This is a genomic window from Methylophilus sp. YYY-1 (genome assembly GCF_029132825.1).
Taxonomy (GTDB): domain Bacteria; phylum Pseudomonadota; class Gammaproteobacteria; order Burkholderiales; family Methylophilaceae; genus Methylophilus; species Methylophilus glucosoxydans.
In genome coordinates this window covers 1-57,671 of the sequence record NZ_WOVG01000003.1, presented here as the reverse complement: position 1 = coordinate 57,671, position 57,671 = coordinate 1, and the positions used below count along the sequence as shown (strand labels likewise).

The window sequence follows — 57,671 nt, the reverse complement described above, 5'->3', positions numbered from 1 at the left end:
TTACCGATGGCATGAAACTTCCAGCGCACTGGGTCGTGCAGGGTATGCGTACGCGCATTGCGCCAGTGGCGGTCAAGGTTGAGCTCCTCTAGCGTTGAGCGCGTGCCGCTGAGTTCAAACAGTTTGTTACCTGCTAATAGCGCGATCTCGGTGGTAAGCACTTTGGCTTCTGCCACGGCAATTGAGGCTGCCGCTACATTGGTTTCATTGGCTTCCGCTGCACCTCTCGTCAAGGCATCGGCGGCGCGGTCTAGCAAGGCTTCTGCTGCATGCAGGCGCAATTCGAGGTCGCCAATTTGCTGGATAGTGTAAGGGTCATCGCTGGCATTCTGGATATCCTTGGCATCTATCCATGGCCGCGCAGACTGTTTCACATATTCCAATGTCGCGGCTATCGTACCGACAGCAATACCTGCATCGACCGCTGCCTGAATAAACTGCGAGCTGGGTCCGGCGATGGTCGGGCGGGCAAAGGCTTGGTAAATCGGCACCACATGTTCTGCAGGCACTTTTACGGCTTCAATCACCACGGTTCCGCTGGCGGTGGTGCGTTGACCAAAGCTGGACCAGTCATTGATCACTGTCAGCCCAGGGGTACCTTGTTTGGCTAGCGCCAAGTACGGCAGACCTTCTTCAGTGGCCGCTACAATTGGAATCCAGTGGGCAAGCAAGGCGCCAGTGGCAAAAAACTTGGTGCCATTGACGACAAAACCTTCGCCATGCGGGGTGATGCGGGTGGAAAACTCGACCACCGTGCGGCTGCCTTTTTCTGAGAAGGCATTGCCAAAGCGAGCGCCTTTGAGCACCAGCTCAAAAAAGAACTGCTTCTGGCTCTCGCTGGCATCCAGGATCAGATGCTCGATAATGACAAAATGGTTTTGCGGTAATTGGCCCAGTGAAGGGTCCGCCGCAGAAATAATTTTTATCACTTCGCCCAAGGTGCGATAAGAGACGCCCGCGCCGCCGTAGGCTTTGGGGATGGTGATAGCCCACAGGCCGCTTTGCGAATATGCGTCCAGTTCGGCCACTGGCAAACGGCGCTCTCGGTCGCGCGCAGAGGCTTCCTTGGCAAAGGTCTCTGCTAACTGTTTTGCAACGGCAATCGCCTCTTCGTCACTGCGAATGCGGTGTGCCGCCGGGAGCGTGTCTAATGCTGGTATGGCAAGTGTATTGGATTGACTCATGAGGGTTCCTTTCACGGGAGATTAAAAGCGATAGCCGACAGTAAGGCTGTAAACCGTGGGGTTGATCTCCACTTTGCCAACATTGGCGCCATTGATTTCTGTGCGCGTATCAATGCGTGCATAGCGGATATCACCGCCCACAGACCAATGCTCGTCAATGGCAACATCTACCCCCGCTTGCACTGCGGGCCCCCAGGAGCTGCCGAGTGACAGTTTGGCGCCGTTATCGAGTTTTTCATCAAGAAAACGTGTGTAGTTGATGCCGAGCCCAACAAATGGCCGTATGGTCGCTTCTGGCCGGAAGTGGTATTGCAGGCTGAGGATGGGCGGCAAATGTTTGGTAGAGCCAGCACGCTCGCCATTGACGTTGATCTGGTGCTTGAAGGCGAGTCCGCCCAACAGATCGATTGCCCAGTGCGGCGTCAAGTAGTAGCCAATATTGAAGGTCGGGCCGGTTTGACTATCCACCGTCACAGCAGCGGTGTTTTGGATAATACGGCCATTGTGGGATTGAGGATCAATCAATGAAATCCCCGCACGTAATTGCCATGGCGACAGGTTTGTGTCCGCGTGCACGGTGGCAGTAATCATCGACAGAGAGAGGCCGATGGCGATCAAAGGGGAATGGGTAAAGAATGGAAATGCATGTTTCAAGATAAAACTCCTTCTGGTTTTCAAGTCGGCTGTCATGCAGGTACTGCACCACTCGTACGTCAAGAAGGTGACCTAGCTTAACGATCCTTTGCAGAAAGCGTGCCAGGGTAAGATTTTATTAAAAACAAAGACTTATAATTTTTTTGCGTATGAATGACATGCTTTTTGAAAAGCAGCTTGCTGTCAGCGTGCCCTGACAAAAGCAGGCCGCATGCGGATTGAATAAGCGTTTAAGACTGAAACAGGCGTTGCCGGTGTCGGCAAATGCTGGGAAGAAGGGCGGTATCAGAGGGCGATGAAGCGGGTTGCCTTTAAGCAGGTAAATCTGGCAGTAAATGCCCTAACTTGTTGACCTTGGTTTGCAGGTACTTCAGATTGTCAGGCGTAGGCGGCGTGAGCAATGGCACTTGCTGCGCAACGCTGATGCCTAGCGATTGCAAGGCCGTGCGTTTTTCCTGATTATTGGAAAGTAACTGGATCGTGTTGATCTCAAAGTATTGCAGCATCTCTGCGGCCGCTTCGTAGGTGCGGGCATCCACCGGCAACCCGAGGGCAATATTCGCCTCTACGGTATCCAGGCCTTGGTCTTGCAGCGCATAGGCGCGCATTTTGTTATTGAGGCCAATGCCGCGGCCTTCGTGGTTTTTTAAATACAGGATCAGGCCCAGGCCGGTTTGCTGGATCAGGCGTTGCGCGTGGTGCAACTGTTCACCACAATCACAGCGTGTTGAGCCAAACACATCGCCGGTTAAACATTCGGAATGCACCCTGACCAGCGGCGACTGCGCGCCTTGCAGGTTGCCGCAGGCCAGCGCAACATGTTCGAGGCCATTGCGGTTATCGGTAAAGACATGGATATCAAACTCGCCAAACTGGGTAGGTAAGCGGGCGGTGGAGCTGTGAGATAAAAATTGCATGATGCGTTGGGCGTTGGAGATGTGTGCCAAACCAATATTGTAGCTGCAACCGGCTTTTTAAAGGGCGGGTTTTGAAATAATCCGTCGTCTGCGGCCATGCAGCCAGGTCATGGCCCAATTTAAGCTTGGTTTAAGATGAATGCTGTTAAACTTTTGGGCATAGTCTCTGTTGCAGGAGTTGGATAAGCATGGTTGGGATGCCCCGTCGCGCCAGGAGAGTACTTCTCGCGCTTTTGATCATGAGCACTACATTAGCCTGCTTGCCGCAGGCAGATTCAGGGGAAAGCCCTGCCAATGCCGGCCGCCTGTCTGCCAAAGGTAAAATTCTGAGTCTGGAAAAAATCTCTCAAAAAGCCAGAGCTTACAAACCCGGTGAAATTCTCGAGGTTGAGCTGGAGAAGAAACATGGCCGCTACGTGTATGAGATCGACATACTGGATGCGGGTAGCCAGGTGTGGGAGCTGAAACTGGACGCCAAGACCGGGCAGCTGCTAAAAATGGAGCAGGACGACTGATGCGGTTGCTATTAGTAGAAGATGATGCTTTGTTGGGCGCACAGCTGCAGCTGTCACTTGCACAGGCGGGCTACGCTTGCGATTGGTTGCAAGCGGGCGTTGAAGCCGCGATACAGGGTAGCCTGGAACCTTATGATCTGGCGATTCTGGATTTGGGCTTGCCGGACCGTCCGGGCATGGACATTCTGGCCGAGTGGCGGCGCAAGGGGCTGGCGTTGCCGGTGATTGTTCTGACCGCGCGTAGCAGCTGGCAGGAAAAAGTCGAAGCCTTTCATGTGGGCGCCGATGACTATGTGACCAAGCCCTTTCACTTGCAGGAGCTAATTGCCAGATTGGCGGCCGTACATAAACGCACGGTGGGGGTGGTCAGTGGTGAGTTGGTGGTGGACGATCTGCGTTTGGATGAGCAAACGCAAACGGTGTGGCAAGCGCAGCGCGCGCACGTGTTGACGGGCACCGAGTTCAGGCTGTTACGTTATCTGATGCTGCATCCCGGGCGTATTTTTTCTAAAACCGAGCTCACCGAACACGTGTACGCCTATGATGCAGACAAGGACAGTAATGTGATCGAAGTCTATGTGAACCGCTTGCGGCACAAGATCGGCGCTGACCGTATCCAGACCCGGCGCGGTCAGGGCTATGTGTTGGTCGTGCAGGCAGCATGAAGTCCTTACGCACGCAATTGTCGCTAGGGTTGACGCTCAGCCTGGTGGGGTTGCTGACGCTGCAATGGGCGGTGGTGACGTTTACCATAGATCACCTGATCCAGTCGCAGATGACGGCGCGCATGCAGCAGGAAGCAGAAGGGGTGCTCGCCGGTGTTACAGTTAATGCGCACGGGCAATTGGTCTTGGCCCCGCATGTGATGACGGCGGCATACCAGCGTCCTTTTTCCGGGCGTTATTTTATTGTGATGCTGGACCAGTCTAAAACCCAATCCCGCTCGTGGTGGGATGTGAACTTGCCGGTGAGCGCGCTCAAGGTGGGTGAAGAGCGGGTCATGCACGTGACCGGCCCTGAGTCGCAGCCATTGTTGTTATTGGGGCATGGCTACCGCAAGCAGCAGCGAACCATCACGATTTATATCGCCGAAAGCCTGGTGGAATTGCAGCAAAGTTTGCGCATGTTTCATTGGTTGTATGGCGTGTTTTCCTTGCTGGGGTTGCTGGCACTGCTCGCCTTGCAGCGCTGGATTGTCGTGAATACGCTCCATCCCTTACAGCAGATCAAGGAAAGCCTGGCAAAAGTGGCCAGTGGCGAGCTGCAGCAGATGAATGCCAGCGGTCCGGCCGAAGTCATGCCGCTCATCAATGAGTTTAACCGTATCCTCAAAAGTGCCAGCCAGAAAACCCGGCGCTCGCGGCTGGCTATCGGCAATCTGGCCCATGGGCTTAAAACCCGACTCGCGCAGTTACAGTTGTTGTCAGGGGACGCCTCACTAGAGAGTGATGCCCAGTGGCGGCACATGGTACAAAGCTGCGCCGACGAAATTTATCAGGATGTGGAGCGCGAATTAAAACGGGCGCGCTTGATGGGCGATGCCTATACCAGCCAAACCACGGACCTCGAACTGGTGCTACCCACGCTGGTGGCGACCCTGCAAAAAATCTATAGCGAAAAGACCGTAGGATTTGCCTGGCAGCACGACGGTCAGCCGCGCGTGATGATAGATCGCGAAGACATGCTGGAACTACTTGGGAATGTGCTGGATAACGCGTTTAAATGGTGCCGCAGCCAGGTTCAGTTAAATATCTCGGTGCAGGCGGAGATACACATCATTGTTGAAGACGATGGGCCCGGTAGCCAGGCTTCAGAACTGGCGGCCTTGCTGCAACGTGGCATGCGTATGGACGAATCCAAGCCGGGCAGCGGATTGGGTCTGGCCATCGTGCAGGATATTGTGCAGCATTATCAGGGCAGCATCGTACTCGACCATTCGCCTCGGCTGGGCGGACTGCGGGTGACATTCACGCTCAGGCCCGGCGTGCAGGCCTAAGCGCTTGAGTCGGTCCGTTAAAACCAGTCGCGGTTGAGGCTATTCACTTTGCCAGTCTTGGCATCCAGCGTGACTTCCCACTCTTTGCCCTTGGCATCGACGATTTCCACTTCGTAGTCCCAGCCATCTCTAAATTTGCGGCGTTCCAGCTCTATCTCCTTTACCACGCCAGGCTTGGCTGCCAGGGCTTTGGTCTGTGCCTCCTGTTGAGAAATCAGGCCGAACGCTTTTACCATTTGTTCCATTTTCTGCATATCGTCTTCATCGTCGTCGTCAGCCCAAGCTGGCTGCAACAAGCTGCTGGCAATTAGCAGGCTACTCAATACATAAGGCAGTATTTTGTTCATTTGGGGCTCCTTGTTTCACAATGAACCGTCAAGATACCTGCGCAGCCTTAACTCAAGCTGAAAAGCCCTTTATTCAAGAAGTCTTTTTTAATTCATATTTTTTTAATATTTGCAAGGCTGTTGTAAGGGATTGTGTGCAGAATGACACTTACAGAATCCGTTAAGCCTCATTTGTTAAGCAAGACGGCCCTCGTAACCACTTAAAGACAGGAGTTTCAAATGAATATTTCTAAATCATTGGTTGTTGTGGGTATGGCATTATTCACTGTTGCAGGAACTGCATTAGCGGATCAGAGCATCCCTGTTCAGCAACAAAACTTTGGTAAACGCCCATTAACAGTAAATGCGACTGCTGAAAAATCAGAACAGGCTTGGGAAGGCACCGGCTTGAAGGTAACTGATCCGGCACAAAGCGTTGCACAGCATCAGCGTCAATTATTAAATCTGCGCTTTGCCAGCAAACGCGCTTATCAATAAGGGTGCTTACTGATAGCCCGGCAATTGCAAATCAGGTTGATGTTGCTTGAGCTGGGTGAATAACCAGCGCGTCTCCAGCAGAATCCAGACGCGTAACATGGCCTCCATGGGGTCAAAAGGTTTGGTTAAAAAATCTTTTGCCCCCAGGGCCAGCGCCCGTCTACGGGTGGCGATGGTCGCATCCGCAGTCAGTACCAGCACCGGCAAGTATTCATTGTGGCCGACATGATGCGAGAGCTGGTCGAGCACGGCAAACCCGTCCAGTACCGGCATCATCAAATCCAGCAAGATTAAATCAGGTTGAAAGGCGTTGACCAGATCCATGGTCTTGGTTGGGTCTGTGGTGCTGATCACCTGCTCAAATCCTTCTTTGGTCAGCAGCTCTTCGAGTAAGCGCAAGTTGGCTTCAGCATCATCAATAATCAGAATTTTGGACGCACGCAGTTGTTCTATGTTCATGAGACAGACTCTGGTAATAATTTAAGCAATAGGTGGTTGAAACTGGCTACGTTTAATGGCTTGGTAAAATAATGAGTAATGCCCAGCTGACTCAAACGCTCCCTGGTTTCCGGCAAGGCATCCGCACTTAACACGACGATGGGCATGGACTGCAAGGACTGCCGCTCGGCCTGTATGTGCTGAATCAGTCTCTCCCCCGAACCGTCTGGCAAGTTGAGATCCAGCAATAGCAAATCTGGCTGCATATCCCTTAACCAAACCATGCTTTCCTGCAGGTTGGCAGCCAGATGCAGCTTGAGGTGACGGTGCTTGCTTACAATCGCTTCAATCAGGGCCTGGTTACTCGGGTTGTCTTCCACGTACAAAATAGGCCGTTTGCCGGTGGAAGGGGTGGTGACCGGCTGCACAGGCGCGCCTGGCTCCACCGGCGCAGACACATGCATGGGCTGGGGGTGTGCATTAGGCTGTGCCGGCAGGCTGATCCAGAATAGACTTTTATCTTCAGCAACCCCGATTTGCCCGCCCATGGCGTCCATCAGTTGTTTACTGAGCACCAGCCCCAAGCCGGTGCCTTCCGTCACGGTACGTTCGGCGCCAAGGCGGTCAAATGGCGTAAACAGCCGGGAGCGCATCGCGAGCGGAATGCCTTTGCCCGCATCCTCGACCTCTACGCGTACCTGACCATGCTGGGGGTAGGCCCTGAGCTTGACCACACTGTTTTCGGGGCCATATTTCAAGGCATTCGACAGCAGGTTAAGTACCACTTGCAGCAGCCGCTGACGGTCTGCCTGTACGGCCAGATCTGTTGCAAACTCGGTTTGGATAGTCATATCACGCACCTTTTCCAAGGGCTTGAGGTAGTGGTAAGCCTCTTCTAGCAGTCCATTTACCGAGACGTGTTCCAGCGCCATGTCAATATCGCCACTTTCAATCCGCGAGATGTCCAGCACCTCGTTAATCAGCTTTAACAGATGCTGGCCCGCATTATGAATCAAGGTTGCGCTGTCTTTTTGTCGCCCCTCGGGCAAGTCATTTTCCAGGATCTGGGCAAAGCCTAAAATGGCATTGAGTGGTGTACGCAACTCATGACTGGTGCGCGACAAAAAATTACTTTTTGCGGCACTGGCTTCTTCGGCTTCTACACGTGCCAGATGCGCCTCCTGTGCACTTTTAGTCAGCAATTGTGAGGCATGCTCCAACTCACTGGTCAGCTCACCGAGCTCGTCGCGGCTTATGCTGGGCAAGGCCAGTGGTTCACCTTTGACCAGATGGGTGGCACTGTCACGGATGGTCCTCACCCTGGCGACGATGGTCTGGCTGAATAGCCAGACACCGATCAGGGAACCCGCCACCCCGGCGATGACCGCCATCAGCGTAATGCGCAAATTGCGTTTGCGCTCAAAAATCACTTCTTTCTTGTCTTGCTCCACGATGGCTGATTCGCGCGCGCTCATTTGATTCAAATGGTTGCGCAATTGATTCAAGGCTTTGCCTTGTGAGGAAAACTTTGTAATCAGCGCCTGGTCGGCTTCCTGTGCTCGGTGACTGGCCATCACGGCCAGGTCTTCGAGGTTTTGGGCGACCAGCGGGTGAATGACATCGAGTAGGTGTTGTTGCGAGGCATCGTCCAGATTGGTTTCGAGTGAGTGCAGCAAATGCGGCATACTTTGCTTGGCACTTTCGTAGCCAGTCAGAAATTGCCGGTTACCCGTCAGTAAAAAGTCTCTTACGCCCGTGGAGGCTTCCAGCAACAAGGTTTGCAGGGTCTGGATATCCTGCTGGATTTGCAAGGCATTCTGCACCCGTCTTTCGAGCAGGGCTGCTTGCTGTTCACTCTCAAAAATCAGCGCCAGTGACGCCAGTAAGACTGTGAGCGGCAAGGCATTGAGCACGATCCCCTTGGTGGTGAGCGATAAATCCTGCCACAGCCGGTTCATGCGGTTGCTGAATTGGTGTAAGCCTGCCACGATCCACTGCATGTTTATAGCCCGTCGCTGCTAAAACCGGCTTCAACTGCCTTGACTGCAGCTTGTGTGCGGTCCCGCAAGTCCAGTTTGCTTAAAATACGTTCTACATGAATCTTGATCGTGCCCGGTGAAATGCCCAGCTTTTGCGCCAGGATGGCATTGCTGGCGCCGGAGGGCAACAAGGCAAAGACCTCGCGTTCGCGCGGGGTCAGTTTTTGCAGCACGCTGTCATCAATGCTAGTGGCAGTGCGGGTGGATTGTTGCAGGGCAAATCCAATCAATCCGCACAGGCTATGCAATAGCTGCAGATTGGCGGGGCTAAGTGGATTGCTGGTCATGAGTGCCAGCAGGCCAACCGCCCGCTGCTGGACGGCAATCGGCAGATGATAGCAATGCAAGGTGGGTGCTGTGCCTGCGGGCGGTTGTAGCGTCCATAAGCTGGCGACATATTGAGTATGCACTTCAAACGTGATTGGTTCCTTGAGCCATAGCGCCAGCGCACCCAGCATGGGGATACGCGCGCCCACCGGATAGGTATTGCCTCTTTGTGCCAGAATTTTAAGCGCCCCAGCATGCTGCTGGCTGATCAGAGCATGCGGCGCACCAAATTGTCCACTTAACTCATCCAGTACCCATTGCAGCAGGCTCTCTGACCAGCCATGACTGAATAATTGCTGCCCGAGCTTTTCAAACAGGCGTTCATGCGCGATTTGCACCTGATTTTGTTTGAGGGCGTTGCGCAGGGCAAATGCACTTTCCGTGGCAGGCGCATTTGCAGTATGGGGTATGGGTGAGTGAGCACTGTCGTTAGGCATATGCCATTTAGTATATACCGAACTCCGTATATTGGTTGATTTTTTATTGTCAGGACTCGTGCACAATGTTCGATCTGGTTATCAGACAACGCATTGTGGTGCAGGGGATACCCGGCGTCATTGAGATGAATCAGTGACACGAAAAGGATAAACAATGAAAAAATTATGGTTGGCAGTGATCGCTGCATTTGGTTTAATGGGTTCAGTCCATGCGGATGATGTTGACCAGGAGCAAGCGGTCAAGCAACAGCATCATCATAACTTTTTGAGCAAACGGCTTTATGCAAAAGTGCCGGTTGCCAAACAGGATGCCGATGGAAAATGGATTGGTGCAGGCATCGTGACTGACAAGCCTGAGAAGGGCTTTGACAAGCACCAGCAAATGCAACTGCATTTTATCGGCAGGCGTCCTTACACTGCGCCCATGGCTGACTAAGGCGGCACTGAACCAGGCAGCTTACAACCGTCAGCGCTGGTTCTATTCCCTCCGTTGCAATGTGGTGATCGCATGCCCTTGCATACTGGCGGTGCTAGTATTTGAAAAAATGATGATAAAAACGAATAAATTAAAAGAGGACTGATACACCATGTCAACCGATACTCAACGGTCAGGGCCGTTGTCATTGTTAGCGCATTTGAACCGCGACCTGCCGGCTTCGATTGTCGTCTTTTTTGTCGCCTTGCCCCTGTGCCTGGGCATTGCACTGGCTTCTGGCGCCCCTTTGTTTTCCGGCGTGATTGCCGGGATTATCGGTGGCATTGTGGTTGGCCTCGCCAGTGGTTCGCAACTGGGGGTGAGTGGACCCGCGGCCGGCCTGGCGGTGATTGTGCTGGCCGCCATCAGCAACCTGGGCTCTTATGAGGCATTTCTCGCTGCGGTCGTACTGGCCGGGGTGTTCCAGTTTTTGCTGGGCCAGTTTAAAGCCGGCTTCATTGCTTATTTTGTGCCATCTTCGGTGATTAAAGGCATGCTGACCGGCATCGGCTTGCTGATTATCCTCAAGCAGATTCCGCATGCCTTTGGCTATGATGCGGACTTTGAAGGAGACGAAGCCTTTGAGGAGGCAGGGGGTCACAACACATTTAGTGATATTTTGCAGGCCTGGGATTTATTGACGCCAGGCGCCATTCTGATTGCCGCTGTTTCCTTTGCCATCCTGATTTTTTGGGATGTCTATTTGAGTAAAAAACATCGTGTGTTTCAAGTGCTGCAAGGGCCGATTGTGGTGGTGTTAACCGGTATCGCGCTCAACTGGGCGTTTATGCATGAGTGGCTGGACTTTAAACTGGCGGCAGACCAGATTGTGAGCTTGCCCGTTGCCAGCAGTCTGGGCGACTTCGCCAGTTTTTTCACCCACCCGGATTTTAGTCAGATGGCTCAGCCTTTGGTGATCAAAACCGCATTGGTGATGGCGATTGTGGCCAGCCTGGAAACCCTGCTGTGTGTGGAGGCGACGGACAAACTAGACCCGCACAAGCGTGTGACGCCGACCAACCGTGAGCTCAAGGCGCAGGGGTTAGGCAATGTTTTGTCTGGCCTGATTGGCGGTTTACCGATCACACAGGTGATCGTGCGTAGCAGTGCAAACATTACCTTTGGTGCACACACAAAAATGTCAGCGATACTGCATGGTTTTTGGTTACTGTTGAGTGCCATCACCATCGCCAGCCTGTTGAATATGATTCCGCTGGCCAGCCTGGCAACGATTCTGATTATGGTCGGCTATAAGCTGGCCAAACCCAGCCTGTTCAAGCAGATGTATGCCTTGGGTTGGGAACAGTTTGTGCCGTTTGTGGTAACGATTGCCGCGATTGTGTTGACTGACTTGCTGACCGGCATCGGCTTGGGCCTGGTGGTGGCTATTTTCTTCACCTTGCACCATAGCTATCGTAATTCGCATTACATCAAGCAAACGCGCTCGAACGAAGAGGGCCGCGAAGTGTATCATCTCGTTTTGGCCGAAGAAGTATCGTTTTTTAATAAAGCGAGCATCCTCGAAGTCCTGGCATCCATCCCGCGCAATAGCAAGGTGGTGATTGATTGCACCAATAGCAAATCCATCGCCTATGATGTGGTGGAGTTTATTCAAGACTACCAGCAACAGGCCAAACTGAAAAATATTGAGGTTGAAACCATCCAGTTTAACCCGCCCAAATTTATGCTTGGCCATTAAGATTTTGGCTGATCAATAATAAAAAACTGATTATTAAGGATAGATTGATATGTACAAACATCCCTTGCTCGACCGTGACAAAATGACCCCGCGTGAAGCGCTGGAGATTCTGGTCGAAGGCAACCACCGTTTTACCAGTGATCTCGAGCAGGACAAGGACTTCAAAAGCCTGATTCAAATCACCAAAGATAAGCAACACCCGTTTGCTTCATTCCTCAGTTGCAGTGACTCCCGAGCACCGGTGGAGTTGTTGTTTGATCAGGCGCTGGGCGATGTGTTCAGTGTGCGTCTGGCAGGCAATATTGCCTCGGATAAAGCGATTGGCAGTCTTGAATTCGCCAGTAAATACCTCGGCAGCAAACTGATTGTGGTCATGGGCCATAGCTCTTGCGGCGCAGTCAAAGCAGCTTGCGACGATTTTAAAGATGGGCATATTGGTGAGATTATCAATCTGATCAAACCTTCTATCCGTCACGAAAAAACAGTCTCTGACCCGGCGCAGCGTAACTCCAAGAATGGCGACTTCGTGGAAAAGATTTGTGCACTCAATGTGAAATATCAAATCGATACCATCATCCGCTGCAGTGATATTGTCGATGATATGCTGCAAAGCAAACAAATTGGTATTGTTGGCGCGGTTTATGATATCTCGAATGGCAAAGTGGACTTCCTTGAAGAGACATTTATTGGCTAGTCGCTGGTCTGGCACAAATAAAAAGCCGATGCATGCATCGGCTTTTTTTGTGGGAGCGCAGGACTCAGGCGCCTAGTGGTTACCCTCTTTGGCCAGATTGATGCTGTATTTCGGAATCTCAACCGTGACATCCTGATCCTGCAACACGGCCTGGCAGGACAAGCGTGAATGCGGTTGCAGGCCCCAGGCACGGTCCAGCATGTCTTCTTCATCTTCTTCGATCTCGTTCAGGCTGTTAAAGCCTGCACGCACAATGACATGGCAGGTAGTACAGGCACACACGCCGCCACAGGCATTATCAATGTCTATGTCGTGCTTCAACAAGGCGTCGCAAATCGAAGTCCCTGAGGCTGCTTCAATCACGGTGCCTTCAGGGCACAGTTCAGCGTGGGGGAGTATGGTAATTTTAGGCATATCAGAGTTCCAGTGAATCCAGGTTTTTACCAGCCAGCGCTTTTTTGACAGACGCATCCATGCGTCTGGCGGCAAAGGTTTCGGTGGCATGGTTGAGGGTTTCGGTCGCTTGCTTGATGGCTTGGCTATCGTGTTCATTACACAGGGCACGTAACGCCTGGATAGACGCTTCTATCTGCGCGCGCTCCGCCGTATCGAGCAAGGTATCGCCACTCTCTGCGAGGGCGGCTTCAATCGCTTCAATCAGGCGCTGGGCATCGACTATCGCTTCACGCAGCATGCGTGCCTGTTTGTCTGCTTCGGCGGCGCCAAACGAGTCTTTGAGCATACTGGTGATTTGTTCTTCGTTGAGGCCATAAGATGGCTTGACGGTGACATTTGACTCGACGCCACTGGTCTGTTCGCGCGCGGAGACCGAGAGCAGGCCATCGGCATCAATCTGAAAAGTGACGCGGATACGGGCAGCCCCGGCCGCCATGGGCGGAATGCCACGCAGTTCAAAGCGTGCCAGTGAACGGCAGTCGCTGACCAGCTCGCGCTCGCCTTGTACCACATGGATCGCCATCGCCGTTTGGCCGTCTTTGTAGGTAGTGAAATCCTGGGCACGTGCAATCGGCAAGGTCGAGTTGCGCGGAATGACTTTTTCAACCAGCCCGCCCATGGTTTCCAGTCCCAAGGAGAGCGGCGTCACATCCAGCAGCAATAAATCATCGCCACTGCGGTTGCCTGCCAGAATGTTGGCTTGAATGGCAGCCCCCAGGGCCACCACTTTGTCCGGGTCCAGATTGGTTAAGGGTTCTTGCTGAAAAAAGGCTTGTACGGCATGACGGATATGCGGCATGCGCGTCGCGCCGCCAACCAGTACCACGCCCTTGATTTCATCGATGGCCAGCCCGGCATCGCGCATGGCTTTGCGGGTAGGGCTCAGGGTTTTATTGACCAGATGTTCAGTCAGGGCAACAAACTGGCTCACGCTCAGTGTTTCATCCACCAATGCACCATTACTGAGTTTGCAGACAATATTGGCTTCATGGTTATCGGTCAGCCATTCTTTGGCCTGGCGCGCTTTGGTCAGCAACAGGCGCGTGTCTTCTTCGGTTAACGGTTTGAAGTCTGCCGTTTTGCTACGCACCTGATCGAGCACCCAGCAATAAATCCGGTGGTCAAAATCATCGCCGCCCAGGGCAGAGTCGCCATTGGTTGACAGGACTTCAAACACCCCTTTGCTCAAGCGCAGGATGGAAATATCAAATGTGCCACCGCCCAGGTCATAAATCACATAGACGCCTTCCGCAGCGTTATCCAGGCCGTAGGCAACGGCGGCGGCCGTCGGTTCATTGAGCAAGCGCAAGACATGCAAGCCTGCCAGTCGGGCCGCGTCTTTGGTCGCCTGGCGTTGCGCATCATCAAAATAGGCGGGCACGGTAATGACTGCACCGGTGAGTTCACCGCCCAGCGCCTTTTCAGCGCGCACTTTCAGTGTCTTTAAAATCTCGGCAGAAATCTCAATCGGGCTTTTGAGGCCGGCACGGGTTTTCAGCTCCAGAATGCCGTGTGAGCTGTCGTTCTCGACAAAATGGTAGGGGATATGTGCGCGGTCGGTGATGTCGTGCAAGGCCCGGCCCATAAACCGTTTGACCGAAACAATGGTATTCACCGGGTCCTGGCTTTGTGCCGCTTGCGCCTCATGGCCGACGACGACAGCCTCTTCGAGGTAACGTACCACAGAAGGCAACAAGGCATGCCCGTGTTCATCGTGCAACACGGTGCTCATGCCGCTACGCACGGTCGCCACCAGCGAGTTGGTGGTGCCCAGGTCTATGCCCACTGCCAGTTTGTGCTGGTGTGGGGCTGGGGAAAAACCTGGTTCTGAAATCTGTAATAGGGCCATGAAATTCTAATCTTCCAACTGGGCGATGATCTGGTGGATATCCTCAGTCACTTTGTCAATAAAACGCATTTTACGCACGGTCATCGCCGCCGCTTGCGGGGCATCAGCCAGCTCGGTTTTCACCTGTTGCTGCAAGTCTTTGGCCGCCAGATGCATTTCTGACAGCAAGCGTTCCAGTGCTGGAATGTCTTTGCCAAACTTGGCGTCTTCCATCGCCTCGCGCCACTCCATTTGTGACATCAGAAAATCCGCGGGCATGGCGGTATTCTGTTCCTCATCGGTAGCAATGCCCTGCAGTTGCAGCAGATAACGGGCACGGGCAGTCGGCTGCTTCAAGGTTTGATAGGCCTCGTTGGCCAAGGTGGCCATCTGCATGGATTGCATGCGTTCAGCAGGGGAGGCGTTCACAAACTTGTCAGGATGCACTTCAGCTTGTAGTTTGCGGTAGTGCGCATCGAGTGTGGCCAGATCAATTTCAAATTGGGCTGGCAGCTGAAACAGCGAGAAATGGTTTTGCATAAAGTCATCAGCCGCAGAAAACGAAGGTTATCTGCGGCAACAATTAAACCGTAAAAGACTCACCACAACCACATTCGTCCTTGACGTTGGGGTTGTTGAACTTAAAGCCTTCATTGAGGCCTTCTTTGGCAAAGTCGAGCTCGGTGCCATCGATGTAGACCAGACTCTTAGGATCTACAATCACTTTTATGCCATGGCTTTCAAACGTCGTATCCTCTGGCTGCAGATCATCCACAAACTCCAGCGTGTAAGCCATGCCCGAGCACCCTGTGGTTTTGACACCGAGGCGCAAGCCTATGCCTTTGCCACGGTTAGCCAGAAACTTTTCAACACGTTGGGCCGCGGCTTCTGTCAGGGTAATCGCCATATTACGCGCCTTGCTTGGATTTCAAATCGGCAATCGCGGATTTGATCGCATCTTCGGCCAGCACCGAGCAGTGAATTTTCACTGGCGGTAACGCCAACTCTTCCGCAATCGCAGAGTTCTTGATCTCTTGCGCCTGATCCAGGGTTTTGCCCTTGAGCCATTCTGTCACCAGTGAGCTCGAAGCAATGGCAGAGCCACAGCCATAGGTCTTGAATTTGGCGTCTTCAATCACGCCCGCATCATTGACCTTGATCTGCAATTTCATCACGTCGCCGCAAGCGGGCGCACCGACCATGCCGGTGCCGACATTCGGGTCGTTTTTGTCCATAGAACCCACATTACGTGGATTTTCGTAGTGGTCTAATACTTTATCTGAGTAAGCCATATGATTGCTCCTATCAATTAAAACGTCACATAAAGATTATGTTCATGTTTTAATTTAAAAAATAATTCTTTCATGAATAAAAATTGCAGATTTCATTGTCTGGCAAGGCGGAGGCATGCGCCGTTTAGTTTAATTTAAACAAGCATGTCGACAACGCCGCCAGGCGATGAAAGATCACATTAATGCTCTGCCCATTCAACTTTTGACAAATCAATCCCATCCTTGAACATCTCCCATAATGGGGACAGTTCACGCAGTTTTCCAATCTTGCTCTTCAACAAATCTATCGTGTAATCCACATCTGCTTCGGTGGTAAAGCGGCCAATGCTGAAACGGATGGAACTGTGAGCCAACTCGTCAGAGCGGCCCAAGGCACGCAAGACATAGCTTGGTTCCAGGCTGGCCGAGGTACAGGCAGAGCCGGAGGAGACGGCGATATCCTTGATTGCCATAATCAGCGATTCACCTTCTACAAAGTTGAAGCTCACATTCAGATTGTGGGGGACGCGGTGATCCAGGTCGCCATTGACGTAAGTCTCTTCAATTTGCAGCAAGCCGTTGAGTAGGCGGTCACGCAACATACGGATACGCTCATTCTCGCTGGCCATTTCTTCATGGGCAATGCGAAAAGCTTCCCCCATGCCCACGATTTGGTGGGTGGCCAGCGTCCCGGAACGCATGCCACGTTCGTGACCGCCGCCATGCATCTGCGCTTCAATGCGGATGCGTGGTTTACGGCGGACATACAAGGCACCAATCCCTTTAGGACCATAGGTTTTGTGCGCAGAAAAGCTCATCAAATCCACAGGCAGTTTTTCCAGGTCTATCGTTACTTTGCCAGTGGCTTGTGCGGCATCCACATGAAAGATCACGTTATTGGCACGGCAGAGATTGCCCAGCGCTTCGATATCCTGAATCACGCCGATTTCGTTATTCACCAGCATGATGGACGCCAGCACGGTGTCAGGGCGAATGGCTGCCTTGAATTTTTCCAGTGAAATCAGGCCGTCGGCTTCTGGTTGCAAATACGTGGCTTCATAGCCCTCGCGCTCCAGTTCACGCACGGTGTCCAGCACGGCTTTGTGCTCGGTGGCCGAGGTAATGATGTGTTTGCCTTTGCTGGCAGCATAAAAATGCGCAGCGCCTTTAATCGCCAGGTTGTTGGACTCGGTCGCACCTGAAGTCCAGACGATTTCGCGTGGATCCGCATTCACCAGTTTGGCAACTTCTTCACGTGCATGCTCAACCGCCTGCTCGGCTGTCCAGCCGTAAGGATGGCTACGCGAGGCCGGGTTACCAAAATCCTCGGTCAGGTAAGGGATCATCTTTTGTGCAACACGAGGATCCACAGGGGTGGTCGCAGAATAATCCAGATAGATCGGCTTTCTTTCAGACATATTTCAATGCTCTTTCCATAAAATACTTATGCCGCGATGGCACTTAACCCTTTGAGACGTTGCACTTCTTTCTGCAACGCGGCTAAAAATTCGCTGATTTCTTCGGCGGTGTTACTGTCGCTCACACTCACGCGTACCGCACCGCGCGCAAGGTCAGGTTCTATCCCCATGGCTAGCAGGACATGACTGGGCTCAGTACTGTCACTGGAGCATGCAGAGCCGCTGGCGACAGCAAATCCGGCTTTATCCAGCGCGGTGACCAAGGTCTCACCCTCAATATTGGGGATGGCAAAAAAACTCGTATTGGGCAGGCGTGGTACATTCGCCGCAAAGATCACCGCACCCAGACGCTGCAATCCGGCTTCAAGCTGAGACCGCAAGTCGTGGGTCGCCTGGCTGCGGCTTTGCAGCGGTTGCATGGCAAGCTGGCAGGCACGGGCAAAGCCTACAATACCGGCGACATTCTCGGTGCCGCTACGCAAGCCTTTTTCTTGCCCACCGCCGTGCAGCAAGGGCGCAATATCCACCCGTTTGTCCAGAATCAGCGCACCAACGCCAACCGGACCACCAATTTTATGGCTGGAAAGCGTCATCGCATGCACGCCCAAAGACGTAAAATCGACAGGCACCTTACCAAACGCTTGTACGGCATCGGTATGGATCAGCGCGCCATGCGCTTTTGCCAGCGTTGCCAATTCAGCGACCGGCTGTAAGGCACCTGTTTCGTTATTTGCCAACATGCAAGATACCAAGCCTGTGCGTGTGTTCAGCGCTTGTTCGGCTTGCTGCAGATCCAGCGTGCCTTCGGCCGTGACCGGTAGCGTTGCCACTTTCCAGTCATGCCAAGCCAGCGACTGAGCCGGTTTGGTGACACAGGGATGTTCAATGGCACTGATCAATAATTGCGTGGCACTCAAGTTGGCTGCCATGCCCTTGATGGCAAAGTTATTGGCTTCGGTACCACCGGAGGTAAAGACCACTTGCGACGGTTGCACACCCACACATTCGGCAATATGTGCTCTGGCCAGTTCCATGGCATCGCGCGCATTCCGCCCATACACATGACGACTGGTCGGATTGCCACACGCTTGCCCCAGCCACGGCAACATGGCGTCCAGCACTTGCGGTTTCAGTGCGGTGGTGCTGTTGTGGTCAAAGAATACGGTGGTCATGGACTTGGTGTGCCTTGATGCCCGGCCTTAAGCCGCAATGCTGGCTTCAGAGCCACATTTTCGCGGGGCAAAAATCACCTGGCCTGTAGATTTGTTGCGTTGCATGTCTACCATGTCGGCCAGTGTGACGCCTGACAGGTAGTCCAGAATTTTGCTGTTTAAAGAAGCCCATAGCTCATGGGTCATGCAGCGGCCTTCTTCATGGCAATTCTCGTTGCCACCACATTGGGTCGCGTCAATTTGCTCATCTACGGCAGTGATAATGTCAGAGACGGAAATCTCATGATGCGCTTTGGCAATACGGTAACCGCCGCCGGGCCCGCGCACGCTGGAAACCAGGCCTTGTTTGCGCAGGCGACTGAATAACTGTTCAAGGTAAGATAATGAAATGCTTTGGCGCTCACTGATGCCGGCCAATGTCACTGGTTTATCCGCTTCATAGAGCGCGATATCCAACATGGCGGTAACGGCAAAACGACCTTTGGTAGTTAATCGCATCTTGAGATGACCTTTAAAAACAGTATTGAATTATAGAATAACCTACTGTTTTAGTCAATTATTATGCTGTAAAAGTTCAGTCTGTTTTTATCCATCTAATCAAGGTCTCAATGCGGGCCCGAGGTTAGGCTGGAAAGGCCTGTTCGCTGCCTTTATTCCGGCTTTTTGGCAAACGCCTCACCGACATTGCTGTCGTTTTCCACATCATTAAGCCTGGCCACTTGCGCCTTCAGCTCGGCAATTTCTGCTTCTTGCTTGTGTGCATGATCAAGCAAGCCGTTGATCGCCTTGATCATCGGGTCATTTTCATCGTTGCCCACCGCATAGGCGTTGAACCCCATTTTCTGTGCGACATCATGGCGTTGCTTGGCTTTTTCCTCCTCGAGGATACGCGCCGGAATCCCAACCGCAGTGGCGTTTTCAGGGACGTCTTTGACCACCACGGCATTGGAGCCGATTTTGGCGTTCTTGCCGACGGTGATGGGCCCCAACACTTTAGCCCCTGCGCCTATCACAACGCCAGATTCCAGTGTTGGATGACGTTTGCCCTTGTTCCAGCTGGTGCCGCCCAAGGTGACGCCATGGTAGAGCGTGCAGTCATCGCCAATAATCGCTGTTTCGCCAATCACCACGCCCATGCCATGATCAATAAACACGCGCCGACCAATGGTGGCGCCGGGATGAATCTCGATGCCGGTCAGCCAGCGGCCAAGATGCGACAACGCGCGTCCCAGCCAATAGAGCCGGTGGCTCCATAACCAGTGACTGAAGCGATGCAAAATCAGCGCGTGGACGCCAGGGTAGGTGGTCAGAATCTCGAAATGTGTCCGTGCGGCCGGGTCACGGTCAAACACAATCGAAATATCTTCTTTAAGATGTTTGAACATGCGCGCATTATGCCACAAGTCGTGGCTTGCGCTTGCCGGGTTGTTGGTTGGGAGGGATGGTTAGCCACAGAGGGCAAAAACATTACAGAGAAAACCCATGAAACACACGTTTTTGTTTTCTTTGCCTGGTGTGGGCGTTGTGGCGAAAGAAGGGAAAGTCGTTAAAATAGTGAGCGTGTTTATTAGAAATTCGTGTTGAATGTCAGATCATTGCCAATCCTGCGGTGCCTGTTGTGCCAGTTTCCGCGTTTCGTTTTACTGGGCTGAGACTGACGCGCATCCACTGGGGACGGTGCCGGTCGCCATGACGACTAAAGTCAATGAAACTTATGTCTGCATGCAGGGCACCGAGACCAAGCTGGTTCGTTGCGTCGCGTTGCAAGGGCAGGTTGGGCAGTCAGTCGGGTGCAGTATTTATGCCTTGCGATCAAGCACCTGTCGCGAGTTTGAAGCAGGGTCGGTCGTATGCAATGAGGCGCGGGCGAAGATCGGGTTGGCTGCGATTTGACGACGCATGGGTGACCACAATATTCACCGCCAATAAAAAAGCAATCTGTTTGTGCCTGATTATCTGCGGCTCTGCTTGATACTTTGTGGTGAACGCAGCCACTAATACTTGCTGTGTTTCTTGGGATTGACCGTGAGAGTCAAAATCCCGCGCAACAGGTTCACTTCTTCTTTCTCGAGCCGGGTACGGCCATACAGGCGGCGCAAGCGCTCAAACAGTTTTTTCGGTGCACGTGGATTGATATAGCCGATATGCTCCAGGACTTCGCGCATGTGCTCATAAAAACGCTCCAGGTCCTCCTGCGTCGCCAGTTCCACCGGTTTCTCCTGGTAATGCAGTTCACCGGTCGTCACGGCCATGCGGGTTTCATAACACATCACCTGTACGGCTTGCGCCAGATTGAGTGAGGTGTATTCCGGATTGGCCGGAATCGTAGCCAGCACATGGCAGCGGTCCGCTTCGGCGTTGCTAAGTCCGCTCATTTCGGTGCCAAACACCAGCGCGACCTCGCTATGGCTGGCGACAGTTTTGACTTCCTGTGCTGCTTCACGCACGGTCATCACCTGTTGCGACAACGAGCGCTCTTTGCCGCTGACGCCAATCACAAACTGGCAATCAGCCAGCGCTTCTTCCAGGGTTTGTGTCACCACGGCCTGGTCCAGCACATCACCTGCATTCACGGCCAGTGACTTGGCTTCGCCATCGGGAAAGTGCTTGGGACGCACCAAATAGAGCCGGTTCAGGCCCATGGTTTTCATGGCGCGCGCGGTCGAACCGATATTGCCAGGATGGCTGGTTTGGCATAACACGACGCGGATATTGTTAAAAATGGGGGATTCAGAGGTAGAAGACATGCGTATATTTGGTCGTTGTGTTTGTGACACAGCGCTTAAAAAGCTAAAATAGCATTTTATCAGTGTAATCAAGAATCCCACAGCATGCATCCAACCCTGAATGTCGCCATCCGCGCCGCGCGTGAAGCTGGCAAAATCATTAACCGTGCCGCCATGGATATTGGCGCCCTCAAGATCGAGCAGAAAGACACTAACGATTTCGTCAGTGAAGTGGACCGGGGTGCCGAGCAAGCCATTATTGCCGTGCTCAAGGACGCGTATCCCACCCATGGCTTTTATGGGGAAGAGAGCGGTAAATCCAACAGTGAGTCCGATAGCATCTGGATCATTGACCCGCTGGATGGCACCACTAACTTTTTGCATAACTTTCCGGCATATTGCATCTCGATTGCCTTGCAAGAAAAAGGCGTGCTGACGCAAGCCGTTATTTACGACCCTGTTCGTAACGACTTGTTTACCGCCACCAAGGGCAGTGGTGCCTTCCTGAATAATCGTCGTATCCGCGTCACCCAGCGCGCAAAACTGCAAGAAGCCTTGCTCTCTACCGGCTTCCCATTCAAAGATTTTAGCTATCTGGAAACCTACATCAACATTTTCCGCGACATGGCCAAAAAAACCTCTGGCTTGCGCCGCCCTGGTTCGGCTGCGCTCGACCTGGCTTACGTTGCCGCGGGTTACAGTGATGGTTTCTTTGAGATTAATCTCTCCCCTTGGGATATTGCTGCCGGCGCTTTGTTAGTGCAGGAAGCTGGCGGGATCGTCGGTGACTTTGAGGGCAACGAGAGCTGGTTGCGTACCGGAAACATTGTTGCTGCTAATCCTAAGGTATTTAGCCAAATGTTGCAGGTGATTGCACCGCATTTAACCGAGCGGATTAAAACGCCGACTTTGTAATTTTGTATTGCGTTCAGGCTTGTCACAAACCCGGAGTTGAATCCGGGTTTGTTTTTTTCTGGCACGACAACTCGCATCAAGGTTGTTCTCCTCGCTTGAAACAATGGCTTTTTTATAGATCTATTGATCACGGTTGTATTCGTCATGCTCGCTGGCCGGACACATGATCATCCTGCATCCTTTTGTTGTAAGATGCCAAGGCTAAACACACTTATTCACTCAACCCATACTCGCACTGATTTATCCGCATGTCCTTCGAAAACCACACCCCCATGATGCGTCAATACCTGACGCTTAAAGCACAGTATCCCGATATGCTGCTGTTTTACCGCATGGGTGATTTTTACGAACTGTTTTTTGAGGATGCAGAAAAGGCAGCCCGTTTGTTGGGGATTACCTTAACTCGCCGTGGTGCCAGCAATGGCGAGCCGATCAAAATGGCAGGCTTGCCTTACCATGCGGCCGAGCAGTATCTGGCCAAGCTGGCAAAGATGGGCGAGGCAGTGGCCATTTGCGAGCAGGTGGGCGATCCGGCGACCTCAAAAGGGCCGGTGGCGCGCGAAGTGACGCGCATCCTGACGCCGGGCACACTGACGGATGCGGCCTTGCTGGATGAAACCCGCGATAACACTTTGCTCTGCGTAGCCAGGGGCGAGGGTATATTGGGGTTAGCACGGCTCAATCTGGCCTCAGGCGAGTTTGTTTTGACTGAAATTGCACCAGGACACTTGCCGCAGGAGCTGGAGCGCATCCACCCGGCTGAGCTGGTCATGGCTGAGGATCATAATGCTGAGGCCTTGCAGCATGCACGTTGCGCCAAAAAACGGCTTGCCCCCTGGCAATTTGACCTGGAAACGGCCAACCGCAGTTTGACCCAGCAATTCAATACGCATGATCTGGCCGGGTTTGGTTGTGGCGAGATGCCCGCGGCCGTGACGGCGGCGGGGGCCTTGCTGGAGTATGTGAAACATACGCAGCGCACGGCCTTGCCGCATATTGTCGGCTTGCGTGTCGAGCAGAGCCATCATTACCTGCAACTCGATGCGGCCACCCGGCGCAATCTGGAAATCGATACCACCATACGCGGTGAGACTTCTCCCACTTTGTATTCGTTGCTGAACTCGACGCAAACCGCCATGGGTGCGCGTTTGTTGCGGCATTGGTTGCATCATCCTTTGCGTAACCAGCAGACCATACAGCAGCGGCATCTGGCAGTCGCCGAGTTATTTGAACAGTTTTTGGATAGCGCGTTGCAACAAGCCTTGCATCCGGTGGGCGACATTGAGCGCATGACTGCACGCGTGGCGCTCAAGTCGGCCAGACCGCGCGATTTGTCTGGTCTGCGCGATAGCTTGTTGCAGCTGCCGGCGCTGGTCAGCGTCTTGCCGCGGACACAATCCGGCTTGTTGCAGAGTCTGATCGCCGAATTGCAGGTACCTGCCGAGGCTTTGCAGATATTGGTACAGGCGATTCAAGCTGAGCCGTCTGCCGTGTTGCGTGAGGGCGGTGTGATTGCGACGGGGTACGATGCCGAGCTCGATGACTTGCGGGCGATTCAGACCGACCACGGCGATTTTCTGTTGCAATTTGAGGCCGCTGAAAAAGCCCGTACTGGCATTACTAACCTCAAGGTTGAATACAACAGCGTGCATGGTTTTTACATTGAAATCAGCCGCTTACAGGCAGAAAGTGCGCCAGCGGAGTATCGTCGCCGCCAGACCTTGAAAAATGTAGAGCGCTTTATCACGCCCGAGTTAAAAGCGTTTGAGGATAAAGTGTTGAGCGCCAATGAGCGTGCGCTTGCACGTGAAAAAATGCTGTATGAACAGGTGTTAGAGGCTTTACTGCCACACATCGCCCAGTTGCAGCGGATTGCCACCGCCGTGGCGACCTTAGATGTGCTGGCCTGTTTTGCCGAGCGCGCACGGTCGCTCAATTATGTGCAGCCGCAATTCCGCGCAGAGAATGGCCTGGATATCCAGGGTGGGCGGCATCCGGTGGTCGAGAGTATCGCGCAGCCCTATGTAGCCAACGATGTCGTGCTCAATCCCTATCGGCAGTTATTGCTGATCACCGGCCCCAACATGGGCGGTAAATCTACCTTTATGCGGCAAACGGCCTTGATTGTGTTGCTGGCCTACTGCGGCAGTTTTGTGCCTGCCCAAAGCGCAATGATTGGTGAGATAGACCGTATTTTTACCCGTATCGGCGCCTCTGACGATTTGGCAGGTGGCCGCTCCACGTTTATGGTCGAAATGACGGAGACGGCGAATATCCTGAATAATGCCACCGCAAACAGCCTGGTATTACTGGATGAAATCGGCCGCGGAACCAGTACCTTTGATGGCTTGAGCCTGGCTTGGGCGGTGGCCAAACAACTGCTCGAAAAAAACAAGTCACTGACTCTGTTTGCCACCCATTATTTTGAGCTGACGCGCATTGTCGATGAAGCCAAGCATGCCGCCAACGTCCATCTGGACGCCGTTGAGCATGGTCAGGGCATCGTCTTTTTGCATAAAGTTGAAGAGGGCGCCGCGACCATGAGCTATGGTATACAGGTGGCGCAACTGGCCGGCATTCCCAAATCGGTGGTGCAATTGGCTAAACGCAAATTGCAACAACTCGAAAACCAGACCATTGCAGCGACACCGCAAAATGATTTGTTTGCCAGTGCCGTGCCCCCCGAGGAACCGCCTGCCCATCCGGTGGTCGCAGAATTGGAACGCATACAGCCTGACGACCTGACACCGAAGCAGGCGCTAGAGTTACTTTATCAATTGAAAAAACAACTGTGAGGATTTCACCATGCAAAAGCCAGCCATTACCCAGCAGCCTATACACGATTTGATTGCCAACCGTTGGAGTGGCCGCGCCTATGATGCCAGCCAAGGCGTGAGTCAAGAGCAAGTCATCAGCCTGCTAGAAGCAGCCCGCTGGGCGCCTTCCTGCTTTGGCGATCAGCCCTGGCGCTACGTTGTTTGCAACAAGGCGGATAACCTGCAAGCCTGGCAAGAAGCATTTGACTGCCTGGTGCCTGGCAACCAGAGCTGGGCTGTGAATGCACCGGTGTTGTTACTGATTTGTGCCGATACCCTGTTTAGCCATAACGACAAACCCAACAAATGGGCACCATACGATACCGGCGCTGCTACTGAAAACCTGTGTCTGCAAGCCACTGCCCTCGGCCTGATGGCGCACCAGATGGGCGGTTTTGATGCCGACAAAGCCAGAGCGACCTTCAACGTGCCTGAGCGCTACCAGATTCTAGCCATGGTCACCGTCGGCTACCAGGCGGATGTTGAAAGTCTGACAGGTGAGACCAAAGAGCGTGAAACTGCTGCGCGTAGCCGTAAACCGCTCAATGAGCTGTTTTTCAATGGGCAATGGGACCAAAGCATTGTTTAAACTTTGCGCGATTGCAGCAAAAGCGGTTAGCGTGCCTGCCATCCTCTGCTAAAATGCTGGCGATAAAAATATAATTGAACGGATTGGAGATCATATGGCAGTCGTTACGCTGACCAAAGCAAACTTTAAAGAAACCATCGAAAATAACCCATTCGTGATTGTCGATTTCTGGGCGCCTTGGTGTGACCCCTGTGTTGCCTTCACGCCCACCTTTGAGGCCGCGGCAGCAAAAAATCCTGATATCGTGTTTGGCATGGTCAATACCGAAACCGACCCTGAAATCTCAGATTATTTTGAGGTGAAGCAGATTCCAGGCTTACTCGTGATACGTGAACGCGCAGGCATACACGCACAAGTCGGCGAGATTGGCGCGCCAGCGCTGGATGAAATTATCAAATGGGCAAGAGACTTTGACATGACACCAGTGCGGGAATATTACAAAGCAGAAGATGCCAAGCAATAATTGGTGAGTTTGCCTAAGTTTAAAAAGCCATGCTTAGCATGGCTTTTTGCTTTTCTGAGAGATGATAAATTTGTATGTCGCAGAACAAGTTGAAAGTTTGATCCTATCGTCTACAATCACTAAAACAGTAACGCTCTGTCTCTATATTAGTAATTTAATAAGGAGACGCATAAATATTAAAACCAAGAAAGAGCAATGGATTCCAGCCATGTATATCAAATATCCAATTCTTAATATAGAGACCCATGGGTCTCTATAATTACTGTTGGGCGTCTAGAATGGTCTCGATTGATATTCGTAGATTTTTTACGGTAATACTATTACTTTTCATACCCTTAATCACTGGTGCGGCTCCGCTGGGTAATGCTCCTCAAAATAATTACTCAGTTCCGCAGTTTTGGAATATCTGTCTCAATCCTGTTACTGTTTTAATGCAACAACCCTCAGTTATTTACAGCTCAACATCAAAAAAATCAAAGGTTGTTGCAAAGTTAAGTCGCAAAGAAAAGGTTAGCGTGGTTGAAGCTGTTGATATTGTTATAAAGCCTGGAGTGGCTAAAGTCGTGGGTGATTTTGAAAACAATTACTTAAAATTGTCTGTTGGAACAGAAGTTTATGTTTTGGCTGAATGGGAGATTGACTACGCCCACGCTTGGTATGCTGGAAAAGCAGTCGAGGGTGGGTTGCCCATATTCGACCCCAGCGCTTTTTCAATCATAAAGAAACCTACAATCGAAAGGTGGTTAAAGATTAAAAACAGCCAATCCCCTTACAAAAGTGGCTGGGCACTAGATAGCGAAGCTTTCAGTGACAATAACGCAATCAGTACCTGTAAAAGGGCATATGAACAATAAACGCCCAACCCATCATTCAAGCGGGACACGCTAAAGCGTGCCCCTTAATTCAAACGTTAGGCAAATGGGAGAAAAGATGTTTGAGTTCACAAAACACGATTTAGCAAGCTTTTACCAATATGTTGTGGTTAACGTTGCGCAAAGGCTTGGAATTAAAGAAGCCGAGTGGAAATCAATTGGTGAGTTAGGTATTGAAATATCTAAGTCCAATAGTGATATTTATGAAATATTGGTTCAATTCTTCAAAGACTATCAAGCTTGGTACGACTATTCATACGATGAGAAGGGCGTTGGAAAGTCCTTTGACTTCACAAACGACAGTGGAACGAGATATATTGATTTATCAAACAAAAGAGATGAAACAAGAAGTCTGCTATTGCAAAAGCTTAATGCCTAACCCATCCATCAAGTGGGACGCGCTAAAGCGCGCCCCTTACTCAAACGTTAGGTATCAAAGATTGACGATGATAAAAACTAAAAGACCTTTGTTCTCACTTCATTGTGATGAGTCACTCACTGAGCAGGGGGAATGGGCAGCTGATATTGTTAAAAACTTTAAAAACCAACCACTTTCTCCAGCTCAAGAGTTATTCCACTGGCACTTTCGCCCGAGCCACCACATTTCTCAATACAAAACTCGTATGCACCCCGGTGACGCCTGCAATCTTGGTGATTTTATGCAGTAGCAGGTGTTGGTAGTCGTCCATGTCCTTCACTACCACTTTCAGCAAGTAGTCAGACTGCTGGCCGGTGATTAGAAGGCATTCCAACACTTCGGGGATTTGTGTAATGCTGCTTTCAAAATTGGCGAAGCGTTCTGGTGTGTGTTGATCCATGGAGATACCGATGAGCGCCATCAGGCTTAGGCCTAGCTTTTTCGCGTCTACCAGCGCTTGATAGCCGAGGATTAGCCCGGCGTGTTCGAGCGCTTTGACCCGGCGCAGGCAGGGGGCTGGGGAGAGGCCAATACGGTCGGCGAGGTCCTGGTTGCTGATATGGCCTTCGGTTTGCAGGATGTTTAAAATGGCTTTGTCAAAACGGTCTAATTTCATGGTTATTTCATTTAATATTTTAATGTTGAAATAATATTACAAAATATTTTATTTTATTGAAATATTATTTTTAATTAATGCGTTTTTTGATTGAATTAGCAATTTAATTTTTTGCAAAGTCTTTATCATGTGTCTTGTCAAAAACATCTCTTCTGGAGCACAACATGCAGACACAATCCGCACATAAATATCAGGCTTTTCCTCCCGTTCATCTGCCGGACCGTCAATGGCCGAATGCAGTGATCACGCAACCGCCGATCTGGATGAGTACCGATCTGCGCGATGGTAATCAGTCGCTGTTTGAGCCGATGGATGCGGATAAAAAGCGCCGTATGTTCAAGATGCTGTGCCAGATGGGCTTTAAGGAAATTGAAGTGGCGTTTCCTTCGGCCTCGCAAACCGATTTCAACTTTGTGCGTAGCCTGATTGAAGAAAGGCAGATTCCCGAGGATGTGACCATAGAGGTGCTGACGCAGGCGCGTGAGCATCTGATCCGCCGTACGATGGAGTCCGTCCGTGGCGCGCGTCGGGTGATTGTGCATGTGTATAACGCGATTTCGCCAACGTTTAGGGATGTGGTGTTTAATATGACGAAGGCAGAGGTCAAGGCGATGGCCGTGGACGCGGTGCGTCTGGTAAACGCACTGGCCGCCGAGATGCCTGAGACCGAAGTCGTGATGCAATATAGCCCGGAGACGTTCACGGCGACCGAGCTTGAATTTTCCAAAGAGGTGTGCGACGCAGTCACTGAGGCCTGGGAGGCAACGCCTGAGCGCAAGATCATTATCAACCTGCCGGCGACGGTGGAAGTGGCCACGCCGAATGTGTATGCCGACCAGATTGAGTGGATGCATAGACATCTGGCGCATCGCGACAGCGTGATTCTGAGCCTGCATCCACACAATGATCGCGGCACGGCAGTGGCGGCGACTGAGCTGGGCATCATGGCCGGGGCGGATCGCGTGGAAGGCTGCCTGTTTGGGCATGGGGAACGCACGGGCAACGTGGATCTGGTGACTGTGGCGCTGAATATGTATTCGCAAGGTGTGCATCCTGGCCTGGATTTTTCCGACATTGATGCGATTGGCCGGACGGTGGAGGAGTGTACGCAGATTGAGATTCACCCGCGCCACCCTTATGCGGGCGATCTGGTGTTTACTGCGTTTTCTGGTTCGCATCAGGATGCGATTAAAAAGGGATTCGCGGCAAGACAGTCGCAGCCTGCCGATGCGCCCTGGAATATGCCTTACCTGCCGATAGACCCCAAGGATGTGGGTCGCAATTATGATTCGATTATCCGGGTGAATAGCCAGTCAGGCAAAGGCGGCGTGGCTTATCTGCTTGAGAGTCATTATGGGGTGGTGATGCCCAGACGCATGCAGGTCGAATTTTCTGCCGTGGTGCAGCAATATACCGACCAACACGGCAGCGAGGTGGGGCCTGAGACCCTGTGGCAGCTGTTTAATGCTCACTATGTGTCTACGGTGATGCCTATGCATATGCAGGACTATCAGCTGGAAAGTCATGCCCAGGGCCAGGCGATCCGCATGCATATGGCGGTCAATGGCGTGCCCGCCATCGCCAGTGGGCAAGGCAACGGGCCGGTGGATGCGGCGATTCATGCCCTGCAACATATGGGCATTGAGGTACAGGTGCGCAGTTTTGAAGAGCGTTCGCTAGGGGCCAGCCCGTCTGCTGGTGAGGCGATGGCCTGCGCGTTTGTCGAGGTCGCGTGTCAGGGCAAGGTGTGTTACGGTGTGGGGATGGATACCAATATCGTCACTGCTTCGATCAAGGCCATTTTTAGTGGTATGAACCGTTGCCATGTGCAGGCCGGCAGCCTGCGCAAAACGGCTTGATCTGGTTGGGCCTTAATCTGGTTGGATTTTGATCTGGTTAGACTGGGGCGCTAGCAGGCGTCTACCAATGACCTGTAGTTAGCAGTTGGTAGATAAAATAAGTGCCTAACAGCATCATGACATAAACAGGAAAGTCACTGGCTGAGCGGCGCTGCTGGTTGCTCAGGTGGCTGATATAGCGGTGAAACACAAACAGAGCCAGCAGGGTGACGACCGCTAGCACCATATTCATCGGACTGGCCATCAGCCATTGCAACCAGTCAGTCGGGCGTGACTCACTGCTGAATAGATGGACAGCGATCCCGACCAGGCCGCAAAGCACCAGGCCTAGCGTCAGCACCGCCTGCAGAATTTTCCATCCGCTGTCTGGTCGGATATCGCGGTTTTTGCTGTAGCGGTTGGGGTCCATACCAGCTCCTTTGCTGAGTGACCTGCATAGTTTAACCTGCCAGCGGTCGAGGCATGCCGACCGTGCTTGGCTTAATGGCTGCTGGCGGTGGCCGGCGTACTCGGTAAATACGTGGCCGGGTCTACCGGTTTGCCTTTTTGCCGGATTTCAAAATGCAGCACAGGCAGTTTGTTATTGGCCGGGGCGGGCAGGGTGGCGAGTTTTTCACCTTGGGTCACAAACACGCCCTCTTTGACCAGTGAGTTGCCCTGGTGCGCATAGACAGAGAGCAGGTTGCTGTTGTGTTTGACGATAATCAGCTTGCCATAGCCACGCACATCCATGCCGCTATAAATCACTTTCCCCGCGCCTGCGGCATTGACCGCCTGACCAGCGCTCCCCGTGATGTTCAAGCCTTTATTGGTTTGTACGTCAAACCCTGCACTCACTTTGCCTGCCAGCGGCCACTGCCATTGAATGTCGCTGTCGTTGATGGCTTCGAGGTCTAAGGGGGCTGCGGATTTTTCGCCCTCTGTGGTGGCCTGCAGCCCTGGTGCGGCATTGGCCGTGCTTGCAGCCTCTGGGGTCGCGCTCATGTCTGGTCTGCTGATCGCCGAGGTGACGACTTCAGCATCATCCGCGCCTGCGGGATCGGTGGCTTTATTGTTTGTTGCGCTGGTGCCGCTTTTTGCGGTCAGGTTGAGGACCTGGCCGACATGAATCTCATACGGCGCTTGCAGCTGGTTAAACTCGGCCAGCTTCATGAACGGGATGCCAAATTTGCGGCCGATACTGTAGAGCGTATCGCCTTTTTGTACCAGGTACTGATTCGCCCCCACGCTGACCGGCGCAGCCGGTTTGCTTTCTGGCGCAGGTGACACGCTGGTGACCACCGGTGCGCGCGGCATGGGAGAGTTGAGGGCACAGGCAGCAAGTGTACAGGCGGTTCCGCACGCGGTCAGCAAGGTGCGTAGATTCATGATAAAGCAGTGCCTCCTAGCAATGGGACAAACTTCACGGATTCCAGCGCGGTTTGCTGAATTCCCTGGGCGGTACGTTCAATTAAATGCAGTACCTGGTCGGTGGTGCCGACCGGGATGACCATGCGGCCACCGACGGCTAATTGTTCGACCAGCTCAGGCGGCACATGGCTGGCCGCCGCGGTGACCATAATGGCATCAAACGGGCCATAATCCTTGAGGCCCAGGCTGCCGTCGGCATGGTCCAGTTTGACATTGGTACATTTCAAAGTGCGCAGATGGTTTCTGGCTTTCATCACCAGCGGCCGGATGCGTTCCAGTGAGTAGACGTCGGTGCTCACGCGCGACAACACGGCGGTCTGGTAGCCGCAACCCGTGCCAATCTCAAGCACTTTGTTCAATGGTTTGCCATTGCGCAGAATTTGCGTCATTTTGGCCACGATATATGGCTGCGAAATAGTCTGACCGTAACCAATCGGCAATGAAACGTCCTCATAGGCGCGGATAGACAGTGCTTCATCGACGAAGATATGGCGAGGAATCTCTGCCATGGCCGCTATGACCACTTCATCCTGAATACCTTGCTCACGCAGGCGCGTCAACATGCGCTCGCGTGTCCGCGAAGAGGTCATTCCGATACCGGTTTTGTGTGATGTTCTTGGAATCGCCATGTCACTGAATTCTTGATGACTTATTGCTTGCTTTGCAGCCATTGCTGCAGGGTGGCAATTTGAGAGTGTTTGGTTAAATCTACCTGTATGGGTGAAATGGAGACATAGCCTTCGGCCACGGCGTGAAAGTCAGTCCCTTCACCGCCGTCATTCGGCTGGCCCGCGGCACCTACCCAGTAAACGGTTTCGCCTCTGGGGGTTTGCAGTTGAATGACGGGTTCGGCCTTGTGACGTTTGCCCAGTCGCGTGATTTTTTTACCTTTGATTGCTTCAAATGGTACATCTGGCACATTGATGTTTAACAAGGTTGGCTCGGTAAACTCGCTGTGGTTGTATTGCTGGACCAGGTCCACCACGATCTTGGCCGCCGTTTCAAAGTGCAGTGCCTGATGTTGTGACATCGAAATGGCAAAAGAAGGAATGCCCAGTAAATACCCCTCAGTCGCTGCAGCTACGGTGCCAGAGTAAATGGTATCGTCGCCCATATTGGCGCCATCATTGATACCACTGATCACCATGTCCGGCATTTCCTGCATGAGGCCCGTCAGGGCAATGTGTACGCAGTCGGTGGGGGTGCCATTGACATAAAAAAAGCCATTGGCGGCTTGTTTGACACTTAAAGGTCTGTCCAGGGTAAGTGAGTTGCTGGCACCACTGCGGTTACGCTCGGGCGCGACCACGGTGATTTCGGCTATTTTGCTCAAATGCGCGGCCAGGACATTGAGGCCGGGCGCAAGATAGCCATCGTCATTAGATAACAGGATTTTCATGCCCGATATTATATAAGGTTTACCGAGCTTGTCAGCGTGGATTCAACAAAGAATTTACAGCAAAAATGGCCAACCCAGGCGGTGAGGCAATGTTGGTCAAGCGGCCTGATAGCGGCTACCGCTAAATTTGGCATAGGTGACGACGCTGGCAAAAAACAATGCGCTGAAGATGACCTCTGCCAGCGCCAGCCACTGGCTGAGCCCTGTCTCTGACCATGTCCGCACCACGCCCTCGGTAAAGTAAAACAGAATCAGCATGCCTGACCATTGGTAGGTATAACGCTTGCCACGCAAAATGCCGAATAACGGGCCCAACAGCGGCAAGACTTTTAAAAACAGCAAGCTGCCACCAGCCCGCAAGGGCGCCCATAAAATCTCCCACCCCAGACACAATACAATCAGCGCAATCAAGCTGACGCTGGCGACCCAGCGACTGACCATCAACCAGCGCGCGATCATGCTTTACACGCTTGAGACAAGGCTACCAAGGCTTTGCGCGCATCCATGGCGTTCAATACCGGCTGCTCAAAGGCAAACCGCAATAACCCTTGTGTTTCTTCACCCTGATGATATTGCACATCAAACCCTTCAGCATCCAGGCCTATCATTTCTGCATGGTCGGCGGTGATGTTATGAACATGCTTGCAATACTGCAGCAGGCTATCCTTGTGGTCCTCGTTCATATGGGCGACGATGCCCGCTTCTTGCGCGGCGAGCATGCTCTCGCCCAGCCCTTCGTTGAGCGCCGAGCCTTCAAACCAGCCCATGCGGCCAAAGCCGGCAATGTAGCGCACATGCTCCACCTGAATGCGGTAAAAATGAAAGTCATGCATATCAAAGTAGCTGGCTGCCTGTGGCAAATAGCGCAGGTAGCGGGCGCGCAAATCGGCATCCTGCTTGTCGCAAGGCATGGCTTCACCCATCAATGTCAGGCGCGCGTTGGCTTGCAAGTCTTCAGCCCCGGAAAACACCAGTAAAGAGACTTTGGCGTTTTCGAGAATATTTTTTGTATGTTCGGCAATCGTGCTGATCAGAACCACCGGCTCTGCCTGCTGGTTGCAGACAAACGGTGCCACCGAGCCAAACGGAAAGCCGGGATACTTCATCGAATGCGTCGACAAAATGGCATGACGGGTTGAAAACAAGAATTGACGGGCTTCACGAGCCAATGATTTCGGGATGGGTGCATCAGACATACTTAAAATTCCCTAAAAAACGATTATTGCAATTTGAGCGCGGTGTGGGCCAGACGTTTGCCCAAGGCCAGACATAATTTCTTCTCATCGTCAGACAAGGGCTGATCATCCATCGCGCCGCCGATATGACTGGCACCATACGGGGTGCCACCGGTTTTAGTCGTCCCCAATTGCGGCTCGGAATATGGTAAGCCCATCAATAGCATGCCATGGTGCAGCAGCGGGATCATCATGGTCATCAAAGTCATTTCATTGCCGCCGTGCATGGAGCCACTGGAGGTGAACACGGCCGCCGGTTTGCCAATCAGCGCGCCTTTGAGCCAGAGCCCGGAGGTGCCATCGAGAAAATATTTCATTGGGGCAGCCATATTGCCAAACCGTGTTGGGCTGCCTAGTGCCAGTCCGGCACATTCTTCGAGATCTTGCAGTGTGGCATAGGGCGCCCCACTGGTTGGGATCTCGGGCTCGGTGGCCTCACAGTTGGCCGAGACTTTGGGCACAGTGCGCAGCCGTGCCTGGGCCCCGGGTACGCTCTCTACGCCGCGTGCAATCTGTTGTGCCAGCTCGCGCACGGCACCGCCTTGAGAGTAATAAAGAATCAGAATTTCTGTCATTTTTTTCGTTTGTCTTTAACGTGCTGCTTTTTGTGATCCAGCTCAAACAGCCCGATGGATTGAATCAACTCGCTAAATTTAGCATATCCATAGTTTCTGGAGTCAAACGCAGAATAGTTTTTAATCATATGTTTTTTGACCTCACTGAGGTTGGCAAAGCCGTCATCTTCCGAAAGCGCTTCTATGGCGGATCGCGTCAGAGACACCAGCTTGGCATCCATGGCCAGTTGTTGTGAGGTTTTCTTGACGGTGGGGCTTAGCAACAACGGTTCAGCGATTGCCGTTGCTTGCTTGCTCAGCGTATCTGGTTTGTCCGCAGTGCTCTTGTCCATGACAGCGGCTGATTCATCGGTATCGGCTTTTTTGTCTTGGGAAAGAATCTCGATAAACACAAAGCGGTTACAGGCGGCACGCAATGATTCGGGCGTTTTGGCCTCACCAAAGCCATATACCGATTTGCCTGACTCACGGAAGCGGATCGCCAGCCTGGTAAAGTCACTGTCACTCGACACGATGCAGACGCCATCCAGCGGTGCGGTATACAGTAAATCCATCGCATCAATAATGAGGGCGCTGTCTGTGGCATTTTTACCCTTGGTGTTGGCATATTGCTGCATGGGCTGGATGGCATGCTTGGGCAGCACTTCTTTCCAGCGGCTCAGTTGGTGTTGCGTCCAGTCACCATAAATGCGGCGGATGCTGGCATCGCCAAATTTGGAAATTTCTTCAAACAGCGCATCAATGATGGGGATGACGTTAAACGTGTTGTCCGCATCAATCAGCACCGCTAATCTCGGGTTGGGTTTATCTGTATGCATGCGTCAGTCAGCCGTCTAGTCAAAACTAAAACCATAAAACACATCCATTGCATTCTCTGAACCTGTCCTGGTTTCAATGGAAATGCGCTTGGTGAGTTGGTAGGTCAGTTTACCAACATTTAACAGGCCGACAATGCTTTTTTCATAGCCGACCACCAGATTGCGGTTAATGCGTTTGCCGACGCTGACGGCATAATTGGTCGGGCCACTGCCGCGGACATCGATGCTGTCCAGCCCCACGGCTTGCGCCAAACGGGTTTGTAACGAGACCGAGTCGCCTTGCGACAGCAGGGCGCCCGCTGCGACAGACAGCAGGGCGAGGTCGCTGCTGCCAACTTGAGACATGGGTTGGCCCAGCACCAGTAGCGCGACTTTGTTTTCATTGCTGGTTTCCGGTGTGGAGACCAGTTTCAGGCGCGGCGTTTGCAGGCTGCCATTAATCTGAATCCCAACCTTGGTAGTGTCCACTTGCCGGGTCGCCAGCACATCGAGACCGATATTGGGCAGTTTGCCACTAAAAATCAGCCGTCCGGTTTCAATATTCAGCGATTGGCCGTAGGCGAGATAGGTGCCGGTGAGGTCCAGTGTGCCGGTGGCGCTGAGTGCATCCAGCAGGCCGTTGAGTTGCAACTTGCCACTCAAGGCGGCATTCAGGCCCTGACCCCTGAGCATGAACTGTTCTGATTCCTTAAACGGAAGCACGGTAGGTTTATCGCCAAAATCCAGCGCAAATGATTGAAGAAATAGTTTGGAGGCCGTCTCCGTCCGAGCTTGCGGGGATTCAATGACGACATCCTCATCCAGCGTGGGTTTGTCCGCCTTGGGCAACTCAAACAAGCCTTTATGAATTTTGAGATTACCGCTGATCGTTGTTTGCTGGCTATTCATACTGAGCTTGGTCTGGCCGCTTAATTGCACCCAGCGATCTACCCGTGACAGCGCCTGTAGCTTGTCTAGCTGCAAGGCGGCATTGAGTTGCCAGTCTTCCTGATTAAACTGAAACACGCCAGTGCCATTCAGTTCACCGCTTTTGCCAGCAAAGTGCAATTGCTGGAGGTGTATCTGGTCTGTGGCAAGCGTGGCATTGAGCGAGCCTTGCTCCAGCCACAGGCCCTGAGATGGTACTTGTAACGATAATGCGCTGCCCTGCATGCTGCCTTGCAGGCTAGGTTGTGCAATGGTGCCATGAGCTGCCGCTTGAATATTGAGTTGCCCGCCCACTTGTGTGTCTGGCAGCAGTTTATTGAGCCAGTTTAATTGCGGCAGATGTGCTTTGAGCATGGCCTGCAACGGCGCGGTTTTCTTGATCACCAGCCCGTCGGCGGTGGGGGTGACTTCTGTCGCCGCAGAAAATTGCAGGTCAATCGCCCGTTGCGCGTCACCGTTGGATTGCAGCGTAGCTTGTAGCTGCATGCGGTCGTTGCTGGCTTGCCAGTCTGCCTGCAATGTTTGTATGCCTAGCGCTTGCCAGGCGTTGGCGGTGGTATCGAATATCTGCCAGTCACCGTCAGACCGCTCCAGATGCAAGGATCCGTTCAGGTGCTGGTCCAGGGCCAGTGACCATTGACCTGATAACCGCAGTGCGTCGGCGGGCAGTGCCTCCGCAGAGCCCTGGCCAAGCCAGCCAAGCAGCGCTTGCACTGGAAAGTGGTCTAGCGCGCCTTGTGTATGCAATGCAACGGCTTGTCCTGGCGCCTGCGTGCGCGCATTGGGCGCCTGGGGCGGGCGATAGTGGAGTGCTGTTACCTGCAATTGCCCGCCGGATTTGGCCTTTAAGATAAAATCTCTGAGTTGAAAGCCCTGCTCAGGCTGCCAGGTCAGGGCTGCCGGTTTTTCAAGCTGAAACACTTTACCCGCCTGATCCTGTAATTGGGTGAGGGTGGCTTGCCAGCCCGGGTTTTGCAAACCGCTGTCCTGCCAATGGCCATTGAGCGCCAGCAGCAAGTTTCTTTGTCGTTGCGCATCGCTGTCAGTGACAGTGAAGGTGAGTTGGTGTTGGTCCAAATTGCCCTTCAGCTTGAGTTCGGCATCAATAGGTGGGCTGTCCATGCCACGCGCATCTTGCTGCGACAGGCCTTGTAACTGAATCTGGTTGTCCAGCGTGGCCTGTGATTGATTGGAAAAGTGCCCGTCGACTTGCAGACCCGCCAGGGATAAACCTTTTGGCAGCTGCAGTTGGGTGCCTGACAGATGATACGAGGTCGAAAAACTGCCCTCTCCTTGGGTAATGTCGCCTTGGCCTTGCAGCTTGCCGCTAAAGCCCGGCATCAACTGTGCCAGCGAGGCCAGATTGGCTTGCCAGATCAAGTGAGTTTGTTGCGTTGACCATGGCTTGGCCTGGCTCAGTGGCTGGGTTTGGATGCTGAGTGTATTCTGGTCCAGCTGCGCTTTTAGATCCAGCAGGCTTAATACACTGCCACGCAATTGCGCTTGCCCTTTGAGGATGAGCGGCTGTTGTTGCAAACGGCTATTGCCGGCATCCACGGTGATGTTGACCAGCCCTTGTTCGGTCAGGCTACCATCGGCGACGATATTCAAATCCATGGCTCCGCCTAGCTGGGGATGCAGGTGTTTGGCTTGAAACTGTTGCAAGTGAAACGCGAGATGGCTTTGGCGCTGGTCGTCCAAGCCGATGGAGGCCTGCAACTGCACTGTATCCAGTATTTTCTGGTGCTTATTGATAGGATTTTTATTAATAGCATCTTTGGTCGATGGCTCTGGGCCGGACATTTCAACCGGAATCAGCGCGAATGGCCGTGCCTCCGGTTGGTAATGATGATTAGCCGTCATTTCCAGTCGCGTCAAATTACCAGCCAGCGTCATGCGCAAATGATAGGGCAGGTCACCTTGCGGTTGCTGCAGGTCCAGCCAGCCGCTTAAATTGAATGGCGCTGCATTCTGCATCTTAAAGTGGCTGCTGAGGTTGCCCCAGGGGCTGTGTGCCTGGCTGATATTAAATTGCAGGGCGGTATTGTCTGCATCCAGATCAAACTGGAGATGCGAAACCTGCGTGATGCTCTGGCCTTGAATAATGGTCAATTGTTCAATCTGTCCCAGATGCAGATAGAACGGCAAGGGGATATGAATATGGGCAGGCAGGGGCGCCTGGGGCTGCGAGGTTGTCGGTGCTTGTTCGTTTGCCGGTTTGTAACGCAATGTGACCTGCTTGGCAGAAAACTGAGAGACGGTGAGTTTGCCCTGGGGCGTGACCGTCAGTTGCATATGCGAGTCTATGCCGGTCACGCTCAGTGTCGCATTCCCCAAATCGGTTTCAAACGAGGTCAGGCTGGTGAGCACCAGAATATTGGCCGCCCACACGATTTGCGGCGTGATGATGATCGACAGGCAAAGCAGCAGCGCTATAAATTGTTTGAATAGTGACGGCAGGTAGCGCAGGCGTGACATTAGAAATTCACTCCCAGGTTAAAATGCAGGCGGTATTCACCGGTCTCCTGACCACGGGCAATATCCACCCCGACCGGGCCAATCGGGCTACGCCAGCGGGCCCCCAGGCCATAGCCCAGTACAGGTTCGTAGTCTTTCCAGCTGTTGGCCGCATTGCCGAAATCGACAAACACGGCAGCACCCCAAGAGGTGGTGAGCCATTGCACGATTTCACTGCTGCCCGTGAGCAGCACGCGGCCGCCTACAATGGCGTCGGCCTCTTTCACACCTAAAGACTGAAAGGCATAGCCGCGCACCGACTGGTCGCCACCGGCGCGGAACAAATAAGTCGCTGGCACCCTGCCAGAGCCAGTAATACTGCCCACTTCAATGCGGCCCAGCCACTGGGTAGACTCCGTCAACGGGTAAAACGCCTGTAACCTGGCCTGCGATTGCAAAAAACGACCATCTGACAGTTTGTCTAATGGGGCCAGCTGGAATTGTGTATTGAAAATCCAGCCTTTAGTGGGTGCCAGCGCATTGTTGAGTCTGCGCATATTAAAGCCATAGGCGACGGTTGCGGCTTTATTAAACTGAGAATTTTCGCCGTCTACGGTCAAAAACTCATACAACAGGTTGGCGCCGACAAATTGTTCTATGCTTGTCGGCTGCCCCCAATAGCGGCGCACCCCATTTTGGATGGCGGTGGTGACCTGGCCTTCTACAGCGGTACGGATCAGGTTGTTTTGAATGCTGTCGCGATAGCCCTGCTCATCCGTCAGGAACGTAATGTTGGAGGTCACAGCCTGTAAGCGTTGTTCAAGCCGTACGCTACTGTCCCACAATAGTCCGCGCTCAAACAGGTTGCGGTTGGTGTAATTGAATACTACTCTGGCCCCGGTATTGGTACTGGCGCCGGTGCCGATACGCATGGAATATTGCTCGAGTTCGGTGACCGTCACCATGATGTCGGCAGACCTGTCCGGGTTGAGTTGATCGGTTTTGGCAATGACATCGACCGCTCTAAATTTGCCCGTGCTCATAAAACTGTTCTGTAAAGTGAGCAGATCCTCCTGGCGGTAGGGCGCCCCGGTTTTGAGTGTAATCAGCGGTCTGAGCAGGGATTCCGGGTAATGTTGCAAGCCCTGGATGAGCACGTGCCCCACCTTGACTGCCGGGCCAGAGTCTACCGCGATTTCAATCATGACAGCCTGGGTTGCCGGATCAACCAGGGCTTGCGAGCGCGTCAGTTTTGCGTTGGGAAATTGATCCCTTAGCAAAACGGCAAGGATATCGCGCTTGGCGCTGGTCCAGGCCGCTTGCGTGAAGATGCTGTTCACCGGTAAGGGCCAGCTTTTTTGCGCGGCCTCGAGTGTAGCCTGGTAGGCAGGCTGTTGCACTTCCCCCGAGATGCTGACGTTGACCTGCTTGACGGCGGCCGCTGGCGGCAACATGAGGTGGAATTCGGCTTGTGTCGCGTCTGGTCGGCGTAGGGTGGTTTGGGTCTTAAAGTAGCCTTCAGTGGCGAGCAAGTCGCTGATTTCCTGCGGGGTTTTCTGGATGAGTCGCTGCCACTCGCTCGCATTCATGCGCGGGTTGGACATCGCCTCATGAATGCTCAAGTGTTTTTGCAGCAACTCACGCAGCTTGGACTGCTGCGCCGGTAATGGATTGCCGCTGATAAAAAAACGCGTGCGGTAGCGATTGTCGGTTTGCACCTCAAACCATAAGGGTTCTTCGGCAATCGCTGGCAAAGCCGATAACAGTGGGAGAAGAAGAAAAACGTATTTGATCAAGCCGCGCAAGCGGTTTTTCAGCAGGCACAGAGGGGTAATGAAGCAGGGCTGTATGAAACGGTGAAGCAAGGACATCTGCCCAGGCCGCCAGAGCGGCTGCGGGGCAGATGTCCTGAATGAAAATGGTTGAATGAAGTACGCTAAGAGTTCCCTGGTCAAATCAACGGCGATTTAAATATGTTTAACCAGTTGACTGGCCTTGCCGGTATAAGTTGCAGGGGTCATTGCCAGCAACGCCTGCTTGGCTTCGGCAGGAATCGGCAAGGTCTCAATAAAAGCATGCAGCGATTGTTTGTTAATGCCGCCTTTACCGCGTGTCAGCTCTTTGAGTTGCTCATAAGGATTTTCAATGCCATAACGGCGCATTACGGTTTGAATCGGCTCGGCCAGTACTTCCCAGCTATTGTCCAGGTCTTCCAGCAGGCGCTGCGGATTGATTTCCAGCTTATTCAGGCCGCGCAGGCAAGAGTCATACCCCAGTAGCGTATAACCAAAGGCCACGCCCATATTTCGCAATACGGTAGAGTCGGTCAGGTCACGCTGCCAGCGTGAGATAGGCAGTTTCTCGGCCAGGTGACGCAAGATTGCATTGGCCAGGCCCAGATTGCCTTCAGAGTTTTCAAAATCAATCGGGTTGACCTTGTGTGGCATGGTCGAAGAGCCGATTTCGCCCGCTTTGACTTTTTGCTTGAAATAGCCCACCGAGATATAGCCCCAGATGTCGCGGTTCAAGTCAATCAGGATGGTGTTGATCCGTGCCAGCGTGTCGTAAATCTCAGCCATGTAATCATGCGGCTCGATCTGGATGGTCAGCGGGTTGTACGTCAGGCCCAGAGACTCGACAAAGCGTTTGGCAAAGCTTTCCCAGTCAAAATCAGGGTAGGCAGACAAATGTGCATTGAAGTTACCCACGGCACCGTTGATCTTGCCCAAAATTTCGTTCGCTTGCAGTTGTTTCAACTGGCGTTGCAGGCGATAAACCACGTTCGCCAGCTCTTTGCCCATGGTGGTAGGGCTGGCCGTTTGACCATGCGTACGGGACAACATCGGTTGCTCAGCCAGCGCTTGCGCCAACTCAGTCAGGCGGGCAATGACTGCCTGCAGGTTAGGCTGCATGACGGCTTCACGCGCAGATTTCAGCATCAGGGCGTGAGACAGGTTGTTGATGTCTTCTGAGGTACAGGCAAAATGGATAAATTCACTGGCTTTCTTGATTTCAGGATTGCCGTCAAACTTCTCTTTGAGCCAGTATTCCAGCGCTTTCACATCGTGATTGGTACGTACTTCGATGGCTTTGACCTGCATGGCATCCGCTTCGCTGAATGCGGCAATCGCAGCATCCAGTTCGTCTATGGTCGTCGGGCTGAATGGCGCGATTTCAGCCAGCTCAGGGGCGGCACTTAGCGCTTTTAACCAGGCGACCTCTACCATCGCGCGATATTTGATCAGGGCATACTCGCTGAAATAAGGACGCAAGGGGTCAAGTTTTGATTGATAGCGGCCATCTAGCGGCGAGAGTGCGTTGAGCGTGGTGAGTGACGTCATGGTTAAACAATTTAATAGATGCGAAAAACCAGCATTTTACCCAATCCGTCCATACTTGTCTTTGTTGTCTCTGTCATGTTTGAGTGATTGGGTGTATGAGACCGCGCGGAAGTTGTCGATGAAAACCATTTTGTTTGTTAAATTGTGTCTCTTTTCATCGTGACATAATCGTTGCCTGTAAAACCTTAACTGACATGAAATTGACGCCATCCACCTTTGCCAGAGTATTGACAGGCCTATGCCTGGCAATCAGCCTGCTATGGTCGCAGATCCAGGCGGATGATTATGTGCTGGCGATGCTGGAGAAAGTCCGCCAGCGTTACGGCGAAGAGGCTTATCAGAATGTCATGCGTCTGAATGAGCTGTTTGCGCAGATTGCCGGCTCCGGCGAAATGACCAAGGTCGGCATGGTCAATGATTTTACCAATCAGCACGTGCTGTTTGTGGACGACTATACGTTGTGGGGCATGGAGGATTACTGGGCCAGCCCGCTCGAAACCTTGGGCAAGGGGGCGGGGGACTGCGAGGACTTCAGTATTGTCAAATATATTTTGCTCAAGAAACTGGGTATTTCACAGGATAAATTACGTCTCACGTATGTTCGGGCACGCATGCCTAGCGGCTCCATCCGCCCGCACATGGTGCTGGCTTACTATGCCACGCCTAACAGCGACCCACTGATTCTGGATAACCTCAATTTTGAATTGCTACCGGCTTCGCGCCGGGGCGACCTGGCGCCTGTCTTCAGTTTTAACGACAAGGGTTTGTTTGTGGCGAATAACCCGACGGTACGTGCGGGCTCGCCAACCAACATCTCAAAATGGCGAGATGTGTTGACGCGGATGCGACAGGACGGATTGGAATGATGGAAAAATGGTTAGAGCTATGGTTATTATGGGGTGAGGATGCTAGGCTTGCACATAGAGTCTGCACAAGGACCGGGCAGCTGCCAATCTCCCCCCAGGAAAGTAAGAGGGCTTTCTGATGTCATTAATCAAACAAATACGTATTGCAATTTCGGCCATCATTTTGATGGTGGCCGCCGGATGTCTGTTTCTGGGGGTCTATAATGACCACCGCTATATGGCGGAGCAGCTACAGAAAAAAAATAACGATAATGCCAACGGGCTGGCCATTACACTTTCCAATATTCAAAAAGACAATGTCACGGTTGAGCTGATCGTCAGCGCCCAGTTTGACATGGGGCACTATCGCCGCATTGCGATTGTGTCGCCTGACAACAAGACCATGATAGAACGCGTGAATCGTGCGCCCCATTCAGAGGCCCCGGGCTGGTTCCAGTCTTTATTGTCAATTGAGATCCAACCCGGCGTTGCCAATATTCAGTCAGGTTGGCAGCAATATGGCACCCTGATCATGGAAAGCGAGCCCTCGCTGGCGTATGACCAGCTGTGGGAAACGTCTCGTCATGCCTTGCTGTGGACACTGCTGGTCGCCTTGTTGAGCTATGCGATTTCTGGCGTATGGCTCAAGAAAATTTTGCGGCCACTGGATGAAGTCATTGGGCAGGCAGAAGCCTTGGGTGAGCGTAAATACATTACGATTGCCGAGCCGGAGACGGAAGAGTTCAAGAAGCTGGTGCGCACCATGAACACCTTATCCGAGCGCGTCAAGTCTATGGTGACGGCAGAGTCCGAGCGCTTGAATACTTTTAACCAGCAAATCAACTATGACGAAGTGACCGGTCTCATGAACCAGTCACATTTCACCAACACGGCATCGGTGGCACTCAAGAATGACAGTTTTGTCGAGGGTATGCTGATTCTGGTACAAATGCGTAACCTGTCCGACATCGACCGGCAAATGGGCTACAGTGTGACCAACCAGCTGATCAAAAAAATCGGCGATGCGCTGTTGCAGCAGATGGCACATTATCCTGATGTGGTTTGCGGCCGACTGGCAGGGGGCGTTTTCGGGATTTTCAGTCGCCAGCCTGTCGATGATTTCGCCGTGGCGACCGAGCTCAAACTGGTGCTGGAAAAACTCAATGCCGCGCAGCAGATGCTGCAATTCCAGTTTGTCGTGACGCATACCAAAACCAAAAAAGGCGACGACTTTGCCGATATCTACCGCGTCATGCAATTTATTCTTGACCTGGCTGAGGATCAGGCCGCCTTGCCGATGCGCGTCATGAATGCCAATAGCATCGTCACCTCAAGAAAAAATTATCTGAACCAGTGGAAGCAGCAGTTCCTGCAGGCAATTGAGCAAAAGCAAATCAAGCTCGCCTGCTATCCGGTGATGCAGCGGCATCAACAATTGTTCCACTACGAATGCCCCTTGCGCTTGCATATTGATGAAGGCGATCAATGGCTGGCAGCGGGGGCCTTTATTGATTGGGCCAGCCAGCTCGATATGATCAAAACGCTGGATGGTCTTGCGTTGGAGTATGCCGTCGATATGCTGGCCAAGAGCAACGCCAATTTAAGTGTAAATGTCTCGGCAGCGGCCATGCGTAGTGATGATTACCGTGACAAGCTGCAGGCCTTGATCCTGTCCGTGAATCAACCTGCCAGGTTGAGTTTTGAGGTGGCAGAAGAAGCGGCGTTTAGTGACTTTATTAAGTTCAGGGAGTTTGTGCATCTGGTCAAGTCGCTGGGTTGCATGGTCGGGATGGAACATGTCGCCACCCGCTTGGCGCAGTTAGGTGACTTACACGAGCTGGGGCTGGATTACATCAAGTTTGATGCGTCTCTAATCCGCGATATTCATTTACGGCCACAACAGCAATCACTGATGCGCGGCCTCTGCATGATGGTACGCACCATGGGTATCGTGCCGATTGCCGAGGGAGTACAGGATCAGCAGGAGCTGGATAGTTTGAATGCGGTGGGGATAGAGGCAGTGACCGGCCCCTACGTACAGGAAAGCCTCTCGTTTGGCGAGCTCTGATACGGTCAATTTTTGTAATTCAACGGGGTTATGCCATATACTCCCCGTTTTGATATCAATTAAAACACCATACAATCAATCTTGCTAATCAGTCGCTGATATCACTCGGACAAGGATAATAATAAGTCATCTGCCATGGAAACGACGCAATACTTCAATAAAACCGAGAAAGACGCTCTGCTGGAGTGCCTCCTTTATATTTGCCGCCATAACCGGTTGGCCACTACACGCGACGCCCTGATTTCAGGCTTGCCGTTGCAGAATGGCAAATTAAACCCCGAATTATTCAAACGTTCTGCGGAGCGTTTGCAACTGGAGGTGACGGTCAAGCAAGCGGCCATCCCAACATTGCTGCAACCGCAGGTGGATGTCACTTTGCTGTTGAACAATGACCGGGCCTGCCAGTTGATTCAGGTTGATCAGTCGCAGCATTTTGCCCAGGTTATTTTCCCTGAGCTGTCTTCTGAACCGGTCACCATCAGTCTGGCGGATTTGGCTGCGCAATATACCGGCTATGCCTTGATTACCCGGCAAAATTTCATTTTTGATGCACGCACGCCTGAGGTGGGCCGTATCAAAGTCCGGCACTGGTTCTGGGGCACGCTAGCCGAAAACCGTGCGATTTACCGCGATGTGATGATTGCCGCATTGCTGATTAACCTATTTGCGCTGGCCATGCCGTTGTTCACCATGAACGTCTATGACCGCGTGGTGCCCAACAAGGCTGTTGAGACTTTGTGGGTGCTTGGCTTAGGCGTAGCGCTGATTGTGCTGGGGGATTTACTGTTACGTTCAATGCGTACCTATTTTCTGGATTGGGCCAGTGCGCGTATTGATGTGAAACTCAGTGCACAGATTATGGAAAAGGTCCTGGGCACGCGGTATGAAGCCAGACCGAATTCCGTTGGCTCGTTTGCTTCCAATCTGCGTTCGTTTGAAAGTGTGCGCGACTTTATTACTTCAGCCACCGTGGTGACGTTGATCGACCTGCCGTTCGGGATTATTTTTCTGGTGGTGATTGCCTGGATCAGCCCGTTGATGGTGCTGCCCGCTGTGATTGGCGGTGCCATTGTGCTGATCTACTCACTGAGCGTGCAAACCAAACTGCATGACCTGTCTGAAACCATGTACCGTGCCAGCGCACAGCGCAATGCCACACTGATTGAAAGCCTGGTTGGGCTGGAGACGGTAAAATCCATGGGCGTGGAAGGGCAGATGCAGGGCAAGTGGGAGAAGAGTGCGCTGTTTCTGTCAGAAGTCGGCAGCAAGATCAAACTGCTGTCTTCATCGATTACCAACGGCACTTACGCCTTACAGCAGATCATTAGTGTCGCCATCATTATTCTGGGTGTTTACCTGATCTCAAATGGTGATTTGACCATGGGCGGTTTGATTGCTTGCTCGCAATTGACCAGCCGTGCCCTGGCGCCGATTTCACAAATTGCCAATCTGTTTACCCAGTACCACACTGCGGCGACTTCGCTGAAATCGCTGGATGACATTATGGGCAAGCCGGTTGAGCGTAGTAAAGGCATGAATTTCCTCTCGCGCCCCGCGTTCAAAGGCGAAATCGAGTTTAAGAATGTCTCCTTTAAATATCCTGGTTCGGATGAGTTTGCCTTGCAGCGGGTGTCTTTCAGGATTCAAGCGGGTGAGCATGTTGGGCTGATCGGACGGATGGGCTCTGGCAAGACGACAATCAACAAGCTGATTCTGGGCTTGTACCAGCCAACCGAAGGCGCGATTCTGATTGATGGCATCGACGCGCGTCAAATCGATCCGGCCGAATTACGTCGCAGCATTGGCTATGTGCAGCAGGATAATCACCTGTTTTTTGGATCGTTGCGTGACAACATCACGTTGCGTGACCCGCATGCCGATGATCAATCAGTCTTGCAAGCGGCTCAGGTGGGGGGCATTGCCGAGTTTGTCAATGCGCACCCCAAAGGCTTTGATCTTGAAATCGGCGAGCGTGGCGATACGCTGTCTGGTGGTCAGCGCCAGGGGGTGGGGATTGCACGAGCGTTTGTGACTCATCCGCAAATTGTGTTGCTCGATGAGCCGACCAGTGCCATGGATCACTCAGGCGAAGAAAGCGTTAAGCGCAGAATTGGCGAAGCCATTGCCGGAAAAACGCTGGTCGTGATTAGTCACCGCAACGCGATGCTGGAGCTGGCGGATCGGTTGATCGTCATTGACTCTGGCCAAGTGGTTGCAGATGGCAGCAAAGAAGACGTGACTGCAGCATTGCGTGCGGGCAAAGTGGGTAAGGCAAGATAATCATGGCAAAAAAAATATACGATCAAATTGGTCAGATTACCAAACCAGACAGTATTTGGGTGCGCCTGGGTAAGCCTGTACACGCGCTGGTGGATAGAATTGTCAAAACCGAGACAGCGGAATCGCGCACCTGGGTGGAGCAGGCGCATGATGTGATGGTTGAAGACACCATGCTGCATGCCAAGCTGATCATGTATTCTATCCTCGGGATCTTGGTAGTTTTGCTGGTTTGGGCCGGCATTGCCAAGGTTGATGAGGTAACCCGTGGCGAGGGGCGTGTGATTCCGTCACGTCAGGTGCAGGTTGTGCAATCTCTGGATGGTGGGATTGTGACTGACATCATGGTACAGCTGGGGGATACGGTTAAACGCGGTCAACCCTTGATCAAGATTGATGAAACGCGGGCGATCTCCTCCCTCAAGGAAAACGAGAGTCAGTACCTTTCTTTGACGGCCAAAGAGGCGCGACTGAAGGCATTGGCGAATGGCGGTAGCTTTAACCCGCCCAGCGAGGTGCAAGAAAAAGCGCCTGATACCTATTTGCAAGAGCTGCAGCTATTTAACGCTGCCAGAGATGAGTTGAATTCGCAAATCAATATTGCACGTGACCAACTATCGCAACGTGAACGTGAACTATCGGAAGTGCAGTTTAAGAAAGAAGTGGCGATCAAGACGTATGAGTCTACCAGTAAAGAGCTCGCTGCCAATCGCCCTTTACTCAGTAGTGGAGCGGTTTCGGAGATTGAGATTTTGCGCCTGGAGCGTGATGCAAACCGTGCCAAAGGGGATATTGATCAGGCATCGGCACAGATGTCACGATTGACCGCCGCGATTTCAGAAGCGCGCCGCAAGGTTTCTGAAGCACAACAATCCTTCATGAGCAAAGTCCGCACAGATTTGAATGAGACGACTGCCAAAATCAACAGTCTGACACAATCCAGTGTAGCGCTTTCAGATAAAGTAAAACAGTCGACACTGACTTCGCCGGTGAACGGCAAAATCAGCAAGCTTTACTATAATACGGTAGGCGGCGTCATTCAGCCTGGTAAAGAAGTGATGGAGATTGTGCCAGGCGATGATGCACTGGTGATTGAAACCAAAGTACAAACCAAGGATATCGCCTTTATCCGGCCGCAACAGCCGGCAGTGGTCAAACTCACGGCCTACGATTACACTATCTATGGTAGTTTGGATGGTGTTGTAGAAGATATTGCTGCAGATTCCACCATAGACGATAAAGGTAATGCATATTATGTCGTTAAAGTGAGGACAACCAAGAATAATCTTGGCGACCATCTGCCGATTATTCCGGGGATGGTGGCACAGGTAGATATCCTCACAGGTAAAAAAACGGTGCTGTCTTATTTATTAAAACCAGTGTTAAAAGCTAAATCGTACGCATTGACCGAGCGCTAAAAACTATGAAGCATATATTTATCACGACCCTCAAAAACGCAATCGAGTCCTGGCAAAAGGCCTTTCCTCAATCAACCCTCATTTCTGATGTGATTTCTGCAGATATTGCAGGGGCACCCATCATTTGGGTGCATGCGCAACTAGAGCAGGGCAGCCTTTGGCGTCAATCTGTGCAACACATTCTTCGCGTGTTGCCTGCCGCCAAAGTCATTGTCCTCTCCAATAACCCCGAGCAAGTTGAAGCCATGCAGGCGCTGGAATCAGGGGCGGTAGGCTATTTGCATGCGTATGCACATCCGAATGTGCTCAAAGAAGTTTCTAGTGTGGTTTCGCAAGGCGGAGTCTGGCTGGGGCGTGATGTGCTCAAGCACTTGATTAGCCTCACAACCGGTGGCAAGGCCATGTCAGTTGTGCCAGACGACATGTTGGAGAATCTGACCAAGCGCGAGCGAGAAGTGGCGTTAGAAGCCGCCAAAGGAAGTAGCAATAAAGAGATTGCCCGCTTACTGGCCATCTCCGAGCGTACAGTAAAGGCCCATCTCACTTCAGTATTTGATACGCTTAAAGTGCGCGATCGGTTGCATTTGGCTTTAGTTCTGCAGGGGCAGTCCACGCCGGGACATTTTGCCGGTAATGTGGGCATCAAAAATGCCAGCTTAAATAAATCTCAACTAAATTAACGTATAATAAATAAGTTAACGCATATATTTACCGTGTAAATATATGAATATATGAAGGTTTTTTTGAGTTTTTATGTTGCGTCAATTCCATTTTTTTGACTAATTACACTAAATTTATCAAAAAGTTTGTGGTTTATTGCGGCGACCACTCTTGTGCAGGCTTAGTTCCGTGGTTATACTGATTTTGGATGAATCTTTATAACTTGTTAAGAGTCTGCAAATGAAACTAAAAAAAATTGCCTCAGCGCTCCTCGTGGGCGTGTTCTCTTATTCTTCGTTGGCCTGGGCGGCGAGTCCTGAAAGTCTCGAAAAAATTATCGAGAAAGCAGTATCAGAGAACCCAGAAGTTCAAGCGAGCTTTCATGCATTTAAGTCAGCGGAACTGGATGAATCTGCGGCCAAAGGCAAATATCTGCCAAACGTCACTGTAGATCAGGTGTTCAGAAATCAGGAGCGCCTGACCCCTAATGTAAGCAATACCTACTCTCCAAACCAGCAATCCACCCTGACTCTGCGTCAAATGATTTTTGATGGCCTGGCGACCCCATCAGAAGTTGGTCGTCTGGACCATGTGGCTAAGTCACGTTTCTACGAGTTGCAAGGGCAGATGCAGGCAGTAGCGTTAGATACCGCCACGGCTTACTACGATTTGATCCGTTACCGCCGCTTGGTCTCTTATGCTCAGGATAACTTTGTCGTGCACAAGCAAGTCTTTGATAAGATCAAGTCTCGTGTAGATGCCGGCGTAGGTAAGAAGGTTGACCTTGAGCAAGCAACAGGCCGTCTTGCTTTGGCCGAGGCTAATCTGGTGACGGAAACAAATAATTTGTACGATGTTTCTGCGCGCTTTCAGCGTCTGGTAGGTGAGTTGCCGCCGGAGAATCTGAATGAAGTGATGATGACTGGCGATGGTCTTGCTCCTTCAGCTGATCAGGTGTTGGATGCTGCTTACAAGCAAAACCCGAACGTTCTGGCTGCGATCGAAAATATTATTGCGGTTGAAAAATCTGTTTCCGGTCGTAAAGCTGCCTTTATGCCGCGTGTTGATTTGCAAGGCCGTAAAATTATAGACGTCAACGATAAAAGTAGACTCAGTACTTTAGCTGCCGATACGCTGGAAGTGACTGCGAGCTGGAATATTTTCAATGGCTTTACGGATAAATCCAATCTGGACTCCGCGGTTGAAACCCTGAACCGCTCACACGACTTGCGAGACAAAGCGTGTATTGATACCCGCCAACTGGTTGCAATTTCTTACAACAGCATTAAGCAACTGACTGAGCAAGTGGCTTACCGCAAACAGCATCAGGATTCGATTGAAAATGCTCGCTTGGCTTATCGCAAACAATACGAAATCGGTCAGCGTACCTTGCTTGACTTGCTGGATACTGAAAACGAATACTTCCAGTCACGTCGTAACTTCACTATTGCGGAAATGGATTTGAATACGGCCTATGCAAAAACGTATGCAGGTCAAGGCTTGTTGCTGAGCAAACTCGGCGTTACACGCACAGATGTGGGTGATTATCCTCGTGAAGAGTACATGGATCGCGAGAATGTGTGTAAAGCAGTAGTGCCTGAGCAAATCGTGCCCGATAAAGCAGCATTGCTGGCAAATGCCAAGCCATGGGAAGGTAGTGGTGAAGCCTTTAAGCCTAAAGCACAAGAAAAGGCGACCATGAAATTTACGCCACGCATTCTGTTCCAGGCTAATAGTGCGATTATCTTGCCAGAGTCCTATGCCGACCTGGATATTGTGAATGATATTGTCAAAGAGTGGGGCAACGACAAGGTTGAGATTGCTGGCCACACGGACAAGCGTAGTACTTCCAAAGAAAAGTACAATCTGCTGCTGTCTGAAAAACGTGCAAAAGCTGTTGCCGACTATCTGATCAAAAAAGGCACTGATGCTAAGCGCCTGGTTGTTAAGGGCTATGGTTTCTCACAGCCGATTGCTGAAAACGATCCAGTTGAAGGTAACGATGCCAACCGTCGTGTAGAAATTATTCGTTTCCAGGCTGTTGAGTAACTATTCCAAGACGATTAAGTTGTTTAAATGAAAGCGGAGTCATTTGACTCCGCTTTTTTTTATATCTCTACGCGTTATGACTTTTAAATTACTTAAGCGTTTTATATCCCAAGTTTCATACTGTACTTTAGTACAATAGATTTTCATTGTTTACTCGCGTTTAATACGAGACTATCAAAATTGTCTCAACTTAAAGTGAGGAAAAAATGGCTACTGTGATCGGTACAGTTACAAACGTTCAAGGTATGGCAATTGTTGTGGATGCAAATGGCAGTCGCCATATGTTGAAACAGGGCGAAACGCTGCATGCAGGAGATAAAGTAATTACTGCCTCTGGCGCAGCCGTTACTGTGAAACTTGCAAATGGTGAAATCGTTAATTTTGCCGAAGCGCAAACCGTCAAAATTACAGATAACCTTGCGCAAGTTGATGTATCCGATGTCACAGAAAATGCTGTTAACCAAGCTGTATTTGATGCCGTTTTAACTGCCTTGAATGAAGGCCGCGATGTTACTGAGGTGCTTGATAACCCGGCAGCCGGTGAAGCTGGTAGTGATGGTAATGCCTCCTTCGTTAACTTGGATCGTATTCAAACGCCTGATGCAGCAGGGGCTAACTATAACGGCGGTAATGGTGCCGGCGCAGATGCAGGCGCAGTAAATATTCCTCCAAACTACGTTTACCTCTTACCCGCAACCAGTTCACCCACTGTTACATTACTTAATGATCAAGCACCAGAAGGCCTGTTGAGTGCAAGTGAAGTCACGAATGGTCAAACGACAGCGCGTATCGGGCTGCCAATAGGCGTCGAGCCAGGTGATGTTGTGAATGTGGTGCATAACACTGGTTCAATTACGGTTACTTTGACAGCTGAAATTATTGCAGCAGGATTTGTAGATGTTAGCATTCCTGTACCCTCAAGCCTGGAAGGTCAAACACTTTTAGTCTCTGCATCTGTGACAAATCAGTCGGGTCAGACTTCACCTACAGCCTCAGACTCTGCGCTGGTTGACACCACTCCGCCTGATTTAAGCAAGATCAGTGGCCAATTACCTGAAACAGTGATTGATGATACAGGTGCAAGCCAAACAGACAATATAACAAACAATCGTAATCCGACTTTAATTGGTACTACTGAGTTGGTGACTGATCGTGTTGTTGTGACGATTGATGGTAAAGACTACACAGCTACTGTGTCAGCTGGGCCTAATGGTACAGCCGTATGGACAGTGCCTTTAACGGATGCTGCTTTAGGCAATGGAACATTTACACCAATCATTACAGTCACTGATCTGGCAGGGAATGTAAGCACCAAAAATAGTGAGACATTTACCGTAGATATTAATGCACCGGAAGTCACAATCACACTAGATTCCAACATTGCAGGTGATGGTGTTGTGAACCTGACAGAGTCTCAGTCTGCGGGTATTCCTGTGACAGGGACAGTAACAGGCGAGTTTAAAACAGGTGATGTTGTAACCATTACTGTCAATGGTAAAGACTTTACCGGCGCGGTAGATGCAAATGGTAAGTTTACAATCAATGTTCCAGGTGCTGACCTGGCGGCAGACCCAGACAAAACGGTTGACGCAAAAATCACTACAACTGATACAGCAGGTAACTCAACCACTGCCACCACCAAGCAAGCTTACGATGTGGACACCACCCCGCCTGATTTGAGTAAGATTAGTGGTGAGCTTCCAGAAACAGTTGTGGATGATACAGGTGTCAGCCAAACCGATAATATTACAAAAAATACGCAACCAACCTTAACTGGTACGACTGAGAAGGTTACCGATAAAGTCGAAGTGACGATTGATGGTAATAAGTATACCGCGACAGTGACAGCGGGTCCGAATGGCACCGCGGTATGGAGCCTCAGTCTTAAAGATATAAACGCTGCTCCATTAACCAGCAAAACTTATACTCCTGTCCTGACCGTGACAGATTTGGCTGGTAATGTAAGCACCAAAAATAGTGAGACATTTACCGTAGATGCTGATGCACCGAAAATCACAATCACACTAGATTCCAACATTGCAGGTGATGGTGTTGTGAACGTGACAGAGTCTCAGTCTGCGGGTATTCCTGTGACAGGGACAGTAACAGGTGAGTTTAAAACAGGTGATGTTGTAACCATTACTGTCAATGGTAAAGACTTTACCGGCGCGGTAGACGCAAATGGTAAGTTTACAATCAATGTTCCAGGTGCTGACCTGGCGACAGACCCAGACAAAACAGTTGATGCGAAAATCACCACAACTGATATCGCAGGTAACTCAACCACTGCCACCACCAAACAAGCTTATGATGTTGACACTACTCCGCCTGATTTGAGCAAGATCAGTGGCCAATTGCCTGAAACTGTGATTGACGATACCGGTGCAAGTCAAACGGACAATATCACCAAAAACCAAGCCCCTACTTTGATCGGGACGACAGAAAACGTCACTGATAAAGTGGTGGTTACAATTGATGGTAAAGACTACACAGCCACAGTATCAGCTGGACCTAATGGTACCGCTGTATGGACCGTGCCTTTAACAGGGGCTGCTTTAAACAGTGGAACATATACACCAATCATTACAGTCACTGATCTGGCAGGGAATGTAAGCACCAAAAATAGTGAGACGTTTACCGTAGATGTTGATGCACCAAAAGTCACAATCACGCTAGATTCCAACATTGCTGGTGATGGTGTTGTGAATCTGACAGAGTCGCAGTCTGCCGGTATTCCAGTAACAGGCAAAGTTGCTGGTGAATTTAAGGCGGGTGATATAGTCACCATTACTGTAAACGGTAATAACTATACCGGCGCTGTAGACGCAAATGGTAATTTCTCAATTAAGGTCCCTGGTGCAGATTTGGCTGGTGATTCTGACCGCACTGTAGATGCAAAAATCACTGTCACCGATGTAGCAGGCAACTCAACAAGTGCTAGTGATACACAAGTTTATAGCGTTGATGTAGCACCCCCAGCTTTAGCGATCAGCCTGGATGCAAACGTTGCTGGTGATGGTATTGTGAACGTGGCTGAATCGACTGCTGCTTCCATCCCAGTGACTGGTACAGTGAGTGGTCAATTCAAGGTAGGCGATATTGTCACCTTGACCATTAACAACAAAACCTTCACAGGTGCAGTGTTGGATGGTGGTAAGTTCTCCATCAATGTTCCTGGCGCAGACCTGGCGGCTGATACTGACAGCACTATTTTTGCGAGCGTGACCACAACGAATACTGTAGGTAACAGCGCAACCGCCACTGATACACAGACATATACTGTGAACTTGTTGCCTCCAGCCTTGGCGATCAGCCTGGATGCAAACGTTGCTGGTGACGGCATTGTGAACGTTGCTGAATCGACTGCTGCAGCTATCCCTGTGACTGGTACCGTGAGTGGTCAATTCAAGGCCGGCGATATTGTTACCATTACGATCAATGGTAAAGACTTCACTGGTGCTGTAGCGACCGACGGTACATTCTCTATTAAAGTCCCTGGTGCAGACCTGGCAGCTGACCCTGACAGCACTGTCTTTGCGAGCGTGACAACAACGAATGCTGCTGGTAACAGCGCAACCGCAACTGATACGCAGACTTACACCGTGAACTTATTGCCACCAGCCTTGGCAATCAGCCTGGATGCAAACGTTGCTGGTGACGGCATTGTGAACGTTGCTGAATCGACTGCTGCAGCCATCCCAGTGACTGGTACCGTGAGTGGTCAATTCAAGGCAGGTGACATTGTTACCTTGACCATTAACAACAAAACCTTCACAGGTGCAGTGTTGGATGGTGGTAAGTTCTCCATCAATGTTCCTGGCGCAGACCTGGCGGCTGATGCTGACAGAACAATTGAAGCAAGTGTGACCACAACGAATGCTGCTGGTAACAGCGCAACCGCAACTGATACGCAGACATACACTGTGAACTTGCTGCCTCCAGCCTTGGCAATCAGCCTGGATGCAAACGTTGCTGGTGACGGCATTGTGAACGTTGCTGAATCGACTGCTGCAGCTATCCCTGTGACTGGTACCGTGAGTGGTCAATTCAAGGCCGGCGATATTGTTACGATTACGATCAATGGCAAAGACTTTACCGGTGCTGTAGCGACCGACGGTACATTCTCTATCAAAGTCCCTGGTGCAGACTTGGCCGCTGACCCTGACAGCACTGTCTTTGCGAGCGTGACCACAACCAACGCTGCGGGTAACACTGCAACCGCGACGGATACGCAGACTTACACCGTGAACTTATTGCCTCCAGCCTTGGCAATAAGCCTGGATGCAAACGTTGCTGGTGATGGCATTGTGAACGTTGCTGAATCGACTGCTGCCGCCATCCCAGTGACTGGTACCGTGAGTGGTCAATTCAAGGCCGGTGACATTGTTACCTTGACCATTAACAACAAAACCTTCACAGGTGCAGTGTTGGATGGTGGTAAGTTCTCCATCAATGTTCCTGGCGCAGACCTGGCGGCTGATGCTGACAGAACAATTGAAGCAAGTGTGACCACAACGAATGCTGCTGGTAACAGCGCAACCGCAACTGATACGCAGACATACACTGTGAACTTGTTGCCTCCAGCCTTGGCAATCAGCCTGGATGCAAACGTTGCTGGTGACGGCATTGTGAACGTTGCTGAATCGACTGCTGCAGCTATCCCTGTGACTGGTACCGTGAGTGGTCAATTCAAGGCCGGCGATATTGTTACGATTACGATCAATGGCAAAGACTTCAGCGGTGCTGTAGCGACCGACGGTACATTCTCTATCAAAGTCCCTGGTGCAGACTTGGCAGCTGACCCTGACAGCACTGTCTTTGCGAGCGTGACCACAACGAATGCTGCGGGTAACACTGCAACCGCGACGGATACACAGACATACACTGTGAACTTGTTGCCCCCTGCCTTGGCGATCAGCCTGGATGCAAACGTTGCTGGTGACGGCATTGTGAACGTTGCTGAATCGACTGCTGCAGCTATCCCTGTGACTGGTACCGTGAGTGGTCAATTCAAGGCCGGCGATATTGTTACGATTACGATCAATGGCAAAGACTTCAGCGGTGCTGTAGCGACCGACGGTACATTCTCTATCAAAGTCCTTGGTGCAGACTTGGCAGCTGACCCTGACAGCACTGTCTTTGCGAGCGTGACCACAACGAATGCTGCGGGTAACACTGCAACCGCGACGGATACACAGACATATACCGTGAACTTGTTGCCTCCAGCCTTGGCGATCAGCCTAGATGCAAACGTTGCTGGTGACGGCATTGTGAACGTTGCTGAATCGACTGCTGCAGCTATCCCCGTGACTGGTACAGTGAGTGGTCAATTCAAGGCAGGTGACATTGTTACCTTGACCATTAACAACAAGACCTTCACAGGTGCAGTGTTGGATGGTGGTAAGTTCTCCATCAATGTTCCTGGTGCAGATCTGGCGGCCGACTCAGACAGCACTATCCTGGCAAGTGTAACAACGACCAATGCTGCTGGTAACAGCGCAACCGCAACTGATACTCAAGACTACAAGCTGGCAATTAATCCAAACCTGTTTGCAACCATTGCACTGGATGCTAATTTTGCCGGTGATGGCATCATCAACATTGAAGAAGCCAAAGCGACTTCCTCGATTCCCGTAACTGGTACAGTGGGTGGTGACGCTAAAGTTGGTGATCCAGTGGTAGTCACTATTAATGGCAAAGATTACCCAACGACTGTAATCACCCGTGCGGATGGCAAGCTGGGCTTCAGTGTGAGTGTTGCCGGTAACGAACTTGCCGCTGACTCTGATAAAACAATTGATGCAAAAGTGACTGTAAGCGATAACGCTGGCAATTCATTAAGTCAGTCAACGCAGCTCACTTATACAGTCGACCTGACGCCACCTAAGGCAGAGATTGCCTTGGATGCTAACTTTGGTGGTGATGGCATCATCAACATTGAAGAAGCCAAAGCGACTTCCTCGATTCCCGTAACTGGTACAGTGGGTGGTGACGCTAAAGTTGGTGATCCAGTGGTAGTCACTATTAATGACAAAGATTACCCAACGACTGTAATCACCCGTGCGGATGGCAAGCTGGGCTTCAGTGTAAGCGTTGCTGGTAACGAACTTGCGGCTGACTCAGACAAGACCATTGAAGCGAAAGTGACTGTTACAGACAACGCTGGCAACACAGCTAGCCAGTCTACACAGTTGACCTACACACTGGACCTGACGCCACCTAAGGCAGAGATTGCCTTGGATGCTAACTTTGGTGGTGATGGCATCATCAACATTGAAGAAGCCAAAGCGACTTCCTCGATTCCCGTAACTGGTACAGTGGGTGGTGACGCTAAAGTTGGTGATCCAGTGGTAGTCACTATTAATGGCAAAGATTACCCAACGACTGTAATCACCCGTGCGGATGGCAAGCTGGGCTTCAGTGTAAGCGTTGCTGGTAACGAACTTGCGGCTGACTCAGACAAGACCATTGAAGCGAAAGTGACTGTCACAGACAACGCTGGCAACACAGCTAGCCAGTCTACACAGTTGACCTACACACTGGACCTGACGCCACCTAAGGCAGAGATTGCCTT

At 51.7% G+C, this 57,671-nt stretch carries 51 protein-coding genes (1 of these 51 running past the window's edge); 22 read left to right on the top strand and 29 right to left on the bottom strand.

Features of this window, described 5'->3' with window-relative positions; genetic code table 11:
- From GOC95_RS09510 to ribA, 3 genes are all read right to left on the bottom strand, one after another.
- On the bottom strand, nt 1-1,184 hold the 5' portion of the coding sequence (locus GOC95_RS09510) for an SfnB family sulfur acquisition oxidoreductase (RefSeq protein WP_275356841.1). 46 nt of this gene lie to the left of the window's left edge; the window shows 1,184 of its 1,230 coding nt (coding positions 1-1,184); its start codon is at nt 1,182-1,184; its stop codon lies beyond the left edge, outside the window.
- 21 nt (nt 1,185-1,205) lie between these two features.
- Nucleotides 1,206-1,838 (bottom strand): OmpW family outer membrane protein, encoded by a 633-nt coding sequence (locus GOC95_RS09505; RefSeq protein WP_275356840.1) that lies wholly within the window; start codon nt 1,836-1,838, stop codon nt 1,206-1,208.
- A 311-nt stretch (nt 1,839-2,149) separates the two neighbouring features.
- A complete protein-coding gene (gene ribA, locus GOC95_RS09500) occupies nt 2,150-2,755 on the bottom strand; it encodes a GTP cyclohydrolase II (protein WP_275356839.1) in 606 nt (201 codons plus the stop codon).
- Nucleotides 2,756-2,994: 239 nt separating this feature from the next.
- Between ribA and GOC95_RS09495 the strand changes: the two genes are divergently transcribed.
- The 3 genes from GOC95_RS09495 to GOC95_RS09485 are packed head-to-tail and all read left to right on the top strand — an operon-like array spanning nt 2,995 to nt 5,266.
- Nucleotides 2,995-3,270, top strand: coding sequence for a PepSY domain-containing protein (locus GOC95_RS09495; RefSeq protein ID WP_275356838.1), 276 nt, complete (start codon nt 2,995-2,997; stop codon nt 3,268-3,270).
- Nucleotides 3,270-3,935, top strand: a complete 666-nt coding sequence (locus GOC95_RS09490) for a response regulator transcription factor (RefSeq protein ID WP_275356837.1) — start codon at nt 3,270-3,272, stop codon at nt 3,933-3,935. The genes GOC95_RS09495 and GOC95_RS09490 overlap by 1 nt, the downstream gene beginning before the upstream one ends.
- Nucleotides 3,932-5,266: an ATP-binding protein gene (locus tag GOC95_RS09485; RefSeq protein WP_194747029.1), complete on the top strand. Its 1,335-nt coding sequence runs from the start codon at nt 3,932-3,934 to the stop codon at nt 5,264-5,266. The genes GOC95_RS09490 and GOC95_RS09485 overlap by 4 nt, the downstream gene beginning before the upstream one ends.
- 17 nt (nt 5,267-5,283) lie before the next feature.
- Here the strand turns inward: GOC95_RS09485 and GOC95_RS09480 are convergent, their stop codons facing one another.
- Nucleotides 5,284-5,613, bottom strand: a complete 330-nt coding sequence (locus GOC95_RS09480) for a PepSY domain-containing protein (protein WP_275356836.1) — start codon at nt 5,611-5,613, stop codon at nt 5,284-5,286.
- A 219-nt stretch (nt 5,614-5,832) separates the two neighbouring features.
- Here GOC95_RS09480 and GOC95_RS09475 point away from each other — a divergent pair, with 219 nt between their 5' ends.
- Entirely contained in the window at nt 5,833-6,090 is a 258-nt protein-coding gene (locus tag GOC95_RS09475; RefSeq protein ID WP_194747027.1) for a hypothetical protein, read from the top strand.
- Nucleotides 6,091-6,096: 6 nt separating this feature from the next.
- Here the strand turns inward: GOC95_RS09475 and GOC95_RS09470 are convergent, their stop codons facing one another.
- Genes GOC95_RS09470 through GOC95_RS09460 form a run of 3 tightly spaced genes read right to left on the bottom strand, consistent with a single transcriptional unit; the run spans nt 6,097 to nt 9,331 of the window.
- Nucleotides 6,097-6,549 carry a response regulator gene (locus tag GOC95_RS09470; protein WP_194747026.1) on the bottom strand — a complete coding sequence of 151 codons (453 nt, stop codon included), beginning with the start codon at nt 6,547-6,549 and terminating at the stop codon, nt 6,097-6,099.
- Nucleotides 6,546-8,528, bottom strand: coding sequence for an ATP-binding protein (locus GOC95_RS09465; RefSeq protein ID WP_275356835.1), 1,983 nt, complete (start codon nt 8,526-8,528; stop codon nt 6,546-6,548). Before GOC95_RS09465 ends, GOC95_RS09470 begins: the two co-directional genes overlap by 4 nt.
- A 2-nt stretch (nt 8,529-8,530) precedes the next feature.
- Nucleotides 8,531-9,331, bottom strand: coding sequence for a LuxR C-terminal-related transcriptional regulator (locus GOC95_RS09460; protein WP_194747024.1), 801 nt, complete (start codon nt 9,329-9,331; stop codon nt 8,531-8,533).
- A gap of 154 nt (nt 9,332-9,485) precedes the next feature.
- On the opposite strand from GOC95_RS09460, the gene GOC95_RS09455 reads away from it, so the two are divergent.
- The 3 genes from GOC95_RS09455 (at nt 9,486) to GOC95_RS09445 (ending at nt 12,199) form a co-directional block, all read left to right on the top strand.
- Nucleotides 9,486-9,767 carry a hypothetical protein gene (locus GOC95_RS09455; protein WP_275356834.1) on the top strand — a complete coding sequence of 94 codons (282 nt, stop codon included), beginning with the start codon at nt 9,486-9,488 and terminating at the stop codon, nt 9,765-9,767.
- Between the two features lie 151 nt (nt 9,768-9,918).
- Entirely contained in the window at nt 9,919-11,505 is a 1,587-nt protein-coding gene (locus tag GOC95_RS09450; protein ID WP_275356833.1) for a SulP family inorganic anion transporter, read from the top strand.
- A gap of 49 nt (nt 11,506-11,554) precedes the next feature.
- The gene (locus tag GOC95_RS09445) at nt 11,555-12,199 is read left to right on the top strand and encodes a carbonic anhydrase (RefSeq protein ID WP_194747021.1); all 645 of its coding nucleotides are present in this window, start codon (nt 11,555-11,557) and stop codon (nt 12,197-12,199) included.
- A 72-nt stretch (nt 12,200-12,271) separates the two neighbouring features.
- Here GOC95_RS09445 and fdx read toward each other — a convergent pair whose 3' ends face one another.
- The 9 genes from fdx to cysE all read right to left on the bottom strand — a co-directional run bounded on the left by fdx (nt 12,272) and on the right by cysE (nt 19,729).
- Complete coding sequence (gene fdx / locus GOC95_RS09440) at nt 12,272-12,613, bottom strand: ISC system 2Fe-2S type ferredoxin (RefSeq protein WP_194747020.1); 342 nt, start codon at nt 12,611-12,613, stop codon at nt 12,272-12,274.
- A 1-nt stretch (nt 12,614) separates the two neighbouring features.
- The gene (hscA, locus tag GOC95_RS09435) at nt 12,615-14,504 is read right to left on the bottom strand and encodes a Fe-S protein assembly chaperone HscA (RefSeq protein ID WP_275356832.1); all 1,890 of its coding nucleotides are present in this window, start codon (nt 14,502-14,504) and stop codon (nt 12,615-12,617) included.
- A gap of 6 nt (nt 14,505-14,510) precedes the next feature.
- Complete coding sequence (hscB, locus tag GOC95_RS09430; protein WP_275356831.1) at nt 14,511-15,023, bottom strand: Fe-S protein assembly co-chaperone HscB; 513 nt, start codon at nt 15,021-15,023, stop codon at nt 14,511-14,513.
- 43 nt (nt 15,024-15,066) lie between these two features.
- Nucleotides 15,067-15,390, bottom strand: coding sequence for an iron-sulfur cluster assembly protein IscA (iscA, locus tag GOC95_RS09425; protein WP_194747017.1), 324 nt, complete (start codon nt 15,388-15,390; stop codon nt 15,067-15,069).
- Nucleotide 15,391: 1 nt separating this feature from the next.
- The gene (gene iscU / locus GOC95_RS09420; protein WP_194747016.1) at nt 15,392-15,775 is read right to left on the bottom strand and encodes a Fe-S cluster assembly scaffold IscU; all 384 of its coding nucleotides are present in this window, start codon (nt 15,773-15,775) and stop codon (nt 15,392-15,394) included.
- Between the two features lie 179 nt (nt 15,776-15,954).
- Nucleotides 15,955-17,172 (bottom strand): IscS subfamily cysteine desulfurase, encoded by a 1,218-nt coding sequence (locus tag GOC95_RS09415; RefSeq protein ID WP_275356830.1) that lies wholly within the window; start codon nt 17,170-17,172, stop codon nt 15,955-15,957.
- A gap of 26 nt (nt 17,173-17,198) precedes the next feature.
- Nucleotides 17,199-18,344 (bottom strand): cysteine desulfurase family protein, encoded by a 1,146-nt coding sequence (locus GOC95_RS09410; protein WP_275356829.1) that lies wholly within the window; start codon nt 18,342-18,344, stop codon nt 17,199-17,201.
- A 27-nt stretch (nt 18,345-18,371) separates the two neighbouring features.
- The gene (iscR, locus tag GOC95_RS09405; RefSeq protein WP_194747013.1) at nt 18,372-18,842 is read right to left on the bottom strand and encodes a Fe-S cluster assembly transcriptional regulator IscR; all 471 of its coding nucleotides are present in this window, start codon (nt 18,840-18,842) and stop codon (nt 18,372-18,374) included.
- A 152-nt stretch (nt 18,843-18,994) separates the two neighbouring features.
- Nucleotides 18,995-19,729 carry a serine O-acetyltransferase gene (gene cysE / locus GOC95_RS09400; RefSeq protein ID WP_275356828.1) on the bottom strand — a complete coding sequence of 245 codons (735 nt, stop codon included), beginning with the start codon at nt 19,727-19,729 and terminating at the stop codon, nt 18,995-18,997.
- A gap of 199 nt (nt 19,730-19,928) precedes the next feature.
- Between cysE and GOC95_RS09395 the strand changes: the two genes are divergently transcribed.
- Complete coding sequence (locus GOC95_RS09395) at nt 19,929-20,237, top strand: YkgJ family cysteine cluster protein (protein WP_275356827.1); 309 nt, start codon at nt 19,929-19,931, stop codon at nt 20,235-20,237.
- 101 nt (nt 20,238-20,338) lie between these two features.
- Here GOC95_RS09395 and GOC95_RS09390 read toward each other — a convergent pair whose 3' ends face one another.
- On the bottom strand, nt 20,339-21,091 hold the full coding sequence (locus GOC95_RS09390) for an RNA methyltransferase (RefSeq protein WP_275356826.1): 753 nt from the start codon (nt 21,089-21,091) through the stop codon (nt 20,339-20,341).
- An 84-nt stretch (nt 21,092-21,175) separates the two neighbouring features.
- On the opposite strand from GOC95_RS09390, the gene GOC95_RS09385 reads away from it, so the two are divergent.
- From GOC95_RS09385 to GOC95_RS09360, 6 genes are all read left to right on the top strand, one after another.
- Nucleotides 21,176-21,985, top strand: coding sequence for an inositol monophosphatase family protein (locus tag GOC95_RS09385; protein ID WP_194747009.1), 810 nt, complete (start codon nt 21,176-21,178; stop codon nt 21,983-21,985).
- A gap of 248 nt (nt 21,986-22,233) precedes the next feature.
- Entirely contained in the window at nt 22,234-24,780 is a 2,547-nt protein-coding gene (gene mutS, locus GOC95_RS09380) for a DNA mismatch repair protein MutS (protein ID WP_275356824.1), read from the top strand.
- A 10-nt stretch (nt 24,781-24,790) separates the two neighbouring features.
- Nucleotides 24,791-25,390: a nitroreductase family protein gene (locus GOC95_RS09375; protein ID WP_275356823.1), complete on the top strand. Its 600-nt coding sequence runs from the start codon at nt 24,791-24,793 to the stop codon at nt 25,388-25,390.
- Between the two features lie 94 nt (nt 25,391-25,484).
- Nucleotides 25,485-25,853, top strand: coding sequence for a thioredoxin family protein (locus GOC95_RS09370; RefSeq protein WP_275356822.1), 369 nt, complete (start codon nt 25,485-25,487; stop codon nt 25,851-25,853).
- 278 nt (nt 25,854-26,131) lie between these two features.
- A complete protein-coding gene (locus GOC95_RS09365) occupies nt 26,132-26,707 on the top strand; it encodes a hypothetical protein (RefSeq protein WP_275356821.1) in 576 nt (191 codons plus the stop codon).
- 76 nt (nt 26,708-26,783) lie between these two features.
- Nucleotides 26,784-27,104: a hypothetical protein gene (locus tag GOC95_RS09360; RefSeq protein ID WP_275356820.1), complete on the top strand. Its 321-nt coding sequence runs from the start codon at nt 26,784-26,786 to the stop codon at nt 27,102-27,104.
- Between the two features lie 190 nt (nt 27,105-27,294).
- On the opposite strand, the gene GOC95_RS09355 is transcribed toward GOC95_RS09360, so the two are convergent.
- Nucleotides 27,295-27,759, bottom strand: coding sequence for an Lrp/AsnC family transcriptional regulator (locus tag GOC95_RS09355; RefSeq protein ID WP_275356819.1), 465 nt, complete (start codon nt 27,757-27,759; stop codon nt 27,295-27,297).
- Nucleotides 27,760-27,923: 164 nt separating this feature from the next.
- Between GOC95_RS09355 and leuA the strand changes: the two genes are divergently transcribed.
- Entirely contained in the window at nt 27,924-29,618 is a 1,695-nt protein-coding gene (leuA, locus tag GOC95_RS09350) for a 2-isopropylmalate synthase (RefSeq protein ID WP_275356818.1), read from the top strand.
- A gap of 61 nt (nt 29,619-29,679) precedes the next feature.
- Here the strand turns inward: leuA and GOC95_RS09345 are convergent, their stop codons facing one another.
- From GOC95_RS09345 to purB, 11 genes are all read right to left on the bottom strand, one after another.
- The gene (locus GOC95_RS09345) at nt 29,680-30,027 is read right to left on the bottom strand and encodes a hypothetical protein (RefSeq protein ID WP_275356817.1); all 348 of its coding nucleotides are present in this window, start codon (nt 30,025-30,027) and stop codon (nt 29,680-29,682) included.
- A gap of 71 nt (nt 30,028-30,098) precedes the next feature.
- The gene (locus GOC95_RS09340; RefSeq protein ID WP_275356816.1) at nt 30,099-30,986 is read right to left on the bottom strand and encodes a peptidoglycan DD-metalloendopeptidase family protein; all 888 of its coding nucleotides are present in this window, start codon (nt 30,984-30,986) and stop codon (nt 30,099-30,101) included.
- Nucleotides 30,983-31,657, bottom strand: a complete 675-nt coding sequence (locus tag GOC95_RS09335) for a protein-L-isoaspartate(D-aspartate) O-methyltransferase (protein ID WP_194746997.1) — start codon at nt 31,655-31,657, stop codon at nt 30,983-30,985. Before GOC95_RS09335 ends, GOC95_RS09340 begins: the two co-directional genes overlap by 4 nt.
- 20 nt (nt 31,658-31,677) lie before the next feature.
- Entirely contained in the window at nt 31,678-32,427 is a 750-nt protein-coding gene (surE, locus tag GOC95_RS09330; protein ID WP_275356815.1) for a 5'/3'-nucleotidase SurE, read from the bottom strand.
- Nucleotides 32,428-32,523: 96 nt separating this feature from the next.
- Nucleotides 32,524-32,886 carry a DUF2069 domain-containing protein gene (locus tag GOC95_RS09325; protein WP_275356814.1) on the bottom strand — a complete coding sequence of 121 codons (363 nt, stop codon included), beginning with the start codon at nt 32,884-32,886 and terminating at the stop codon, nt 32,524-32,526.
- Nucleotides 32,883-33,623, bottom strand: a complete 741-nt coding sequence (locus GOC95_RS09320) for a DUF2470 domain-containing protein (RefSeq protein WP_275356813.1) — start codon at nt 33,621-33,623, stop codon at nt 32,883-32,885. Before GOC95_RS09320 ends, GOC95_RS09325 begins: the two co-directional genes overlap by 4 nt.
- A gap of 23 nt (nt 33,624-33,646) precedes the next feature.
- Nucleotides 33,647-34,237: an NAD(P)H:quinone oxidoreductase gene (gene wrbA / locus GOC95_RS09315; protein WP_275356812.1), complete on the bottom strand. Its 591-nt coding sequence runs from the start codon at nt 34,235-34,237 to the stop codon at nt 33,647-33,649.
- Nucleotides 34,234-35,055, bottom strand: a complete 822-nt coding sequence (locus tag GOC95_RS09310; protein WP_275356811.1) for an NYN domain-containing protein — start codon at nt 35,053-35,055, stop codon at nt 34,234-34,236. Before GOC95_RS09310 ends, wrbA begins: the two co-directional genes overlap by 4 nt.
- A gap of 15 nt (nt 35,056-35,070) precedes the next feature.
- Complete coding sequence (locus GOC95_RS09305; protein WP_275356810.1) at nt 35,071-38,460, bottom strand: translocation/assembly module TamB domain-containing protein; 3,390 nt, start codon at nt 38,458-38,460, stop codon at nt 35,071-35,073.
- Nucleotides 38,460-40,304, bottom strand: coding sequence for an autotransporter assembly complex family protein (locus GOC95_RS09300; protein ID WP_275356809.1), 1,845 nt, complete (start codon nt 40,302-40,304; stop codon nt 38,460-38,462). The genes GOC95_RS09305 and GOC95_RS09300 overlap by 1 nt, the downstream gene beginning before the upstream one ends.
- Before the next feature lie 102 nt (nt 40,305-40,406).
- Nucleotides 40,407-41,780 carry an adenylosuccinate lyase gene (gene purB, locus GOC95_RS09295; RefSeq protein WP_275356807.1) on the bottom strand — a complete coding sequence of 458 codons (1,374 nt, stop codon included), beginning with the start codon at nt 41,778-41,780 and terminating at the stop codon, nt 40,407-40,409.
- A 194-nt stretch (nt 41,781-41,974) separates the two neighbouring features.
- On the opposite strand from purB, the gene GOC95_RS09290 reads away from it, so the two are divergent.
- The 7 genes from GOC95_RS09290 to GOC95_RS09260 all read left to right on the top strand — a co-directional run.
- Nucleotides 41,975-42,646, top strand: coding sequence for a transglutaminase-like cysteine peptidase (locus GOC95_RS09290; protein WP_194746990.1), 672 nt, complete (start codon nt 41,975-41,977; stop codon nt 42,644-42,646).
- A gap of 118 nt (nt 42,647-42,764) precedes the next feature.
- Nucleotides 42,765-44,693: an EAL domain-containing protein gene (locus GOC95_RS09285; protein WP_275356805.1), complete on the top strand. Its 1,929-nt coding sequence runs from the start codon at nt 42,765-42,767 to the stop codon at nt 44,691-44,693.
- Nucleotides 44,694-44,828: 135 nt separating this feature from the next.
- Entirely contained in the window at nt 44,829-46,973 is a 2,145-nt protein-coding gene (locus GOC95_RS09280) for a type I secretion system permease/ATPase (protein ID WP_275356803.1), read from the top strand.
- Between the two features lie 2 nt (nt 46,974-46,975).
- Nucleotides 46,976-48,388, top strand: coding sequence for an HlyD family type I secretion periplasmic adaptor subunit (locus tag GOC95_RS09275; RefSeq protein WP_194746987.1), 1,413 nt, complete (start codon nt 46,976-46,978; stop codon nt 48,386-48,388).
- Nucleotides 48,389-48,393: 5 nt separating this feature from the next.
- Nucleotides 48,394-49,068, top strand: coding sequence for a response regulator transcription factor (locus GOC95_RS09270; RefSeq protein WP_275356802.1), 675 nt, complete (start codon nt 48,394-48,396; stop codon nt 49,066-49,068).
- 220 nt (nt 49,069-49,288) lie between these two features.
- On the top strand, nt 49,289-51,097 hold the full coding sequence (locus tag GOC95_RS09265; protein WP_194746985.1) for a TolC family outer membrane protein: 1,809 nt from the start codon (nt 49,289-49,291) through the stop codon (nt 51,095-51,097).
- 206 nt (nt 51,098-51,303) lie between these two features.
- Nucleotides 51,304-57,671, top strand: a 6,368-nt coding sequence (locus GOC95_RS09260; protein ID WP_275356801.1) for a retention module-containing protein, incomplete at its 3' end; no start/stop codon positions are given.

Excerpts from the sequence above, each read along its gene's own strand:
- GOC95_RS09310 (WP_275356811.1), bottom strand. The coding sequence starts at position 35,055 with ATGCATACAGATAAACCCAACCCGAGATTAGCGGTGCTGATTGATGCG.
- GOC95_RS09365 (WP_275356821.1), top strand. The coding sequence starts at position 26,132 with ATGGTCTCGATTGATATTCGTAGATTTTTTACGGTAATACTATTACTT.
- GOC95_RS09395 (WP_275356827.1), top strand. The coding sequence starts at position 19,929 with ATGTCAGATCATTGCCAATCCTGCGGTGCCTGTTGTGCCAGTTTCCGC.
- GOC95_RS09275 (WP_194746987.1), top strand. The coding sequence starts at position 46,976 with ATGGCAAAAAAAATATACGATCAAATTGGTCAGATTACCAAACCAGAC.
- GOC95_RS09320 (WP_275356813.1), bottom strand. The coding sequence starts at position 33,623 with ATGTCTGATGCACCCATCCCGAAATCATTGGCTCGTGAAGCCCGTCAA.
- GOC95_RS09270 (WP_275356802.1), top strand. The coding sequence starts at position 48,394 with ATGAAGCATATATTTATCACGACCCTCAAAAACGCAATCGAGTCCTGG.
- surE (WP_275356815.1), bottom strand. The coding sequence starts at position 32,427 with ATGAAAATCCTGTTATCTAATGACGATGGCTATCTTGCGCCCGGCCTC.
- GOC95_RS09455 (WP_275356834.1), top strand. The coding sequence starts at position 9,486 with ATGAAAAAATTATGGTTGGCAGTGATCGCTGCATTTGGTTTAATGGGT.
- GOC95_RS09465 (WP_275356835.1), bottom strand. The coding sequence starts at position 8,528 with ATGCAGTGGATCGTGGCAGGCTTACACCAATTCAGCAACCGCATGAAC.
- leuA (WP_275356818.1), top strand. The coding sequence starts at position 27,924 with ATGCAGACACAATCCGCACATAAATATCAGGCTTTTCCTCCCGTTCAT.
- GOC95_RS09485 (WP_194747029.1), top strand. The coding sequence starts at position 3,932 with ATGAAGTCCTTACGCACGCAATTGTCGCTAGGGTTGACGCTCAGCCTG.
- iscU (WP_194747016.1), bottom strand. The coding sequence starts at position 15,775 with ATGGCTTACTCAGATAAAGTATTAGACCACTACGAAAATCCACGTAAT.
- iscA (WP_194747017.1), bottom strand. The coding sequence starts at position 15,390 with ATGGCGATTACCCTGACAGAAGCCGCGGCCCAACGTGTTGAAAAGTTT.
- cysE (WP_275356828.1), bottom strand. The coding sequence starts at position 19,729 with ATGTTCAAACATCTTAAAGAAGATATTTCGATTGTGTTTGACCGTGAC.
- GOC95_RS09385 (WP_194747009.1), top strand. The coding sequence starts at position 21,176 with ATGCATCCAACCCTGAATGTCGCCATCCGCGCCGCGCGTGAAGCTGGC.
- mutS (WP_275356824.1), top strand. The coding sequence starts at position 22,234 with ATGTCCTTCGAAAACCACACCCCCATGATGCGTCAATACCTGACGCTT.
- GOC95_RS09265 (WP_194746985.1), top strand. The coding sequence starts at position 49,289 with ATGAAACTAAAAAAAATTGCCTCAGCGCTCCTCGTGGGCGTGTTCTCT.
- GOC95_RS09375 (WP_275356823.1), top strand. The coding sequence starts at position 24,791 with ATGCAAAAGCCAGCCATTACCCAGCAGCCTATACACGATTTGATTGCC.
- hscA (WP_275356832.1), bottom strand. The coding sequence starts at position 14,504 with ATGGCCCTATTACAGATTTCAGAACCAGGTTTTTCCCCAGCCCCACAC.
- GOC95_RS09335 (WP_194746997.1), bottom strand. The coding sequence starts at position 31,657 with ATGGCGATTCCAAGAACATCACACAAAACCGGTATCGGAATGACCTCT.
- GOC95_RS09480 (WP_275356836.1), bottom strand. The coding sequence starts at position 5,613 with ATGAACAAAATACTGCCTTATGTATTGAGTAGCCTGCTAATTGCCAGC.
- GOC95_RS09370 (WP_275356822.1), top strand. The coding sequence starts at position 25,485 with ATGGCAGTCGTTACGCTGACCAAAGCAAACTTTAAAGAAACCATCGAA.
- GOC95_RS09460 (WP_194747024.1), bottom strand. The coding sequence starts at position 9,331 with ATGCCTAACGACAGTGCTCACTCACCCATACCCCATACTGCAAATGCG.
- GOC95_RS09355 (WP_275356819.1), bottom strand. The coding sequence starts at position 27,759 with ATGAAATTAGACCGTTTTGACAAAGCCATTTTAAACATCCTGCAAACC.
- GOC95_RS09290 (WP_194746990.1), top strand. The coding sequence starts at position 41,975 with ATGAAATTGACGCCATCCACCTTTGCCAGAGTATTGACAGGCCTATGC.
- GOC95_RS09280 (WP_275356803.1), top strand. The coding sequence starts at position 44,829 with ATGGAAACGACGCAATACTTCAATAAAACCGAGAAAGACGCTCTGCTG.
- GOC95_RS09410 (WP_275356829.1), bottom strand. The coding sequence starts at position 18,344 with ATGACCACCGTATTCTTTGACCACAACAGCACCACCGCACTGAAACCG.
- ribA (WP_275356839.1), bottom strand. The coding sequence starts at position 2,755 with ATGCAATTTTTATCTCACAGCTCCACCGCCCGCTTACCTACCCAGTTT.
- GOC95_RS09450 (WP_275356833.1), top strand. The coding sequence starts at position 9,919 with ATGTCAACCGATACTCAACGGTCAGGGCCGTTGTCATTGTTAGCGCAT.
- GOC95_RS09285 (WP_275356805.1), top strand. The coding sequence starts at position 42,765 with ATGTCATTAATCAAACAAATACGTATTGCAATTTCGGCCATCATTTTG.
- GOC95_RS09360 (WP_275356820.1), top strand. The coding sequence starts at position 26,784 with ATGTTTGAGTTCACAAAACACGATTTAGCAAGCTTTTACCAATATGTT.
- iscR (WP_194747013.1), bottom strand. The coding sequence starts at position 18,842 with ATGCGATTAACTACCAAAGGTCGTTTTGCCGTTACCGCCATGTTGGAT.
- GOC95_RS09390 (WP_275356826.1), bottom strand. The coding sequence starts at position 21,091 with ATGTCTTCTACCTCTGAATCCCCCATTTTTAACAATATCCGCGTCGTG.
- GOC95_RS09490 (WP_275356837.1), top strand. The coding sequence starts at position 3,270 with ATGCGGTTGCTATTAGTAGAAGATGATGCTTTGTTGGGCGCACAGCTG.
- hscB (WP_275356831.1), bottom strand. The coding sequence starts at position 15,023 with ATGCAAAACCATTTCTCGCTGTTTCAGCTGCCAGCCCAATTTGAAATT.
- GOC95_RS09325 (WP_275356814.1), bottom strand. The coding sequence starts at position 32,886 with ATGATCGCGCGCTGGTTGATGGTCAGTCGCTGGGTCGCCAGCGTCAGC.
- fdx (WP_194747020.1), bottom strand. The coding sequence starts at position 12,613 with ATGCCTAAAATTACCATACTCCCCCACGCTGAACTGTGCCCTGAAGGC.
- GOC95_RS09305 (WP_275356810.1), bottom strand. The coding sequence starts at position 38,460 with ATGTCACGCCTGCGCTACCTGCCGTCACTATTCAAACAATTTATAGCG.
- GOC95_RS09495 (WP_275356838.1), top strand. The coding sequence starts at position 2,995 with ATGAGCACTACATTAGCCTGCTTGCCGCAGGCAGATTCAGGGGAAAGC.
- GOC95_RS09475 (WP_194747027.1), top strand. The coding sequence starts at position 5,833 with ATGAATATTTCTAAATCATTGGTTGTTGTGGGTATGGCATTATTCACT.
- purB (WP_275356807.1), bottom strand. The coding sequence starts at position 41,780 with ATGACGTCACTCACCACGCTCAACGCACTCTCGCCGCTAGATGGCCGC.
- GOC95_RS09470 (WP_194747026.1), bottom strand. The coding sequence starts at position 6,549 with ATGAACATAGAACAACTGCGTGCGTCCAAAATTCTGATTATTGATGAT.
- GOC95_RS09345 (WP_275356817.1), bottom strand. The coding sequence starts at position 30,027 with ATGGACCCCAACCGCTACAGCAAAAACCGCGATATCCGACCAGACAGC.
- GOC95_RS09340 (WP_275356816.1), bottom strand. The coding sequence starts at position 30,986 with ATGAATCTACGCACCTTGCTGACCGCGTGCGGAACCGCCTGTACACTT.
- GOC95_RS09445 (WP_194747021.1), top strand. The coding sequence starts at position 11,555 with ATGTACAAACATCCCTTGCTCGACCGTGACAAAATGACCCCGCGTGAA.
- GOC95_RS09415 (WP_275356830.1), bottom strand. The coding sequence starts at position 17,172 with ATGTCTGAAAGAAAGCCGATCTATCTGGATTATTCTGCGACCACCCCT.
- wrbA (WP_275356812.1), bottom strand. The coding sequence starts at position 34,237 with ATGACAGAAATTCTGATTCTTTATTACTCTCAAGGCGGTGCCGTGCGC.